Origin of the sequence: Bacillus yunxiaonensis, from assembly GCF_037104695.1 — a bacterium.
GTDB lineage: Bacteria > Bacillota > Bacilli > Bacillales > Bacillaceae_G > Bacillus_A > Bacillus_A yunxiaonensis.
In genome coordinates, this window is record NZ_JBAWSV010000004.1 from 461,371 (window position 1) to 519,041 (window position 57,671).

Annotated in this window: 44 protein-coding genes, 3 pseudogenes, 2 riboswitches and 1 other annotated feature (1 of these 50 running past the window's edge); of the genes and pseudogenes, 35 read left to right on the forward strand and 12 right to left on the reverse strand. The window is 35.0% G+C overall.

What is annotated here, in order from left to right:
• Positions 1-52: 52 nt before the first annotated feature.
• Positions 53-913, reverse strand: a complete 861-nt coding sequence (locus WAX78_RS14535; RefSeq protein WP_336482966.1) for an MBL fold metallo-hydrolase — start codon at positions 911-913, stop codon at positions 53-55.
• A 172-nt stretch (positions 914-1,085) separates the two neighbouring features.
• On the opposite strand from WAX78_RS14535, the gene WAX78_RS14540 reads away from it, so the two are divergent.
• The 10 genes from WAX78_RS14540 to WAX78_RS14585 all read left to right on the forward strand — a co-directional run bounded on the left by WAX78_RS14540 (position 1,086) and on the right by WAX78_RS14585 (position 13,122).
• Positions 1,086-2,282 (forward strand): MFS transporter, encoded by a 1,197-nt coding sequence (locus WAX78_RS14540; protein ID WP_336482967.1) that lies wholly within the window; start codon positions 1,086-1,088, stop codon positions 2,280-2,282.
• Positions 2,283-2,590: 308 nt separating this feature from the next.
• On the forward strand, positions 2,591-3,019 hold the full coding sequence (locus WAX78_RS14545) for a DUF3995 domain-containing protein (RefSeq protein ID WP_336482968.1): 429 nt from the start codon (positions 2,591-2,593) through the stop codon (positions 3,017-3,019).
• Positions 3,020-3,151: 132 nt separating this feature from the next.
• Positions 3,152-3,291: riboswitch (cyclic di-AMP (ydaO/yuaA leader) on the forward strand.
• 123 nt (positions 3,292-3,414) lie between these two features.
• Positions 3,415-5,082, forward strand: coding sequence for a potassium-transporting ATPase subunit KdpA (gene kdpA, locus WAX78_RS14550; RefSeq protein ID WP_336482969.1), 1,668 nt, complete (start codon positions 3,415-3,417; stop codon positions 5,080-5,082).
• Between the two features lie 195 nt (positions 5,083-5,277).
• The gene (locus tag WAX78_RS14555; RefSeq protein WP_336482970.1) at positions 5,278-6,525 is read left to right on the forward strand and encodes a DUF445 domain-containing protein; all 1,248 of its coding nucleotides are present in this window, start codon (positions 5,278-5,280) and stop codon (positions 6,523-6,525) included.
• Between the two features lie 265 nt (positions 6,526-6,790).
• On the forward strand, positions 6,791-7,678 hold the full coding sequence (locus WAX78_RS14560; RefSeq protein ID WP_336482971.1) for a Vgb family protein: 888 nt from the start codon (positions 6,791-6,793) through the stop codon (positions 7,676-7,678).
• Between the two features lie 337 nt (positions 7,679-8,015).
• Positions 8,016-8,654 carry a response regulator transcription factor gene (locus tag WAX78_RS14565; protein WP_336482972.1) on the forward strand — a complete coding sequence of 213 codons (639 nt, stop codon included), beginning with the start codon at positions 8,016-8,018 and terminating at the stop codon, positions 8,652-8,654.
• A gap of 4 nt (positions 8,655-8,658) precedes the next feature.
• Positions 8,659-9,762 carry a sensor histidine kinase gene (locus WAX78_RS14570; protein ID WP_336482973.1) on the forward strand — a complete coding sequence of 368 codons (1,104 nt, stop codon included), beginning with the start codon at positions 8,659-8,661 and terminating at the stop codon, positions 9,760-9,762.
• A gap of 133 nt (positions 9,763-9,895) precedes the next feature.
• Entirely contained in the window at positions 9,896-10,834 is a 939-nt protein-coding gene (locus WAX78_RS14575) for an ABC transporter ATP-binding protein (RefSeq protein WP_336482974.1), read from the forward strand.
• A gap of 31 nt (positions 10,835-10,865) precedes the next feature.
• Complete coding sequence (locus tag WAX78_RS14580; protein ID WP_336482975.1) at positions 10,866-11,975, forward strand: ABC transporter permease; 1,110 nt, start codon at positions 10,866-10,868, stop codon at positions 11,973-11,975.
• A 1-nt stretch (position 11,976) separates the two neighbouring features.
• Positions 11,977-13,122, forward strand: coding sequence for an ABC transporter permease (locus WAX78_RS14585; RefSeq protein ID WP_336482976.1), 1,146 nt, complete (start codon positions 11,977-11,979; stop codon positions 13,120-13,122).
• 122 nt (positions 13,123-13,244) lie between these two features.
• Here the strand turns inward: WAX78_RS14585 and WAX78_RS14590 are convergent.
• Together WAX78_RS14590 and WAX78_RS14595 are read right to left on the reverse strand one after the other, a co-directional pair.
• Positions 13,245-13,952 (reverse strand): annotated as a pseudogene (locus WAX78_RS14590) (IS6 family transposase).
• Between the two features lie 128 nt (positions 13,953-14,080).
• Entirely contained in the window at positions 14,081-15,316 is a 1,236-nt protein-coding gene (locus WAX78_RS14595) for an ATP-grasp domain-containing protein (RefSeq protein WP_336482977.1), read from the reverse strand.
• Positions 15,317-15,439: 123 nt separating this feature from the next.
• Here WAX78_RS14595 and WAX78_RS14600 point away from each other — a divergent pair, with 123 nt between their 5' ends.
• Positions 15,440-16,537 carry a YheC/YheD family endospore coat-associated protein gene (locus WAX78_RS14600; protein ID WP_336482978.1) on the forward strand — a complete coding sequence of 366 codons (1,098 nt, stop codon included), beginning with the start codon at positions 15,440-15,442 and terminating at the stop codon, positions 16,535-16,537.
• A gap of 243 nt (positions 16,538-16,780) precedes the next feature.
• Here WAX78_RS14600 and WAX78_RS14605 read toward each other — a convergent pair.
• A pseudogene (locus tag WAX78_RS14605) lies at positions 16,781-17,287 on the reverse strand (esterase/lipase family protein); the annotation flags it as partial.
• 123 nt (positions 17,288-17,410) lie between these two features.
• On the opposite strand from WAX78_RS14605, the gene WAX78_RS14610 reads away from it, so the two are divergent.
• Both WAX78_RS14610 and WAX78_RS14615 read left to right on the forward strand, forming a co-directional pair.
• Positions 17,411-18,622 (forward strand): phospholipase D-like domain-containing protein, encoded by a 1,212-nt coding sequence (locus WAX78_RS14610; protein ID WP_336482979.1) that lies wholly within the window; start codon positions 17,411-17,413, stop codon positions 18,620-18,622.
• 189 nt (positions 18,623-18,811) lie between these two features.
• Positions 18,812-19,480, forward strand: a complete 669-nt coding sequence (locus WAX78_RS14615) for a nucleoside/nucleotide kinase family protein (protein ID WP_336482980.1) — start codon at positions 18,812-18,814, stop codon at positions 19,478-19,480.
• A gap of 440 nt (positions 19,481-19,920) precedes the next feature.
• On the opposite strand, the gene pyrH is transcribed toward WAX78_RS14615, so the two are convergent.
• Positions 19,921-20,664 (reverse strand): UMP kinase, encoded by a 744-nt coding sequence (gene pyrH / locus WAX78_RS14620; protein WP_336482981.1) that lies wholly within the window; start codon positions 20,662-20,664, stop codon positions 19,921-19,923.
• 371 nt (positions 20,665-21,035) lie between these two features.
• Between pyrH and WAX78_RS14625 the strand changes: the two genes are divergently transcribed.
• From WAX78_RS14625 to WAX78_RS14645, 5 genes are all read left to right on the forward strand, one after another.
• A complete protein-coding gene (locus WAX78_RS14625; RefSeq protein ID WP_336483032.1) occupies positions 21,036-22,307 on the forward strand; it encodes a cation:dicarboxylate symporter family transporter in 1,272 nt (423 codons plus the stop codon).
• A 175-nt stretch (positions 22,308-22,482) separates the two neighbouring features.
• Positions 22,483-23,922, forward strand: a complete 1,440-nt coding sequence (gene aspA, locus WAX78_RS14630; RefSeq protein WP_336482982.1) for an aspartate ammonia-lyase — start codon at positions 22,483-22,485, stop codon at positions 23,920-23,922.
• Between the two features lie 51 nt (positions 23,923-23,973).
• Entirely contained in the window at positions 23,974-25,707 is a 1,734-nt protein-coding gene (gene malS / locus WAX78_RS14635) for an oxaloacetate-decarboxylating malate dehydrogenase (RefSeq protein WP_336483033.1), read from the forward strand.
• Between the two features lie 95 nt (positions 25,708-25,802).
• Positions 25,803-27,113: an ATP-binding protein gene (locus WAX78_RS14640; protein WP_336482983.1), complete on the forward strand. Its 1,311-nt coding sequence runs from the start codon at positions 25,803-25,805 to the stop codon at positions 27,111-27,113.
• Positions 27,114-27,118: 5 nt separating this feature from the next.
• Positions 27,119-28,051 carry a response regulator gene (locus tag WAX78_RS14645; protein WP_336482984.1) on the forward strand — a complete coding sequence of 311 codons (933 nt, stop codon included), beginning with the start codon at positions 27,119-27,121 and terminating at the stop codon, positions 28,049-28,051.
• Positions 28,052-28,338: 287 nt separating this feature from the next.
• On the opposite strand, the gene WAX78_RS14650 is transcribed toward WAX78_RS14645, so the two are convergent.
• Positions 28,339-29,385, reverse strand: a complete 1,047-nt coding sequence (locus WAX78_RS14650) for a beta-carotene 15,15'-monooxygenase (RefSeq protein ID WP_336482985.1) — start codon at positions 29,383-29,385, stop codon at positions 28,339-28,341.
• A gap of 3 nt (positions 29,386-29,388) precedes the next feature.
• Positions 29,389-29,814: a MarR family winged helix-turn-helix transcriptional regulator gene (locus tag WAX78_RS14655; protein WP_336482986.1), complete on the reverse strand. Its 426-nt coding sequence runs from the start codon at positions 29,812-29,814 to the stop codon at positions 29,389-29,391.
• A 109-nt stretch (positions 29,815-29,923) separates the two neighbouring features.
• Here WAX78_RS14655 and WAX78_RS14660 point away from each other — a divergent pair.
• Both WAX78_RS14660 and WAX78_RS14665 read left to right on the forward strand, forming a co-directional pair.
• Positions 29,924-30,043 (forward strand): annotated as a pseudogene (locus WAX78_RS14660) (DUF6262 family protein); the annotation flags it as partial.
• A 384-nt stretch (positions 30,044-30,427) separates the two neighbouring features.
• Entirely contained in the window at positions 30,428-30,838 is a 411-nt protein-coding gene (locus WAX78_RS14665) for an SRPBCC family protein (RefSeq protein ID WP_336482987.1), read from the forward strand.
• A 442-nt stretch (positions 30,839-31,280) separates the two neighbouring features.
• On the opposite strand, the gene WAX78_RS14670 is transcribed toward WAX78_RS14665, so the two are convergent.
• Positions 31,281-32,048 (reverse strand): hypothetical protein, encoded by a 768-nt coding sequence (locus WAX78_RS14670; protein WP_336482988.1) that lies wholly within the window; start codon positions 32,046-32,048, stop codon positions 31,281-31,283.
• A 519-nt stretch (positions 32,049-32,567) separates the two neighbouring features.
• Between WAX78_RS14670 and WAX78_RS14675 the strand changes: the two genes are divergently transcribed.
• The 7 genes from WAX78_RS14675 to WAX78_RS14705 all read left to right on the forward strand — a co-directional run bounded on the left by WAX78_RS14675 (position 32,568) and on the right by WAX78_RS14705 (position 42,835).
• Positions 32,568-33,518, forward strand: a complete 951-nt coding sequence (locus tag WAX78_RS14675) for a nucleoside hydrolase (RefSeq protein ID WP_336482989.1) — start codon at positions 32,568-32,570, stop codon at positions 33,516-33,518.
• Between the two features lie 500 nt (positions 33,519-34,018).
• A complete protein-coding gene (locus WAX78_RS14680) occupies positions 34,019-34,942 on the forward strand; it encodes a nucleoside triphosphate hydrolase (protein ID WP_336482990.1) in 924 nt (307 codons plus the stop codon).
• A gap of 162 nt (positions 34,943-35,104) precedes the next feature.
• Positions 35,105-36,538 carry an IS4 family transposase gene (locus WAX78_RS14685; protein ID WP_336482991.1) on the forward strand — a complete coding sequence of 478 codons (1,434 nt, stop codon included), beginning with the start codon at positions 35,105-35,107 and terminating at the stop codon, positions 36,536-36,538.
• 567 nt (positions 36,539-37,105) lie between these two features.
• The gene (locus WAX78_RS14690) at positions 37,106-40,297 is read left to right on the forward strand and encodes a DUF7402 domain-containing protein (protein WP_336482992.1); all 3,192 of its coding nucleotides are present in this window, start codon (positions 37,106-37,108) and stop codon (positions 40,295-40,297) included.
• A gap of 261 nt (positions 40,298-40,558) precedes the next feature.
• On the forward strand, positions 40,559-40,933 hold the full coding sequence (locus tag WAX78_RS14695; RefSeq protein ID WP_336482993.1) for an S-layer homology domain-containing protein: 375 nt from the start codon (positions 40,559-40,561) through the stop codon (positions 40,931-40,933).
• 97 nt (positions 40,934-41,030) lie between these two features.
• Positions 41,031-42,128: a HupE/UreJ family protein gene (locus WAX78_RS14700; RefSeq protein WP_336482994.1), complete on the forward strand. Its 1,098-nt coding sequence runs from the start codon at positions 41,031-41,033 to the stop codon at positions 42,126-42,128.
• A gap of 293 nt (positions 42,129-42,421) precedes the next feature.
• Positions 42,422-42,835, forward strand: coding sequence for a discoidin domain-containing protein (locus WAX78_RS14705; protein ID WP_336482995.1), 414 nt, complete (start codon positions 42,422-42,424; stop codon positions 42,833-42,835).
• A gap of 105 nt (positions 42,836-42,940) precedes the next feature.
• Here WAX78_RS14705 and WAX78_RS14710 read toward each other — a convergent pair whose 3' ends face one another.
• Together WAX78_RS14710 and WAX78_RS14715 are read right to left on the reverse strand one after the other, a co-directional pair.
• Positions 42,941-44,584, reverse strand: coding sequence for a peptide ABC transporter substrate-binding protein (locus WAX78_RS14710; protein ID WP_336482996.1), 1,644 nt, complete (start codon positions 44,582-44,584; stop codon positions 42,941-42,943).
• 464 nt (positions 44,585-45,048) lie between these two features.
• Positions 45,049-45,225, reverse strand: a complete 177-nt coding sequence (locus WAX78_RS14715) for a DUF3934 family protein (protein ID WP_020060606.1) — start codon at positions 45,223-45,225, stop codon at positions 45,049-45,051.
• 652 nt (positions 45,226-45,877) lie between these two features.
• Here WAX78_RS14715 and WAX78_RS14720 point away from each other — a divergent pair.
• Together WAX78_RS14720 and WAX78_RS14725 are read left to right on the forward strand one after the other, a co-directional pair.
• Positions 45,878-46,729, forward strand: a complete 852-nt coding sequence (locus WAX78_RS14720; RefSeq protein WP_336482997.1) for an NAD-dependent epimerase/dehydratase family protein — start codon at positions 45,878-45,880, stop codon at positions 46,727-46,729.
• Between the two features lie 158 nt (positions 46,730-46,887).
• Positions 46,888-47,781 carry a sigma-70 family RNA polymerase sigma factor gene (locus WAX78_RS14725; RefSeq protein WP_336482998.1) on the forward strand — a complete coding sequence of 298 codons (894 nt, stop codon included), beginning with the start codon at positions 46,888-46,890 and terminating at the stop codon, positions 47,779-47,781.
• A gap of 80 nt (positions 47,782-47,861) precedes the next feature.
• On the opposite strand, the gene WAX78_RS14730 is transcribed toward WAX78_RS14725, so the two are convergent.
• Positions 47,862-49,058, reverse strand: a complete 1,197-nt coding sequence (locus tag WAX78_RS14730) for an MFS transporter (protein WP_336482999.1) — start codon at positions 49,056-49,058, stop codon at positions 47,862-47,864.
• A gap of 219 nt (positions 49,059-49,277) precedes the next feature.
• Positions 49,278-49,538, forward strand: a binding site (T-box leader).
• 73 nt (positions 49,539-49,611) lie between these two features.
• Between WAX78_RS14730 and asnA the strand changes: the two genes are divergently transcribed.
• Positions 49,612-50,595, forward strand: coding sequence for an aspartate--ammonia ligase (gene asnA, locus WAX78_RS14735; RefSeq protein WP_336483000.1), 984 nt, complete (start codon positions 49,612-49,614; stop codon positions 50,593-50,595).
• Between the two features lie 38 nt (positions 50,596-50,633).
• Here asnA and WAX78_RS14740 read toward each other — a convergent pair whose 3' ends face one another.
• Entirely contained in the window at positions 50,634-51,863 is a 1,230-nt protein-coding gene (locus WAX78_RS14740) for an aspartate kinase (protein ID WP_336483034.1), read from the reverse strand.
• Between the two features lie 234 nt (positions 51,864-52,097).
• Positions 52,098-52,285: riboswitch (Lysine riboswitch) on the reverse strand.
• A gap of 332 nt (positions 52,286-52,617) precedes the next feature.
• On the opposite strand from WAX78_RS14740, the gene WAX78_RS14745 reads away from it, so the two are divergent.
• The 5 genes from WAX78_RS14745 to WAX78_RS14765 all read left to right on the forward strand — a co-directional run.
• Positions 52,618-53,880 (forward strand): MFS transporter, encoded by a 1,263-nt coding sequence (locus tag WAX78_RS14745; protein WP_336483001.1) that lies wholly within the window; start codon positions 52,618-52,620, stop codon positions 53,878-53,880.
• Between the two features lie 239 nt (positions 53,881-54,119).
• Entirely contained in the window at positions 54,120-54,410 is a 291-nt protein-coding gene (locus tag WAX78_RS14750) for a GYD domain-containing protein (RefSeq protein ID WP_336483002.1), read from the forward strand.
• Between the two features lie 578 nt (positions 54,411-54,988).
• Positions 54,989-55,633: a hypothetical protein gene (locus WAX78_RS14755; protein WP_336483003.1), complete on the forward strand. Its 645-nt coding sequence runs from the start codon at positions 54,989-54,991 to the stop codon at positions 55,631-55,633.
• Positions 55,634-55,650: 17 nt separating this feature from the next.
• Positions 55,651-56,886 (forward strand): glutathionylspermidine synthase family protein, encoded by a 1,236-nt coding sequence (locus WAX78_RS14760; protein WP_336483004.1) that lies wholly within the window; start codon positions 55,651-55,653, stop codon positions 56,884-56,886.
• A gap of 278 nt (positions 56,887-57,164) precedes the next feature.
• On the forward strand, positions 57,165-57,671 hold the 5' portion of the coding sequence (locus tag WAX78_RS14765; protein ID WP_336483005.1) for a 4'-phosphopantetheinyl transferase family protein. The gene runs 183 nt beyond the window's last position; 507 of the gene's 690 nt are visible here — the first part of the coding sequence; the start codon lies at positions 57,165-57,167; the stop codon falls past the right edge of the window.

The window sequence follows — 57,671 nt, forward strand, 5'->3', positions numbered from 1 at the left end:
GCATGAATTGAATAAAAAACTGGTTGTGCCTTATCAGGGCACAACCAGTTTTTTATTTAATGTATCTTCCATAATCAGGAATAGCGATTTTGTCGAATTCCGTTACTAGATGCTGCAAACTATCTTTAAGCTCTTCTCCAAACATAGGAAGGCCATGTCCTGTTATTACAGCTTTAGGGTTTAATTCCTGAAGTTTCTTTACTGAGTCCCAAGCTTTTTGCCAATCGGTAGTAAGATATCTTGGTGGTCCATTTATTTCTTTTTCTTGAGTAAATACTTTATATAATGAATCCTGCTTGACTGTAACAAATGCATCTCCAGCAATTAGGGAATGATCTGTATTTCGGAATAGAGAAATATGCCCAGGAGTATGTCCAGGGGTATGTATCCAGCGCCATTCAGGCATGTGAGGAATGCTGCCATCTAAGGGTAACTCATGTATATATTTACCTAGGTCAATTCCTTCATTGGGAAACAAAGGAGAAATTTTTGCTACGATCCCACCTTCCACAGATCCATCTGGTTCTGGATAATCTTTTTCTCCAGTTAAAAAAGGCATTTCTAATGTATGAGCATAAACGGGTATATCCCATTTTTTTACTAATTCAATTACAGAACCAACATGATCAAAATGGCCGTGTGTTAATATGATTGCTTTAGGTTTATTGTCCTTTCCAAATCTTGATTCAGCAAATTCCATAATGTGATTTACTGATTTCGGCATTCCTGTATCGATTAATATCCATTCACTTGTTTCTATAGGATTTCCGATAAAACATACATTTACAATTTTTATACACAAACAATAAATATGGGATGCAACTTCAACACACTTACCGCTAGTCAGGGAGGTTAAAGGTAATATTGCATGGTCAAAACTGCTTTTAAGCTCTTGATTTAGCTTGCCTTCCATAAGAGAAAACTCCTTTTTTCTTTATTATGTGGTCTTGTCAAAAAAGTATAACTCCCCACACCTTCATTTATATTTTTGTGCAATATAAATGAAGGTGTGGGGAATAGTAAATTTAATTATTAAAAATTTATTTTTCAAATGAGGTCAGTAAGGGGGGGAAGATATTATCAATATGGATAAAAAAGAAAAATGGAGCTTATGGGCACTTTCATCTGTTCCTTTAGTTATGACACTTGGAAACTCCATGTTAATCCCTGTACTTCCATTAATTGAAAAGAAATTAGATATTAATGATTTTCAAGTTTCTCTTATCATTACTGTTTATTCTATTGTCGCTATTATTTTAATTCCTATAGCGGGTTATTTATCTGATAAGTGGGGAAGAAAGAAAGTAATTATACCTAGTTTATTTATAGCAGCTATAGGGGGAGCTATTACTGGTTGGGTATCATGGAAGGTTAAAGATCCTTATATATGGATTTTATTAGGGAGGATAATTCAAGGGATTGGCTCAGCTGGAGCGATGCCTGTCGTTATTCCTTGTGTAGGTGATATGTTTCAAGATGAAAAGCAAGTGAGCAGTGGCCTAGGTCTAGTCGAAACATCGAATACATTAGGTAAGGTTTTAAGTCCAATTTTAGGATCTTTACTAGCTTCGTTTGTGTGGTTCCTTCCTTTTTGGTTTATTCCAATTTTGTGTATAATATCCATCATTTTAATTCTCTTTTTTGTGAAGCCACCTAAACAAAAACAAGAAGCTCCTCCATTACGTATTTTTCTTCAAAATGTAAAGTTGATTTTATGCGAGAAAGGTCGTTGGCTTTTTCCAATTTTTTTACTTGGAGGCATTATTATGTTCATTCTGTTTGGTGTCCTTTTTTATTTATCTTCAATTTTAGAAAAGCGATATCACCTAGATGGCGTTTGGAAAGGCTTTGTATTAGCTATTCCGTTAGCTTCACTTTCTCTTACTTCTTACATAACAGGAAAAAAGATTGGAAATAAGAAAATAATGATGAAGTGGTGTATATGTATTGGCTTTTTCTTATTAGGAATAACATTAATAACTCCAATATTCTTTAAAAATATTTACATCATTATAATGGGTCTTGTAATTAGTGGAATTGGAATTGGTGCTGCTCTTCCTAGCTTAGACGCTCTAATAACAGAAGGAATCCAGAAGGAGCAGAGAGGATCGATTACATCTCTTTATAGCTCAATGCGATTTGTAGGAGTAGCCGCAGGCCCTCCGGTATTTGCTGTATTAATGAAAGGGCCTGATAATTATATATTTTATCTGTCAGTTTTTTTAGCATTTGTAGGATCTTTATTATCTCTACTATGCATTAAACCAAAAAACGCCCAATAAAAATACAAATTTTAAAGATTACATTTCATAATAAAGAAGGAAGCATAAGTTTACGTAAAGTTATGTTTCCTTTTTTTGGTACATACGCTACTGATCGAAGGGGATAAATATAAAGTGAAACTTCCATCAGTGGGGGGCTCTTCATCCCCCACTGATGGAAAGCTCTCACCAATCGGGCTCTTATTGCCCAAAAGTAGTGGGATAAATTTTACACTTGTACATATTGAATAAAGGAAATAGGAGGTAAGTTACTAAAAGTTAGAGAAATTATGGAGGAGAAAGAATGATGCAAGTAGGGGGAATATATAATGACATCATTTTTAATCATTCTAGGTGCTGGTATCCTTGCATTCATCAGCATTATTCATATGTATTGGGCATGTGGTGGAACTTGGGGAAGTAAGGTTGTCCTTCCGATGAAAAAAGATAGCGGAGAATATGCTTTTGTTCCGCGGAAAATAGGGACTTTTTTAGTGGCACTTGCCATTCTATGTTTTGCTGTGATTCTATTAGCACAGAGTGGATACTTGTCTTTTTGGAATCCGAGTCGTTACACAAAATGGGGATGTATGATTCTAGCGGGAATTTTCTTTTTACGTGCAGTTGGTGATAGGAAGTATGTTGGGATCTTTAAAAAGGTAAAGGGAACAAAATTTTCATTGTATGATACATTGTTATACAGTCCGCTTTGTTTGTATATTACGCTTTGTTTTGTAGTGGCAGTTTATGGTCGTTAGTATGCGGAAGGAAACCTTTCATCAATAAGGGGTTCCCTTTTTAATTTATTTAATAGTTTGTCTTTTTTGTATTTTCTCTCTTTACAATAAGAATTTAGAGGAGTATATTATCAAACAAATAGCAAATTTTAGAACCGAATATCGCTTAATCCACTTAGGAGCGGGGGAACCAATTTTGTGCATTGTCACTTGGGGTGAATCCTTTTTAGGTAGGGCTACTCTCAAGGCCCGAATCCGACAGCTAACCTCGTCAGCGTTTTGAGAGGGGGGACTTGTGTGTAAAAACACTAGGTGCAACCTAGTGTTTTCTTTTATTCTATCGATGGTAAAATTTTACAAAACATTAATGCGTATAATAGAAAATAAATGTAGGAGAAACAGAGGGGAGAAAAAGGATGAATTGGCTTACAAGTCTAATTACAATTTGTCTATTTGTAGTAGTAGCAAAACCAATGGGAGATTATATATATAATGTTTTTCAGCAAAAGGGACCATTTCAAGAGGTATTTGGTCCATTGGAAAAATTTTTGTTTAAAGTCGCAGGAATTAAAGGATATCGTCAAAGCTGGAAGCATTATTTGTTTTGCTTAATCATAACAAATTTGTTTTTTATCCTTGTTGTGTATTCCATATTTCGGTTACAGGGGATGCTGCCATTAAATCCAAACCATTTTTCAGGAATGGAGCCGACATTAGCATTCCATACAGCTATCACGTTTATGACAAATGCAAATCTACAACATTATGGGGGCGAAAGTAATTTATCTTATTTCTCTCAAATGGCTGGGGTAACGTTTATGATGTTTGCAGCACCTGCAACTTCAATGGCGATTGGCATTACGTTTATTCGTATCTTAGCAGGTAAAAAAATTGGTAACTTCTTTGTTGATTTTGTTCAATCTATTACAAGAGTATTATTACCAATTTCGTTTGTAACATCGCTAATTTTTCTGGCGCTAGGCACACCACAAACACTAGATTCTACGATTATCGCAAAAACGTTGGAAGGGTCAGAACAGGCAATTCCTCGTGGACCAGTAGCGTCTTTACTTTCTATTAAAGAACTTGGAGAAAATGGCGGAGGCTTTTTCGGAACAGTTTCAGCACATCCTTTTGAAAATCCAAATATGATTAGTAATGTACTCCAGATGATGCTGCAAATGTTAATTCCAATGGCATTTCCTTTTGTATACGGAAGAATGGTTGGTAATCGGAAACAAGGACGGATGCTTTTTGTATCGATGTTGATTTTGTTTATCATTGGATTTTCTATACTTGCCATATCTGAATTGAAAGGGAATCCACTGTTAAATCAAATTGGTATAGACAGTTCTCAAGGAAATATGGAAGGGAAAGAAATGCGTCTTGGTGTTATATCTTCTGCTTTATATGCAACTGTTACAAGCGCTTCAGGGACAGGGGGTGTAAATACAACACATGATACGTTAACACCAATTGGAGGAATGGTTCCGCTTGTAAATATGCTTCTAGGAACTGTATTTGGCGGGATTGGAATTGGATTTATGAATGTAATCATGTATGCGATGATAGCAGTATTTTTAGCTGGATTAATGATAGGACGTACACCGGAGTTTCTGAATAAAAAACTAGAAGGAAAAGAGATGAAATTAATTGCTATTACAATTATATCCCAGCCACTACTCATTCTTGGAGCCGCAGCAATTGCCTTTTCAACACATTTTGGAACAGATGCAATTTCGAATCCCGGTTTTCACGGTCTAACACAAGTCATATATGAATATACATCGTCTGCTGTAAATAATGGCTCTGGATTTGAAGGATTAAATGATAATACACCATATTGGAATATTTCAACAGGCCTTGTCATGTATATTGGTCGTTATTTCAGTATCATTACGATGCTTGCCGTCGCAGTTGGACTGAAAAAGAAAAAAACTGTACCCGAAACCATTGGTACGTTCCAACCTGATAATCGCTTGTTTGGAGGAGTCTTACTTGGTACGATATTTGTAGTAGGTGCTTTAACATTTTTACCAGTACTTGTACTTGGACCAATTGCTGAATTGTTAACAATATCATGAAGTTGTAAAACGAGAGGCGTATAAGCCTCTCGTTTTTAATATGAAATTCTTTGTTATTTTTAATGTGGTTTATTATAGTATATATATATGCTTTTGTTGAAGGAAATTTGGAATCTATACACAAAGGTCTAAATGATTCAATGAATTTACAAATTGAATGGTTTACTTTACATAATAAGAGGATGTGGAAATACAATGTCATTACAGTCAAAATATTTAGCAGGAATTTCACTTGGAATAATGGGAGTTGGTTTTGCTGTAACAATCCCGTTTCAAGGAACGATAGCAGGGAATATTATACAAGGTGGATTTGAAGCTGGTTTAGTAGGGGGACTCGCGGATTGGTTTGCAGTTACAGCACTGTTTCGTCACCCAATGGGGATACCGATCCCGCATACAGCTCTACTGCCCAAAAATCGGAAACGGGTTACGAAAGGACTTGTTTCCACGCTGGAAAATGATTGGCTTACGAAAGAAAGTATTACCGATAAAATAAAAGAAATGAAGTTGGCTGCAACGGTATTACATATTGCGGAAAGAGAGCTGCATTCCGATGCGTTAAAGAAAGGGATTGTTACAGTTGCTGAAAAGGCGATTCTGCAAGTGAATACAAAACAGTTAGCTATTGTTTTGGAAAAAGAATTAAAAACGTATTTACATACAATTAATGTAGGTAAAATTCTTCAAGTACTTGTTGATCAAATAGTTACGCAACAATATGATGAAAAGACGTTAGATTGTTTATTAGTCAAAGCGAAAGAATGGACAGCACAAGATGCAGCTCGATATCAACTTGGTAGTTTAGGTATGAAGGCGCTGGAAAATATAAAAGTAGATGGTTTCTTACAGTTTGCGCTTAAATCCTTTATGAGTATTGCCGATGAAGAAAAAGTTGGCAGCATTCTGCAAAAGTTTATTATTAATAATATTAGTAGTTTGCAAAACGCTGATAATAGCACGAGACAAGCTCTATTGATGAAAATTCGCCACGAAATCCTACATATGAAGGAAAATGAATCGGTATTAAAAGAACTAGAGAATTGGAAAGAAAATTGGATTGTGAATTGGGAGGCAGCTGAGAAGATAACAGAATTTCTTGAGCAAGTAAAGCAAAAATCTGTAGATTTTATTCAAAAAGATGAATTTGCGGACAAATATCTTCTGCCGTTTCTGACAACACAAATGAATAAAATAAAAGAAGATGCAGCAACAGTTGAGCGTATGGAAGATTGGCTACAAAAACAAATTGTAAACGTCGTTGAAAGCAATCATTCTAAAATCGGAAAACTCGTACAGGAAAATTTAGATAAATTAGATGATGAAACACTTATTGAGATGATTGAAAATAACGTAGGAAAAGATTTGCAGTGGATTCGTGTAAATGGTGCTGTTTGTGGATTTATGATTGGATTGATTTTGGAAAGCTTAAAAGCGGTTATATAATAAAAAACAACTTGAATAGTGATAAGGAAAAATATATATCATATTCCTACTTATAAAAGATAGAAATTAAAACCTTTCACAGCTTGAAATGTAGCAGTGAAAGGTTTTTTTATGGCGTTTTGTCTTCAATGTTTTATTGAGTGCAACTTTTTATAGTTTTTTCTTCTAAGTAATGAAGGTATATGAATTATATTCACGGAAATATTTACAATATTTGTTTTCATATGATAAGTACATGCATCAGCAAAAAGGGGGTTTTAGTACAATGCAAATAAGGTTTACTGAACATCGTCTTCCTATGGATGAATCAGCTCCATATGGAATTACAGTAGGGGATGATAGAGCTCTTTGGTTTACAGAACATAAGGGAAATAGAATAGGAAGAATGACTGTAACAGGTGAAATACAGGAATTCTTCGTTCCTACATCAGATGCTGGGCTTTCATGTATAGTATCTGGGACGAATGGGGATCTATGGTTTACAGAATACAAGACCGATAAGATTGGAAAGATTACAACGCAAGGTGAGGTTACTGAATATAAGCTACCTACTACAAAATCAGCCCCTTATGGAATAACAGAAGGACCTGATGGAGCAATTTGGTTTACGGAACTTACAGGTAATAAGATCGGGAGAATTTCGCTGTTAGGTGAGATTACCGAGTATACATTACCTAATTCGGGATCTTATCCGTCATTTATCGTATCAGGACCAGACGGGTCACTTTGGTTTACGGAAAATCAGAGTAATAAAATAGGGAAAATCACTTCATCTGGTCAAATTACTGAGTATTCTATACCTACAATGAATTCTGCTCCAGTAGGTATTACAAATGGACCTGATGGTGCCCTATGGTTTGTAGAAATAAACGGAAATAATATAGGGAGAATTACTACATCTGGTCAAATTATTGAGTATCCTATCCCAACTATAAATGCTAGGCCGCATGCTATTGTTGCAGGGAGGGATGGAGTACTTTGGTTTACTGAGTGGGGAAGCAATCAGATTGGACGAATTACAGTGAATGGAGAAATTACGGAATATCAAATTCCTACTGAAAACTCTGAACCGCATGGAATTGTACTAGGGCCAGACGGAGCTATATGGTTTGCACAAGAATGTAATCAGATTGGCCAGTTAATTTGTTTATAGCACATTATAATTCTAAATAAGAAATTATAATGAAACAGTGGGGTTTGTTAAATATATCTAAAATCTGTTTTGAAAATACATTTTCAAAAACAGACTCTTTTATAACTTTAGAGTGTTAGCTGAGGAATATATTTAATTCAAATGGTAATCTGTTAATATTTCCATAGTAAGGGTACCGCAAAGGTAAATTTAATAGAATAAGAAAGAAACTTTTTCTATAGCTGAAGAGTAGGATATAAAATGAAAGATATCGCCTATAAAGAAGTATATAAAATAGTAAAGTTGTATGTATATTGAAAGGATGTGAATGTTAGTAAGGTAACACCTACTAACAAATATGAAAATAAAAGTGATAATAGCTGATGATAACTCTTTTATTAGAGAAGGTATGAAGATTATTTTAAGTACATACGCGGAATTTGAAGTGTTAGTAACGGTAAATGATGGTCAAGAAGCTCTAGAGTATTGTAAAAAAAATGATGTTGATATTGCTCTTTTAGATGTACGTATGCCGAATATGAACGGCGTGGAAGCAACGAAATTAATTTGTGAACAAACAAAAACAAAGCCGCTCATTTTAACGACATTTGATGATGACGAATACATTTTAGATGCAGTGAAAAATGGAGCAAAAGGATATTTATTAAAAAATAATGATCCAGAGCGAATCAGAGATGCGATAAAAAGTGTTTATCACGGACATACTGTGATGCAAGATGTAGTCCTTGATAAAATTAAATTAAACTTACAAGAACATAAAGAAGAAGAGTTGAAAATAGATAAGAGCCTTTTCACAGAAAGAGAACTTAGTATTATTGCTCTTATTGCTAAAGGTTTTTCGAATAAAGAGATTTCAAAGCAGCTTTTTATATCGGAAGGGACGATTGCGAACTATATTACCTCTATCCTTAGTAAAACGGGGCTTGAGCATCGTACGCAAATCGCAATTTACTATTTAACGGGAACAGTGGATTAGAAATATGGAGTTTTGGATCATTATTAGTAAGCTTATAGTTTTCCTATATATTGTGTTTAGTTATGTTCATTCCAACGTTACGAATCTACCATGGATTGTATTTGTTTTACTTTTGTATCTTTGTATAAATGTTACGATTTATATTTTGAAAAAAGAAGCAGCGAAGAAAGTGATTATATTTGTATCAATTGTCAGTACAGTCATTTCATATGGACAGATTCATCCGTTATTACTTTTATTTTTACCTCTGAACTTATATGAATTTACCTCTTATTACATGTATGAAAAATGGCTGATGCTTTTTATTATGCTCCTTCCGGTTGTGTTTGTTGAGGAAAATATACGTATGACATACGGTTTAATCGCTGTATTTAGCTTTGTTATTTTCACAATGGCAAAGCTGTATACGGAAAGGCTATTAAAATTTGAAACACAAAATGACATGATGCGAAAAGATATGCAAAGGCTCACAAAAAATCTGAATGAAAATAAAGCATACATCAGGCAATCTGAATACACATTTAAACTAGAAGAACGAAATCGATTATCCCAAGAAATTCATGATAAAATTGGTCATTCTATGACAGGTGCCTTAATTCAAATGGAAGCGGCAAAAAGGTTGATGTATACCGACAAGGAGAAAGCAGTAGAGTTGCTTCAAAATGCCATTTATATTTCCAAAGATGGAATTGAAAGCATTAGAATTACGTTAAAGAATATGAAACCACCAACTGAACAAATTGGCATTCATCGTATGAAATTATTCATAGATGAGTTTGCGGCGAAACATGATATGAAAATTTCGTTTTTATATAAAGGGAATTTGGATATTATTACTCCAATTCAATGGAAAATCATTGGAGAAAATGTAACGGAAGCGTTAACGAATGCTATGAAATATGCAGAGGCAACTGTTATTTCAATCGATATACATGTTCTCAATGCGGTCGTGAAGGTGCAAGTGAAAGATAACGGAAAAGGTGTACTTCAAGTAAAAAAAGGACTTGGCATTATCGGCATGGAAGAACGTACCGCATCGATTAACGGGACGATTATTGTAGATGGTACAAATGGTTTTTCAGTTACAATGTTATTGCCGATACAGTAAGGGATAGATAAGATGAATGATCTCACAGGAAAAAAGTGAATATTCTCATGTGAAAAGAATGAACTTATGCACTGAGCAGGTTCATTCTTTTTGTTTATAATAACAGCAGAGAAACCGAAATAGGGGTGAAATGATGAACGCATTAGAGATAAAAAACATAACGAAAAAATTTGGTGATTTCATCGCAGTTGATAATATGTCTTTATCTATCGCACAAGGAGAAATATTTGGATTTTTAGGTTCGAATGGTGCTGGTAAAAGTACAACAATTAATATGATTGCTGGATTGTTAAGAAGTAATGAAGGTGAGATTAGCATACTAGGAAAAAATATAAAGAAACATAATCGATTTGCAAAAATGAATATTGGAATTGTACCACAAGATATAGCAATTTATGAGGAGTTAACCGCCTATGAAAATGTGAAATTCTTTGCAGGATTATATGGATTACGAGGAGCTGAATTGAAAGCGAGAGTAGAAGAAGCGCTCCAGTTTGTAGGGCTCAGTGATAAACATAAAAGCTATCCGAAAAATTTCTCTGGTGGAATGAAACGAAGACTTAACATTGCTTGCGCGATTGCGCATCGTCCAAATTTAATTATTATGGATGAGCCGACAGTTGGAATTGATCCGCAGTCAAGAAACTATATTCTTCAGTCTGTACGGAAATTAAATGAAATGGGTAGCACCATTATTTATACGAGTCACTACATGGAAGAAGTAGAAGAACTTTGTACGAAAATCGCAATTGTTGATCACGGGAAAATTATTGCAGAAGGTACAAAAGAACAATTGAAAGCTATTATTACAGATACAAAAGATATTTGGATTGAAGTAAAGTCAGTTGAAAATATAGATGTGAACAAATTAAAAGAAATTAGTGGTGTTAAGGCTGTTCAAATAGAAGAAAACGTAATTAAAGTGAATTCTGATACAGGGGTCAACAATTTAAACAAAATCGTTCAGCATTTTATCAATAATGATATAGAAATACGTTCACTTGAAGAGCAAGCACCCAACTTAGAGACAGTATTCTTGACATTGACAGGAAGAAATCTACGAGATAAATAAAATTTACTAGCAAAAAAGGGAGGTTCATCGCTTGAACATCTTCAATATAGCCATAAAGGAAATCAAAAGTGACTTTCGAGATATAAGAACATTAGTTTTTATGTTAGCGTTCCCAATTGTGCTTATGCTAGTCTTGGGGACAGCTTTAACAAATGCATTTAATAGTGACAGTCTTTCTATTAAAAATATAAAGGTATCATATAAAGATGAAGCTGATAGTAAGTTCTCACAGGCCTTTGAAGCATTTATAAAAGAAACAGATAAATCTGGAATTCACTTTAAAAAAGCTTCAACCGATGTAGATGGAAAAGAAGAAGTGAAACAAAATAAATATGCTGCTTATGTAGAACTGAATCAAGATGGTGTGAAGTTATATGAAAGTGATCGAAATAGTATTGAAGGAAGTATCGTTGAGGGAATGCTTACTACATTTGTCGATAAGTACAACGTAGCAGTAGAAGTTGCGAAAGTAGATCCAGAGAAAGTGAGTACAGTTATTTCAAGTGGAAATCATGATGATTATATAAAAGAGACATCTTTACAAGCTGCTAAAAAACCAAGTTCTATGGACTATTATGCGATTGCGATGACGACAATGATTGCCTTGTACGGAGCGATGGGGGCGAGTTATCTCATTCGCGGAGAGCGATTAAGAAAAACAGGAGATCGTTTAATTGCTGCACCTGTTAGTAAAGCGGAAATCTTCGTTGGGAAAGTACTCGGTAGTCTTGTAGGAAATGCACTTTGTCTTCTTCTTGTTATTTTCTTTAGTAAGTTTGTATATCAAGCAAATTGGGGTGAACATCTTAGCGTAGTGTTTCTTATATTACTGACAGAAGTATTACTTGCGATTAGCTTTGGGTTAGGAATGGCATATATTATGAAAACAGGTGAGGCAGCTAGAGCGGTTATTATGGTTGTTGTACAGTTAGCTTCTTTTTTTGGCGGAGCATATTTTGTAGTCGAAGAAAATATGGTTACAAATATGTCGCCATTAACATGGGCAAATACAGCGATTATGAAAATTATTTATGCGAATGATTTAGGAGCAGCATTTCCGGTAATTTCATTAAATCTTGGAATTTCAGCATTGTTTTTATTGATTGCGATTATCGCATTACGCAGACGGGAGGGGCTATAATATGAAAGACATTTTATGGCTCATGCAAAAAACATTATCTGTACTTTTGAAAAATAAAAAAGGGTTACTTATTATTATTGGATTGCCAATAGTAGGAGCATTAATTTCATTTCTGATTTATGGAAATGTAGGGCAAGGTACCCTGCATATCGGGGTTGTAAATAATGAAACTCATTATATAGCAAGTGATACGGTGAAATTTATAGAAGGATTAGACCATGTAAAAGTAAGTAAGATTCAAGCATCAGAAGTAGAAGAGAAGCTTGCCTCGAAAAAACTTGATGCAGTAATTACATTAGATTCAGGTTTTTCACAAAGTATTCGAGATGGAAAGCCGGGTCATATTGAAATCTCCTCAATTAAAGGTGCGCAAATCACAGGTTTTATAAAATCATATTTGTATAATTATATTGATAATATAACGGCGATAAGTAAAGTAGCACAAGATGATCAAAGTAAGTTTGACAAGATGTATGCAAGTTATCAAAAAAATTCATTCAAGCTAACAGCTCATACGCTTAAGGATACTTCGAAAAATAAAGATATGACGAATCAAACAGTTGGTTATCTCATGATGTTTATGCTGTTTTCGGCGGTGAACTTTTCAGAACTAATTTTGAAAGAAAAAGAGAATAGAACGTATTTTAGATTATTGTCAACACCAATAGATGGAAGGAAGTATATATTATCTAATGTTGCTGTTAATATGGTTATCATGATGGTGCAAATCATTGTAATGGTACTGTTTATGACCAATGTATTTCATATTGATCCAAATATGCCTTTGCTTGTTATGATTGGAGTATTGATGATATTTGGCTTAATTGCAATTGGTTTATCGTTAGCGATTGTATCTTTTGCGAAAAACTCAACTTCTGCGAATGCAATGCAAAATATTATTATTACACCAACATGTTTGCTTGCCGGATGCTTCTTTCCATTTGAAATTATGCCAGCATCTGTGCAAAAGATTGCCGAATTTCTTCCGCAGCGTTGGCTATTAGACACAATCACGAAATTGCAGCAAGGAACGCAGTTCGAAGATTTATATTTAAACATTTTAATTTTATTCGCCTTTGCAATTTCCTTCTTCTTAATAGCCATTTATAAATTTGGTCGGAATAATGATGCGAGGAATTTTATTTAATTTAGGATACAAAAGGGATACAGTTTGATACTGTATCCCTTTTGTATGTAGAAAAATATGGTTCTGGTGCAAATATTTGAAGAAGGACACGAATAATAGTAGATTTCTAACGGAATCGTATTTTATGCTATAAGTCCAAACACTTGGTGAATGAACTCTTTTTGATTTTGGACAGACTGATTCGGTAAATTAATCTGTCCCTTTTTTATCATATGCATGGCTTCAACACCACTCAATATAGAGGTTGCTGTTTTAAATGACTTGAATCCCAACATAGAACACATACGTTTCTTAATAAAACGATGATCTTGTTCCGCTATATTATTGAGATATCTAACTTGTCTTAGTTGTATGCCTTCAGGCATATGTTTCTCTCCCTTCAACTCTTGAATCGCTACAGGATAGGCAGGGTTCTTATCTACTGTTATCACGCGAGGTTTAGAAACATACGAAAAAGCCAAGGGTTTCTTGAAAAAGCGCTTGGCTGCTTGTTTATCTCTTGATTTACTTAGATAAAAATCAATTGTATTTCCCTCTGAATCAACCGCACGATATAAGTACAGCTATTGACCTTTTATTTTAATATAGGTTTCATCGACTCTCTACGAGTCATTTGTTAATTTAAGATGATGTCGTACTTTCTCTTTTAATTGAGGTCCATATTGATGAACCCAGCGTATAATCGTTGTGTGAGCAATTGATAATCCTCTTTCCTCCATCATTTCCACCAGGTTACGGAAGCTCAAATTGTACCGCAGGTACCACCTTACTGTTAATAAGATTAGTTCGGGCTGATAATGCTTCCATTTAAACAAATTTACCTTTTCCATACTGATCACGCACCTTTTTTAGAGTCATACTATCAGTATGTCCAAGATTAGGAGATTGCTTGCAAGAGTCTTGGAATTTTGCACCGGAACCTATAGAATGATTTTTGATGTGTTATGATCTCTGATTTTTAGTGAATTGTATCTATTATTTCAATCTGAAAAGAAATTTCTTTAGCAGCTTCTAAAGCTATTTTTTTAGCTTCTGTTTTAGAATAGGATGCTGCTAAAACGTATCCATATCGATGTCCCATGGATGTAGGTGGTCTTAGGACAGTTCCTTTTTTAGGTTTTATATAAATCTTCTCTACACCAGGATATTTAGAACTACGATTTTTCCCTGTAACTTGAATTAGTTTTCCTTTAGATTTAACTGTTAGGTAATGAGTGTACACATATTTATAATGTTTTTTATTTAGCAAAGGTTTATTTCCTAACATTAACTGAATAGTTTCTTGTACTAAGTTGATTCCATGTCCAATTTCAATCATGTCATTCATTGCTCCACCTGATATTCTGGGATTTATCTCAATTAATTTCCAAATATCATTTATTCTCCGGAGTTCTAGATGACAAGCTCCATTTTTCATATTAAAAGCCTGAATAATAGAATTAATGGCATTGAAAAGACTATTATATAGTTTCTTGTCTACCTGTCCTAGTAAAGAATAACCAGTAACAATAAAGCGTTCAAAAAGTGTAATTTCTTGTTCAATTATTGCTATAATATGAACTTTTTCATTTTGAACTAAAATTTCGACTAAGTATTGAGGTCCATCTACATATTCTTCAAGTAAAATTTCTTCATTAGGTAGTTTTTTTAAAAGCCCTTGTATAGATGAAATTAATTGATCTTTATCTTTTACTAATAATACATCTTTTGATCCCGTTGATTTAGGGGATTTTACAATAAGAGGAAATGTCATCTTTTTAGTTTTTTCAATAAAAGATGATAATGATTCTGTTGGTTTGTAAATTAAATAGTTGAGTGAGATTGGTAAATTTTTAAGTACATTACGAGTTAATATTTTATTTTCCATTTGATAGATTGCTTGAGTAGATACAATATTTGAGCAAAATTTTTCTGATAAACGTGCAGCTACAGAAACAAAAGGATCAATAAAACTAAAGATTCCTTTTATATTTTTCCCTGTTTTTTCCAATTTTTCAATTGTTGTAATTATATTATCATAATCGTTTATATCAGTAAAAGTCATCTGATGTACATCAGGGAATGTAGTGCGTTCCTCAATAAATTTTTTTTTGTTGGTTAATAAAACAGTAAAGAAATTAAGTTTTTCCGCTGCTTTGATTGCTTCCCTACTTGATCCAGATTTATTTGTTTCAATAAAAACAATAGTATCCATCTCATGTCACCCTAACCTTAATCATTTTATAAAATCTCAGATTTATTATTTATATAGGTAGAATATTAAAATGAGGTTAAGCTTGTTCTTGATTTTTCGAAAAATGGTTAAATAAGGAATGACATGAATATATATATAATGAATTTGATACTTGTTTTGAAAAAGATCTTTGCAAAGAGGGGAAGAGGAACCAATATGACTACAATTGGTATGCTTCATCATCGGAAAGATCCGAATATGGTAAAGAAAACATATGCTTATGCTGCTGTAGCAAAAGCCGAAGGTGTAAATTTTTTTTATTTTACTTTAGGGAACGTAAATATAATAACTGAAAAGATTTTAGGTAAAATTTATGAAAATGGTAAGTGGATTGAACAAGAATTCTCTTTTCCTGATGTTATTTATAATGCAAGTGTTTACGTTAGTGATAAAAATCAGCAAATTTTTGATTATCTATACGATAGGATTCCGTTCACAAGTCATTCAATTGGAGATAAATTAGGTGTATATAACAGAATAAAAAAAGCAGAAAAATTTGAGCAATACCTTATTCCTTTTTATGAATTAACTGATGCTAATAAGTTTTTTGATATGATTAATCGCTATGAAAAAGTTATTATTAAACCAATTTCAGGACATCAAGGTAAGGGGATTGTTTTTATTGAAAAACATGGTATGGATTACAATATTAATGAGTCAGAGCAAGTTTTATCTATTAATGAAAAACAATTACTAAGTCTTGTATCTGATAGAGTTCAAGAACAAGGTTATATAGTTCAACGGTTCATTTCAAGTCAAATTAAATCTGGTCATGTTTATGATTTTCGATTGCATGTTCAAAGAAATGGAGAAGGCGATTGGGTTATTACTTCGATATACCCGAGAATAGGTCGATTAGAAAGTAAGGTATCAAATATGGCTAGCGGTGGTTATAGTACTTATTTAGATGTTTTTTTAAAAACAGAGTTTGATAACGATTGGTACAATATTCAAAGGTATTTAGAGCGATTTGCGATAAGCTTTTCTAACCATTTTAATTCTTTGTATGAGGATGTATTATTTGATGAATTAGGAATTGATGTTGGAATTGATAAGAACCACAAATTGTGGTTGTTTGAGGTGAATTGGAGACCAGGTGTACCTAATATATTTAATCTTGAATTAGATGTAGCTAGAAACTTAATTCACTATGCTAGATATTTAGCTGATAAACATAAATAAGAAAAGGAAAGCGGAAAGATATAATAATAGAAATTTATGGATTGAAATTGTTGGGGTACCGCCACACATCCATCAACTTAAGAATTTAGACTATTCTTGAAGTCAAAAGCACGTTACGATTCTCTTATGTTAATGAGAAAGGGTGACGTGCTTTTTATGAATATGCATCAAAAACAAGAGTTGTCTTTATTTGCCGAAGAGTTATATCGATATATGTCTCCCGCTACACTTAATCAATTAGCTATGGATATAACTTAAGTAGCTAATATACTGCTCCATATATAAATGAACGATATTTATTTTGGACGAAACATGTATAGGAAGTATTCCGCCGGTCCAGTAACTATAATTTGAGGGTGATCCAGCATTTGGTGTACATAGTATGATTAGTTGATCAACATCATTGTAATACATATTACTATGAGCATAAGCCCGTGCAACAAGTCCACCCATACTATGACAAATCAAATTTACTTTATTAGCTCCTGTTATTTGTTTAGCTAAAGTAATGGTTTTTGTTAAATAATCTTGAGCAGATTCTTTAATTTTCTGTCGCCAATCATAAAAAGAAATAAATAGATTTTTATTTCTTTGATACCCCATACTTTCTAGCATCATAATGAAAGGCTCATATACAAATGCAGAGATTCCAAAATTCCAATCGCCTGTGCCAGGAATAATGATATTACTCATAGAACCAAAAAGTCCTGGCACAAAGACTATAGGTGTTTGTATTTTAAGATTTTTCATATTTCCTCCTCGTATGTATAAATAATAGTAAAAAAATATAAAACTGCATGTAAACGAGCATTAAAAATAATTTCTATTGAAATACTACGTAGAGACAATTATTTTGTGCGGAAGGAAAACGAAATGGTGAAAAAGATACTTCGAATTATTTCTATTATTATTGCTATATTGGCTTTTCTTCTTATTTGGATGCACTTTGATGTAACACTAGGAAGAAAAATCGAAGCAAAAAAAAATCAATCTAAAGAATATGAACTTCACTATAGTGATTTCCAATTATATGATGAGGGGAAATCTTTATATGAGCAGCTATTTTCGGATATAAAAGAAGCGAAACATTCCATTTTCACTTATTTTTATATTATTTCAAATGATAAAAGCAGTCATTCTTTTTTAAATTTGTTAAAAGAAAAAGCAGAAGAAGGTGTACAAGTATACCTATCAGTCGATTGGATTAATGATTTATCTTTCGAAAGAAAAATGAAAAATGAATTACAAGCAAGTGGTGTTCATTTTACATATAGTAGAAAACCTGGATTTCCATTCTTTTTTTATTCATTACATCATCGGAATCACCGCCGGATTACAACAATCGATGGGAAAATAGGATATAGCGGTGGTTTCAATATAGGTGATGAGTACTTAGGAAAAGACAAGCGTTTTGGATATTGGCGAGATTATCATATACGAATACAAGGAGAAGGAGTGAAAGATCTAGAAGAACAGTTTGTATCAGATTGGAAACGAGATACTTCTGAAGGAATAATAAGCACATCTCAGCAGACTGTCCCAGGTAAAACGTTACATACACTGTCTTGTTATAATGGTCATGATGTGATAGAAAAGTACATCGAATTAATAAAGCAGGCAAAGCAATCTATCGTTATTGCCACACCGTATTTTATACCAAAAGATGAAAAGCTTATGAATGCTTTAATTCAAGCGAGACAGCGTGGTGTTTCCGTTAAAGTACTTTGGTCTTTCAAGCCAGATATTCCTCTTATAAAAGAGGCTGCATATCCTTATATTCGTAAAGCTATCGAGAATGGCATTTCTGTATACGGATATAAAAAAGGAATGTTTCATGGTAAAGCTATGGTGTTTGATAATGAAACAATCGTTATAGGAACAACAAATTTCACTTCGCGTAGCTTTCATATTAATGACGAGATGAATTTCTATATAAAGGGTGGTCCTATTCTTCAACAAGTAAATAAGGCATTAGCACAAGATGTTCAAGATTCAAAAGAAATGACGATATCATTCTTTAATAAGTTATCTTTTTGGGATCGGTGTAAAGAAAAGATAGCAGGGCTGTTTAATTATTATTTATAGGAGCAGAAATATGAATGAGAAAAAATGCGGCGTAATGCGGCATTTTTTCTCATTCATAATAATTCCTCGAGAAACGAAAACATATTTTTACAACATATATTTTGGGTGATAAACTAAAATGGCAGGGAGGAAATATTTTCCGATAATATAGAGGGAATATGTAGTGAGATTCTATGAGGAGGAATTCGAGTGAAACGTCAAACTGCTATTCGTGAGATTGCAGAGCATATATGTATGCTTGAACTTAATCATCCTGTAAGAGTAGGTGTTAGTGGTGTTACTGCTTCAGGGAAAACAACATTTGCAAATGAATTGGCAAAAGAAATTCAAAATCAAGGAAGAAAAGTAATTCGAACAAGTATAGATCATTTTCATTATCCGAGGGCAATTAGATATTCACAAGGTAAGGAATCAGCGAAAGGATATTATGAAGATGCTCATGATTATAAAGCAATGTCTGAACGATTATTAATGCCATTAGGGCCAAATGGTACGATGCGCTATGAAATACAATCGCATGATTTAGAGACGGATATGTATATTCATTCAGAACCAACATTGGCTTCAAAAGATACGATATTTATAATAGATGGAACATTTTTATTTAAGCAAGAGCTGAAGCAGTTGTTTGATTATAAAATATTTGTAGAAACAGATTTTCAGATTGCTAGAGAACGTGGTTCCAAGCGAGAGGCGCAAGCTTTTGGAAGTGAAAAGAAGGCTGAGGAAATGTTTTTAAAGCGATACCATGCGGCTTGTCACATGTACATAGAAGAGCACGCACCAAAGGAATGTGCGGATGCAATTGTGATCAATAATAATATAGAAGAACCGGTAGTTGTATTTAACAATTTGTGATTGTAGTGTTATAAAGTGAAACTTCCATCAGTGGGGGGGGTCATCCCCCACTGATGGTTAGTTGAACCAATCGGGCTTTTACGGGCAGTTATCCCCTACCTATCCTCCTCGTTTCTCTCTCAATCCTAGGGGAGGGGTCTTACTGCCCGTTACTGCGGGATAAACTATAGAAATTGAAAAAACGACATAAAATCTCCTTTCTCTTTAGGTGAGCGAGAGCATCTGAAGCGATTAGGGCCTTTTCCTGACGTATGCAAAGGTTAAAACAAAGGGAGAAAGCCAGTAGCGGTCATGTTTTGTTCTGCATTGCAGCGACTTATATGTTGAAAAATCAAAATGTATATATGTTTTCATTTCCTTTTATAGAAAGTATAAGGTGTGGCATAATACTGCACCTTATTATATGTTCATAATTACGGTCGGATTTTTTCTGAAAAGGGTTAGTCCTCATCCGCAAGTTTTGTTAACTCATGGCTGATTAAAGTTCCGATATGTTCTCCTAAGCATATTTTTTTCATCACTCCTGGTTCATCGAAGTTAAAGATATGGACGGGTAAATGATAGTCACGGGCAAGTAGCAATGCTGATTGGTCCATCACTTTTATATTATTTGGAATGACGTCGTTATAGTTTAAATGGTGATACATTTTTGCTGATTCATTCTGTTTTGGGTCACTTGTGAAGACACCATCTACGCCTTGCTTTGCAACTAGAATCGCATCGCTATTCATTTCGATTGCTCGTTGTACACTTGGATAATCCGTTGTAACAAAGGGCTGGCCATTTCCGCCTCCAAAAATAACAATATATCCGTTATCTAAATGATGGATGGCTCGTAAATGAATGTAGGGTTCGGCGACAGTAGTAATAGGAATAGATGTCATGACGCGAACGTCTTTATCTGTTTTCCCTTTTAGTACACCGCGTAACATTAAGCTATTAATAATTGTGCCTAATGTACCTATATTGTCTGCCTCTACGCGATCAATTCCCCAATTTTCAGCCAAATTCCCTTTGAAAATGTTACCTCCACCTACGACAATTGAAACTTCAATTCCAAAATCGATAATAGATAAAATTTCAGTTGCGATATGCTCTAAATGTTTAGAACCAAAACTGTTTCCATCTTGATCGGCGAGAGCACCTCCACTTAGTTTTAGCAGTACTCGCTTATATGGCTTCATCCTTGTTCCCCCTTTTTATAACATTAAAAAAGGAGCGAAGGCGAATGCCTTTGCTCCTTTAAGAGAAAATGAAACGGAAAAGAAAGGTTTATAATGAAAGTCATTGTATGTCTATTCATAACATCTCCTCCTTTTCGTTTCAGTTTTTAATAGATGTACTTTTTAGATTATACAAAATAATCTACTATTTCATCAATCTAATTTTTTAGTTGTATACTGAAAACGACATCAATGAACATTTTAAGAAAAATTTTCGAAACTTTTGTGACAAACTTGTAGGTTTTTGTCTGATTTTGTAGGTTCACCTATATCATGTGAGTAAGCTTTTATACATTCAAATTGAAAGCGTTCGCATGAAAGGGATGAAATACATGAAAAAATTCGGATTAGCTACACAAATTTTGATAGCACTTATTTTAGGGGTTGTAGTAGGGGCAATCTTTTCTGGTAATAAAACTGCTATCTCTTATATTCAACCGCTTGGAGATATTTTTATTCATCTAATTAAGATGATTGTTGTTCCAATTGTTATTTCTGCACTTGTTGTAGCAGTAGCTGGTGTAGGCGATATGAAAAAGCTTGGCAAATTAGGCGGAAAGACAATACTCTATTTTGAAATTGTTACAACGATTGCAATTTTAATGGGCTTAATCGCAGCAAACGTGTTCCATCCGGGAACGGGCGTTGATATGAGCCATTTGCAGCATAGTGATATTTCATCATACCAAGCATCGGCTGAGGCAACGGAGAAAAAAGGCTTTGCAGATACAATTACTCATATTGTACCAACAAACGTGTTTGATTCGCTTGCGAAAGGGGATTTATTGCCGATTATTTTCTTCTCAGTTTTATTCGGCTTAGGGGTTGCTGCAATTGGGGAAAAAGGCAAACCGGTTTTTAACTTCTTTGAAGGTGTATTAGAAGCGATGTTTTGGGTGACAAACCAAGTTATGAAACTTGCTCCGGTTGGCGTATTTGCACTTATTGCTGTAACGGTTGCGAAATTTGGAGTAGGTACGCTGCTTCCGCTAGGAAAATTAGTGCTTGCCGTTTATGTAACAGTTATATTATTTGTTATTATTATTTTAGGAATAAATGCAAAAATGGTGGGAGTAAATATCTTCACCTTAATGAAAATTTTAAAAGAAGAATTGATTCTTTCCTTTACAACAGCAAGTTCAGAAGCAGTTTTACCAAATCTTATGCGAAAAATGGAAGAGTTCGGCTGTCCGAAGGCTATTGCTTCTTTCGTTATACCAACTGGTTATACATTTAACTTAACTGGATCAGCTATTTATCAAGCGTTGGCAGCACTATTTGTAGCACAAATGTATAATGTACACATGTCATTGACGGAGCAAATTACATTGTTATTTGTTCTCATGTTAACATCTAAAGGAATGGCTGGTGTTCCTGGTGCTTCCTTTGTTGTTGTATTGGCAACATTAGGTTCTATGGGACTTCCAGTAGAAGGAATTGCTTTAATTGCTGGTATTGACCGCATTTTAGATATGATTCGCACGACTGTCAATGTATTAGGGAATGCATTAGCAGCGATTGTCATGTCGAAATGGGAAGGTGAATTCGATCAAGAGAAAGCAAAGCATTATGTAGAAACTGTACAACAAACAAACGTCGCATAAAAGGCGGAATTTTAATCAGTGAGGGATTTTTATCTTTCGCTGATTATTAGTTGGACGAATTAGATCTTTGTGAGTAGTATATCTCATGTCCATTTTTTTATTTCCTACAAAATTTTGAGGCATAGGAATCATTGTTGGTTAATGAGGGACAAAATAGATTGAGGAGTGAACAAACATGGCAACAGTAACTGAAGCTACAAAAAATGTACGAATTGAAAAAGACTTTTTAGGTGAGAAAGAAGTACCAATGCATGCATATTACGGTGTTCAAACGATGCGTGCAGTTGAAAACTTTCCGATTACAGGTTATAAAATCCATGAAGGATTAATTCAAGCATTGGCAATCGTGAAAAAAGCGGCTGCGCTTGCGAATACAGACATTGGACGATTAGAGTTAAACAAAGGTACAGCAATTGCACAAGCAGCACAAGAGATTTTAGAAGGAAAATGGCATGAGCATTTCATCGTTGACCCGATTCAAGGAGGAGCAGGGACTTCTATGAATATGAACGCAAATGAAGTCATTGCCAATCGTGCCCTTGAATTATTAGAAATGGAAAAGGGAGACTATCATTATATTAGCCCAAATAGTCATGTAAATATGGCGCAATCAACAAATGACGCATTCCCAACAGCAATTCATATTGCAACGTTAAATTCGTTAGAAGAATTATTGCAAACAATGGGATATATGCATGATGTATTTGAATTGAAAGCAGAACAATTTGATCATGTAATTAAAATGGGACGCACACATTTACAAGATGCAGTACCAATTCGTCTTGGACAAGAGTTTAAAGCGTATGCTCGTGTACTTGGTCGTGACATGAAGCGTATCGAGCAATCTCGTCAACACTTATATGAAGTAAATATGGGAGCGACAGCTGTTGGTACAGGGTTAAATGCAGATCCACAGTACATTGAGGCTGTAGTAAAACATTTGGCTTCTATTAGTAATCTTCCTCTTGTTGGAGCGGAAGATTTAGTAGATGCAACGCAAAATACAGATGCTTATACAGAAGTATCAGCTGCACTTAAAGTATGTATGATGAATATGTCCAAAATTGCAAATGACTTGCGCTTAATGGCATCTGGCCCACGCGTTGGATTAGGTGAAATTATGCTTCCAGCTCGTCAACCTGGTTCTTCTATTATGCCAGGAAAAGTAAATCCTGTAATGCCAGAAGTGATTAACCAAATTGCGTTCCAAGTAATTGGGAACGATCATACAATTTGTCTTGCTTCAGAAGCGGGTCAATTAGAGTTAAACGTAATGGAACCAGTACTTGTCTTTAACTTACTTCAATCTATCAGCATTATGAATAATGGATTCCGTGCTTTTACAGATAACTGTCTAAAAGGAATTGAAGCAAATGAAGGACGCTTAAAAGAGTATGTTGAGAAAAGCGTTGGTATTATTACAGCTGTAAATCCACATATTGGATATGAAGCAGCAGCTCGTCTAGCAAAAGAAGCAATTGCAACTGGTGAATCTGTTCGTGAACTTTGCTTGAAAAACGGTGTATTAACACAAGAAGAATTAGATTTAATTTTAGATCCATTTGAAATGACGCACCCAGGAATTGCGGGAGCAGCTCTTTTAAAGAAAAATTAAAAGAGGGGGGACTTTCCCCCTTTTTTTGTTTACAATATAGAAATGGTATTTATAAATAAAGGTAGGGATTGTATGAGTAAATTTATGGTTTCCTCAGATGGGACGTTAAAAACGACATTACGAGGAGTAGAAGTATTAGCAACACCACTTTTAAATAAAGGTGTCGCTTTTACAGCAGAAGAAAGAGAAGAACTAGGATTAAAAGGATTGCTGCCGCCAGCTGTGTTAACGCTAGATGAACAAGCGCGTCGTGCGTATGAACAGTTTTGTTCACAGCCTGATGACCTGTTAAAGAACGTATATTTAACAGCATTGCATGATCGTAATGAAGTATTATTTTATCGTTTGCTTACAGATCATTTGCGAGAAATGCTTCCGATTGTATACACACCAACAGTTGGTGTAGCGATTCAAAGGTATAGTCATGAGTATCGTAAACCACGAGGTGTATATTTATCAATTGACGATCCAAGCGGCATTGAAGAAGCGTTTTCTAACATGGGTGCAACCGCAGAAGACATCGATTTAGTCGTTGTAACAGACGGTGAAGGTATTTTAGGAATTGGTGACTGGGGCGTAGGTGGTATTAATATTGCCATTGGAAAACTAGCTGTTTACACAGCAGCAGTTGGTATTGATCCAAGTCGTGTATTACCAGTTATTTTAGATGTTGGTACAAATAATGAAGAGTTATTAAATAATCCGTTTTATATTGGAAATCGCCATCCGCGTGTAACTGGAGAAGCGTATGATACATTTATTGATTTGTTTGTAAAAGCTGTATGTAACAAGTTTTCGAATGCATTATTACATTGGGAAGATTTCAGTTCGCGTAATGCACGCAGAATTTTAGATAAATATCGCGATAATGTATGTACATTTAATGATGATATACAAGGAACAGGTGCTGTTTCACTTGCAGGAGTGTTATCAGCTGTGAAATCCTCTGGTATTCCACTTTGTGAACATCGCGTTGTAGTCTTTGGTGCGGGTACTGCCGGAATTGGAATTGCAGATCAAGTACGCGATGCAATGGTTCGCTTAGGTTTATCAGAGGAAGAAGCAAACCGTCGTTTTTGGTGTATTGACCGCAATGGTTTACTTACGGATAATATGAGTGATCTTCTTGATTTCCAACGTCCTTATGCGCGTGAAGAATCAGAAGTGAAAGAATGGCAGAAAACTGAAGCACTTGGTCTTGCTGAAGTTGTGAAACATGTACAACCGACTATTTTAATCGGTACATCAACAGTTGCTGGGGCATTTACAGAAGAAATCGTAAAAGAGATGGCAGCTCATGTGGAACGACCAATTATTTTACCAATGTCTAATCCAACGCCTCTTGCGGAAGCGAAACCAGTAGATTTAATTTCTTGGACAGAAGGGCGAGCGCTTGTTGCAACGGGTAGTCCATTTGATCCAGTTACATATAATGGAGTTACTTATGTAATTGGACAATCTAACAATGCACTTATCTTCCCGGGTCTTGGTCTTGGTACAAATGTTGTTCGTGCTCGTGTAATGACAGATGGTATGTTTGCGGCAGCAGCAGAAGCGGTAGCGAGTATGGTAGATACAAGTCAGCCTGGTGCACCGATTCTTCCAGAAGTAGAAGAACTGCGTAACATTTCAGAGATAGTTGCGATTGCAGTGGCAAAAGCGGCAGTTTCTGAAGGAGTTGCTCGTGAGGAATTAAATGATAACGATATCAGGAAGGCTGTTCAAGCTGCAATGTGGCAACCTGTTTATCGTCAAATAAAAGCAGTTGAAAAGGTAACACTATAGAAATAAAGCCCGTTTATATAATAAGCGGGCTTTCCTTATTATGTTTTAATATTACCAGTCAAGATAAGAATACTAAATAATAGGAAGTGGCATATTTGAACTGGCGCCAATTATGGAAGAAAGATATTTCGATTTTAATCCTTGCAATTGTGATTGTTCCGATCGCTGGAGAACTGAATTTTCATCCATTTAATGATACGTTTCGTGTTAGCTTTGGAACACCGCTTTTTTTCTTTTTATTATTATTTTTAAGGAAAATTCCAGCTGCTTTAGCAGGTATAATTGTTGGGGCAGCTGTTGTAACATTTCGTATTGTTCTTGACTGGATGTTACAAGGTTCTTTTCATTTTTCAGAATCCTTTTCTATGCGTTATCCAGTCTTTTTTTATTATTCCGTTTATGGAAGTCTTTTTTCATTATGTAAAGTAAACAGATTTCATCAAAAACCATTTCTCATTGGATGTTTTGGGATAACGATTGAAATTATTTCGAGTATGTCAGAGCTTGCTTTCTATCACGTTTTTGTACTTGGTACGATGATTACAGTTTCAGAATTTAATAAAATTATTATTATTGCTATTTTTCGAAGCTTTTTTGCTCTTGGTTTTTTAAATATGATGAATTTATATGAAACAAAATTAAAAGAAGCTCAGGTTCGGAAAGAAAATGAAAAGATGTTTGTGCATCTTTCTAATTTATATGTGGAATCTGTTCATTTGAAGAAAACGCTGCAAAATGCGGAAATGATCACACAAGAAGCGTATCAACTATATCGGAACTTACAACAGAAAAAAGTAGGAAACACTGAAAATGATATAGAAGCATATGGTAAAAAAGCGCTGAAAATTGCAGGGGAAGTACACGAAATAAAAAAAGATAATCAAAGAATTTTTGCGGGGTTATCCAAACTTCTTTTAGATAAAAATCTTTCAGAGTACATAAATGGAAATGAACTAGTAGAAATGATTATAAGAATTAACGAGAAGTATGCGCAGTTATTAGAGAAAGAAATATCATTTTCTAAACATTTAGAAGGAGAGCATGCGCAGTATCATGTATACACGGTTTTGTCGATTTTAAATAATTTAGTTGCCAATGCTGTAGAAGCAATTGATAGCAATGGTGCCATTACGATTCATGTAAAGAAGAGAGATGCATTCGTCATATTTGAAGTGATGGATGATGGTCCGGGGATCCCAATGAAATATAAGGAGCTAGTGTTTAAGCCTGGTTTTACCTCGAAGTATGATCAAACAGGAACGCCATCAACAGGAATTGGACTGTCTTATATAAAAGAGATGGTGACGGAACTTGAGGGAGAGGTTATACTACAAGACGGAGACAATGAAAGAGGTTGCAAGTTTATTGTGAGACTGCCGGAGTCTAGTCTGACTAAGGAAGGATGAGGGGGATGTTTTATTACATCATAGATGATGACGAAGTATTTCGTTCTATGCTATCACAAATCATTGAAGATGAAGACCTTGGAGAAATAGTGGGAGAGGAAGAAGATGGTGCTTTCATAGAAGGAGATCAGTTAAATTTTAAGAAAGTAGATATATTATTTATTGACTTATTAATGCCAATACGAGATGGAATTGAAACTGTTCGCAACATTATACCATCGTTTACAGGGAAAGTGATTATGATCTCTCAAGTAGAATCGAAGCAATTAATAGGTGAAGCCTATTCCCTTGGTGTGGAATATTATATTACAAAGCCTCTTAATAAACTTGAGGTTTTGTCAGTTGTACGAAAAGTGATAGAACGTATTCGTTTAGAACGATCCATTCAAGATATTCAAAAATCACTGAATAATGTATTTCAGTGGGAGAAGCCTGGATTACGAAGTGAACCACAGTTAGAAGAGAAAAAAATTATTGATTCGGGTCAATATTTACTATCGGAACTTGGAGTTGCAGGAGAGAACGGAAGTAAAGATTTACTGAGTATGTTGGAATATTTATTTACGCAAGAAAAGAAAGAAACCTTTGAGTATGGATTCCCAGCATTAAAAGATATTTTTCACCATATTACTGTTAAAAAATTAGGAGAAACGGCTGCAGAAGCGGAGATCGATAAAGAAAGAAAAGCTTCTGAACAACGTGTACGCCGAGCGATTTATCAGTCATTAAATCACTTAGCTTCTCTTGGCTTAACAGATTTTTCAAATTCGAAGTTTGAAAGCTATGCTCCAAAATTTTTTGATTTTACAATTGTACGAAAACGTATGACAGAATTGACGAAGGATGAACTTGCCTCATCTGGACAGACGAGAATTAATACGAAGAAATTTATTCAAGTATTATATTTTGAAGCGAAGCGGTTGACCGAAGCTGACTAAAATGAATACTGTTCTGAGAAAAAAGATGTTTGCTCGTTTGTAGCAAACATCTTTGTGTATACATAATAATTATATAGAGATAATAAAATGGTTTAATTCTCAGCTGTAAAAGCCCGATTGGTGAGAGCTTTCCATCAGTGGGGGGGATGAAGCCTCCCACTGATGGAAGTTTCACTTTATGTAGCAAAGCTCTTTAAAGTTAGCCCCAAAAAAGAAAATAGGGATTTCTTGTTTTGGTTCTACTCAAGAAGGACTAACAGCTCAAATAGATAGTTGACTAAACTATTTTAAAAATCTAGGTTTTTATTTTCCATTTTACTTAAAATAATTTCTTTAAGTTGTGTTGGGTTGTCAGAACGAATAGCTATTTGTGAATATTCTTTTTGAATTCCCATGAATAGTGTTGCTCTTACAGGTTTTTTCATTTTTAAAATCATGTGTGGGTAAACTTTTTCAAAATCTCGCACAATAAAATCAATCGTATCTGTCGATAACTTACTTTCTAGAATCGCTGGATCTTCGATAATACACTCAATATTTTCAAATTGAATTTCTGTGCGCTTTAATAATCCAAGAGAGAGAAACATAGATCCGTTGTTTATATAAATTGGATTTAATCGAATAGCTTGAATATCCGCTAAGAAAAAAATTACAGAATAAATATTGAGCACTAATAAGATGATCGAAATAACCATCGATTTATCATGAAGCCACCAATGGAAACCTAATGTTTCAATAACAATTGCATGAATCATCATAATTTGAAATGCTATGTAACTTGAACTTTTATACAGTGTTATACCTGTAAGCGGTGTCTTTTTCCAACTGAAGAAAGCGTAATAAAACATCATCGCCTCTGAGCAAATCACATGAATAATTGGATTTTTCTTTACATATTCATCAATTGCATGTGGGAAAGAAAAAACAATCGGTAATTCGCTCATTTTCACTTTTCTCACGATTTTTGGCATGTAACGAACAAATGTAACAATTAATATAATTTCAAAGATGATTAACGCAGCTTCTACTACAATTCCAGCCCAAGTAATAGCTGCAAAGGGTTCTAAAAGATGATTTGGAATTAGAAACCCAGCTAGTATACATCCTGCTGCTGATAAAATAATCGCTGTTTTTACAGAAAACTTCTCGCTATACAACATAAAGAATAAAGGCAGCATAATGATTAGGTCTAATAATGACCCTAATACTACCATATTTGATTCTGGTGGGAGAAGATTGTTTCCTATGTGCGTGTGATAGAGCATATAATTACTACATAAAATGGCGAAAAGCAATAATAACCAAATATACTTTCCTCTTTTAATCACATACATAGATTACTCCCCTTTTACAATCGTATTTAATTTTTCAAGTATACGGATCAAATGCTTCAAGTCTTCTAATGGCAGCTGTCCATAAACATTATGGTTGATTTCATCTTCGAGCATTTGTAATTCTTCGAAATACCGCTCGCCCTTCGTCGCCAATTTTAATATGATTTCACGACGATTTTCTTTATTAATACTGCGGGTAATGTATTCTTTTGTTTCTAATTTATTAAGAAGTTGACTAACTGCACTCGTTGAAGTATGCAATTGGGTAGCTAAATCCTTCGCTGAAGTGACACCTGCCCGAATTAGCTCTAATAATAAAACTTGCTTAGCTGTCAGTTGATTATCAATTTTATGCTCAAATCTACTTGCTACTTGAACGTTTAAATGATTTTGTAAACCATTAATTTGTTGAATAAGATTATTTTTCACACTTAAAACACCTCACTTAATAGTTAAGTTAACTTAACTATAAAACAAACTAAACTAAAAGTACATGGAATAAATGTTAATAATCAGAATATTTTTACGTTTGTTGTATAATAAAAAGGAAGCTCTTATTGAATTGCTTAAACGTAAGAATAAGAAGTTAGAGGAAGAAAATAAAAAAATACGTGAGCAATTGAAAATTGCATACGCAGAGGTTTATAAAAAGTTCTAGTTTGATAAGGCAGATCTTATTTAGTGGGATAAAAAATCTCTTGTTTTCCACAATCGGGCCATATAATTGAACAACACCTTTAAAAAAACTGGATATTTATGTTGATATATGGATGATATTGTGAAGGAATGTACTTAAACTAACGAAGCAGATTAGAGAAAAATTCATAGTAACATATATAGTAGAGAGTGTAAGAAAAAATATTTTCAAAGTTTATTGGAGGTCATTATGCATTATGGAGAACTATGTAAAGATCCTAATTGTAAAATTTGTGCTTCCAATAACCAATAAATAGAAAAGTTGAAAAAAACACATTAATTATTTAGTTTTTTATCCACTTACATATTAATCAAAAATATAATAATGGGTAAGGAGGAGAAAGATATGGCTACTATTCGTAAAGAAATCGTAATTGAAGCAAATACTGATCAAGTATGGGACGCAGTGAGTGATATCGGTGCTGTACATCAACGGTTTGTACCAGGGTATACTTTGGATACCCAGTTAGACGGTAATGATAGAATTCTATATTTTCCACATGGAGGAGTAGTACGTGAACGGATTGTTTCGATTGATGCCGAAACATATCGGCTCTCTTATGCAGTTGTCGATGGAAGTAATCCACCCTTAATTCATCATCATGCTTCTTTTCAAGTTTTTGCAAAGGATGAGAACGAAAGTATTCTCGTCTGGATCACTGATTTTCTACCAAATCATACAGAACCTGAAATGAGAATCCGTATTGATCGAGCATCTCAAGTAATAAAGCAGACCATTGAGAAGGAAGTAAAATAGTAAACTTAGAAAAATAATATTGAGCCATCATCGCTCAATCAATCCAGATTGTGAAATATTGTACTTAAAGTAAAGGGTGCTTTAGTTGAACAAGCCAATCTAAAAAAGTCGATTCCTTAGTGTACAGGAATTCGACTTTTTTTAGGTTAAAATTCGCTTAGCGTACAAAATTTACGAAATGTTGGCGGTACCCCATCGCTATCAAGCTAAGAAAATACAACTCCCCCAGAACGAGATTTTGTCCTAACTTGTAATAAAAAAGCTCATTTCTTCGTTTTGGGGTGGATTTGTTTTCTTAAGTTGATGGGCATGCGTCAGTACCCCTAATTGAGCAGATCCTTTTGAAAAAAGAAAAGACGCCCTAAGGTGCCTTCCTCCAACTTGAACCATTTTAATAATATGTATTCGGACTTTCATCTAAATATCATTTTACCATATTTATCTATTTTTTCTTTCTTCTTTTATTTGATTTCTTTCTCGACTTTGGTTTAGATGCTTTCTTTGGTTTCGGCTGCAATGTTTTGTAGTAAGTATCGAAATCGAATTCTTCTAGAATTTCTAAGTAATCTTGAAATGCAGGGTTATTAGCGAGTGCTTGTTGATGGTTATTACAAGCACTTGCTTGATTAATGACTTCATTTATATAATTTAACGGCCAATTATACTTAGTATAAATGTAGTCAAATAAAACCTTACCCTCTGCTGGCCTTTCCATGTCTTTTAATGTTTCCGCAATGTTACTTACCACAGATTTTTCAAGTTTATCTCTATCTCTCCAGTATTTTTTTAGGGCTTGGTGTGGTAAAGCGAATCCATCTTTATTAAAAATAGGTCTAAAATGTTTTATTAATAATCGTTCGAAAAGTTTCCTATCTTCGATATTTGGAACTTCGTAATAAATCACTTCTCCAGCATAGGGTCTGTATTTATTTTTTTTGTTAGTTAATCTATTCCGAATTTGCCCTTCGCCAACGTATAGGCAGCGTCTGTTCCGCTCGTGCAAGTTATTTAGGGGGTTAGGAGTAAACCAATCATCTTCGTCCTCTGCGACTTTATCGAAGACTACATATATTCCTAACATTTCTGAAGGAATAGTTTTTTCTACTAAACTCCATTTTACATGTTGAGGTTTGGGAATATTCAAGGTAATACTCTGATTTGAGTATCCCTTATAGATTAATTCTTTTGGTAAATCTATTCCGAATTCCATTTTGTATATCCTCATTTCGAATGTTTTATTTTTAAATTCCTGAACAATCATAACAAATTCAGTTACAACTGTTTTGTCAGATTTTGTCGAGTGAAATAAAAAAAGAGAGCCAAATCTCTATATGGGGTACTGACGGCAAAACGCGGATTTTATACGATAAGGATATGCAGGATTTCATACAGGCTACGAAAACGGTTTAAACTGCCTAATGCTATTGTTAACAGGGCTGTATGAAATCCTGCATACAGCGGAGGGAACAGAAGGCTGGAAAACTCTTGATATGAACGGATTTCTGGGATTTGATTACTGCTGATAATGATACGTTATGTTAACTGCACTTGTATACGATATACAAAACAAAAATACTTTTTTAGATGCAAACACATATAAGATATCTAAAGTTATAGATGAACAGAATGTACTATTGAAGAATATATAAAATATATATCAAATATAGTACAAGCCTATTCATTACATCCTTAGTAAAAATAAAATTTTATGGCTTTTGGAGGAAAATATATGCCCAAAAAAGTTCTCTTGTTTACAGATTTGGGAATTGATGATGCGTTTGCTATTCTGTACACCTTTTTTCGTAATGATATCCAACTTGTAGGAATTGTAGCGGATTATGGAAATGTATCGAGAGAGAATGCTATAAAAAATATTAACTATTTGAAGTATATTTCGGGAAGGAAAGAGATACCCGTATTTCTCGGTGCTTCTGTACCTTTAACAGGTATATTGGTTCAATATTTTCCTGAAGTACATGGAAAAGTAGGACTAGGACCTATCATTCCACCTGAAATTCCTTATCCAATTTATCCCATAAATGATATTTACAAAATTATAAACTCAAATTTAGACGATCTTACAATTATCAATTTGGGAAGACTTTCCTCATTGGCTACGTCATTTATTTTAAATTTAGAAGCAATGCGGAATGTGAAAGAATACATTTGCATGGGTGGAGCCTTTTTTTACCCCGGAAACGTGACTGCTGTGGCTGAAGCTAACTTTTACGCAGACCCTTATGCAGCAAACTTAATTCTGCAGCATGCAAAGAATTTGACAATTATTCCATTAAACGTCACTCAACACGCGATTGTTACACCTGAAATGGTTCAACAAATTGATGCATTTCACCGGAATACACAAGACCTTGCAGGACTCATCATCAAACCTATGTTAGACTACTACTATAATTTCTACTCTAAATCGAATCCTGGCATAGGAGGAAGCCCTATGCATGATTTTGTAACAATATGGTATTTGTTGAATCCAGATGCAGTTCGTCTGTCAAAAGTGCCCATCAAAGTAATTCCCGATCAAGGAGAAGGATTTGGTCAAAGTATCGCAGACTTTCGTTTTGTGACAAATCCAGGTTATAAAACACATAATGTCGCTTTTCAGTTCAATTACGAAAGATTTAAGGGAGATATTATGGAAACATTTTTAAGGAAAAGACTGTAGCATATCCTAAGTAAAGATAAAAATACATATTTAAAAAAGAATTATTTATAGTTGGATGTATTGTAGTTGCTATGAGTTTACTAAAATAGAACTTCCGCTTTCGAAAATTATGTAAATGAGCTGTCCATATGGATAGCTTATTTTATTTTTTTGCTTAGCGTGGGTTTTTTCCAAAATGTTGGCGGTACCCCATTGCCATCAACCTAAGAAAACGGGTCACCCCCATAACGAAAATTTTACCTTTTTACAGTTATTACTGAGAATTCGACTCATCTTTTTCGTTTTTGAGACAATTAATCTCTTAAGCTGATAGATGTGTAATGATATCTATAATGTAACAAAAAAGTAACGATAATTACATTAATAGACTTTTTGTGTCGATATATTAAAAAAGATTACATTTTCGTTACAAAAACTATTGATTATATTTTAATACCCTAATATAATTCTGTTTATGGAAATAAAAACTAAAATTATTCATTATTTGGGGGATATGGAAAATGAAGAAAGTTATTTTGCCAGTTTTAATGTCTGCAATGTTTGTAGTGCCTGCAGTATCTCATGCAGAAAAACAGGAACCTGTAAAACAGATTGCGCCAAAAGCAGAACAAGCAATGAAGAAAACAGGTTGGGTAAAAGAGGGAAATACATGGTATTTCTATGACCAAAATGGTGTGAAGAAAACAGGTTGGCTACAAGATAAAGAGAAATGGTATCACTTTGATGAAGATGGATCTATGGTTACGGATTGGAGAAAAATTGATGGTAACTGGTATTACTTTGATAGCAACGGATATATGGCTACTGGATGGAAGAATATCAATGGAAATTGGTATTACTTTAACGAAGATGGAACTATGATTAAAGACTGGAAAAATATCAACGGAAAATGGTATTACTTTTATGAAAAAGGATCTATGGCTACAAATTTAAATACTATTAATGGAAAAACGTATTACTTTGATGATAATGGAGCCATGTCTACTGGAGTGGTATATTTTGGTGACCCCGACGGTTTGCATTTTGGACAATGGCGTTACTTTAATGAAGATGGTTCTATGGCTAGAGATTGGAAAAATATTAACGGCTATTGGTATTACTTTAATGAAGATGGAATGATGCAAACAGACTGGGTAGAAGTGAATGGAAAATGGTACTACATGATTGGAAATGGAATGATGCAAACAGGTTGGGTACAAGTGAATGGATGGTACTACATGAATGCAGATGGTGCGATGCAAACAGGCTGGGTAGAAGTGAATGGAAAATGGTATTACATGAATGAAGACGGAACGATGAAAACAGGCTGGTTACAAAAAGATGGAAATTGGTATTATTTACAATCTAATGGTGCAATGGCAGTAGGAAAACATTTCATTGATGGGAAATGGTATTCATTCAAAGATAATGGCGTTATGATGTAACAAAGGTTTTTTTTTTGAATAAATGACATCAGATATCTATTTTAAGATATTTCTATAATGGGGTAGCGCCACATCGCTATCAAGCTAAGATAAATTTGTATCCATATAATCAAAAAAACGCTATTCTTTTTGTAGAAATATACAGAAAGGATGGCGTTTTGTATGACTCTATCGATTCAAGATGAGCTTCATTTATTCGCTGAAGAACTACAGCGATATCTATCTCCAAACATCCTTCAACAGCTCGCGCAAGAGACGGGTTTCGTAAAACGTAAAAGTAAGTATGGCGCACGAGATTTGGCCGCTTTATGTATTTGGATTAGTCAACACGTAGCAAGCGATTCTCTCACTCGATTATGTAGTCAACTTTATGCAAATACAGCTACACTCATGAGTCCAGAAGGACTTAATCGACGTTTTAACCGATACGCCGTTTTATTTTTACAGCGTGTATTTTCCCTTTTAGTCAAAAGCAAACTAAACGATTCATCTCAAATTTCAAACCAATACACTTCTTATTTTCAACGTATACGTATTTTAGATGCTACTATTTTTCAAGTACCCAATCATTTAGCTCCTATTTATCCTGGTTCAGGAGGATGTGCACAAACAGCCGGCATTAAGATTCAACTAGAGTATGATTTACATAGTGGGAAATTCCTCAATTTTCAAATGGAACCAGGTAAAAATAATGATAAAACCTTTGGTACAAAGTGTTTGGATACCTTACGACCAGGAGATTTGTGTATTCGAGATTTAGGATATTTTTCTCTAAAAGATTTAGACCAGATGGATCAACGAGGGGTATTCTACGTTTCACGGTTGAAATTAAATAATAGAGTATATGTAAAAAATGAATCGTCAGAATTCTTTCGGGATGGGACAGTTAAAAAGCAATCTTTATATGTTTTACTTGACCTTGAAGATATCATGCATCAGATAAAACCAGGGAATACTTATGAAATTCGGAATGCATATGTTGGACAACAAAAATTACCCTCACGAGTTGTAATATACAGACTTACATCAACTCAAATTCATAAACGCAGGAAACAGCAATCTTATGTTGAAAAGAAAAAAGGAGTTACATACTCTGAAAAAAGTAAACGTTTAACAGAAATCAATGTTTATATTACCAACATACCATGGGAAATTGTTCCGATGGAACAGGTTCATGAGATCTACTCACTACGTTGGCAAATAGAGATTGTATTTAAAACATGGAAATCTCTATTTGGTATCAATCATTGTCACAACATTAAGCGAGAGCGTCTAGAATGTCATCTTTATGGACAGTTAATCGCCATTTTTCTTTGTTCTTCCACTATGTTCAAAATGCGACAACTGTTACTACAGAAAAAACAAAAAGAATTAAGTGAATATAAAGCAATTTATATGATTCAAGATCATCTGTACTTAGTATATGAAGCTATGCAAAAAGACACCCAAGAAGTATCAAAAATTTTCCTTCGTCTGTTTGCCCTCTTACAGAAAAACGGACGGAAATCCCATCGATATGAGAAAAAGACAGTCTTTGATATTTTAGGCGTCATTTATCAGTGCACTGTATCTAATCTAAAGCAGAAAACTGCATAATCTTTAAAAATACACCTTATCAAGGTTTATTTGGAATGCGTATTTTTAAAAACAAATAAACAAAATATCAAGCATATAGGCAACAAGAACGGAAGTTCATCGAATACTCAACCTTAGCTTGATGGGCATGTGGCGGTACCCCATAAATAAAATATTTGGTTGATAAACTATTAAGTTTCCCTTGAATATACTAGATACTTTTATCTGCAATCCCATTATTTTACATAAATCTAAATTTTCATACTTTACAATAAATTAACTCTGAGAAAATATAAATATAATATTTTTACATTACAATTCAAAAAGAGCCTATTAAAAAAATACCAATTTTGGAAACGAAAGGGGGATTTCCGTGACGAAAAATCTCCTCTCATCCCGATCGATGGGAGGATGCCCGCCATCCTTGTAAAGCGGGGCGACCTTCTCCAGCACAATGGAGTCGTCGACATGATCGATATAATCAATGAGTTCCGCATCAAAGTTTCACTACGGCTCTGTTATTTTTCTCAATTTTACAAGCTTTTTGAACAGACTCTTAAAATACTTAAAATATGGAGGTTTTCTGTAATGAAAAGAATATTATCCATTTCCCTCGTATTCACGATGATATTCGTTATGTTATCGACCACCACAGACGCACTTGCAAACGAATCGGACGACAAACTCGTCAAAATCGACAATATGCAGCCAGTTTACGGTCAAACGATCACCGCTAGTGCAATCATGGGTCATGGGTCAGATGGCAAAAATCTCACATTTCAATGGCAAGTACAGGAATCACGTATAAGCGATAAATATATTAATGTCAAATCGGGTGGTACATCCAAAAGCTACACCGTAACGTTAAATGATATTGGTAAAAAATTACGCGTTGTAGTTAGTTTACCATCAAATGGTGACAAAAAAACTTCATTACCCACGAACGCAGTATTAAATGCCAACCCCCTTATTGCATCGATGAAATTCGATAATAATTTAAAGGACGATGTAAATCAAGAGAATTTGACAGCAAATGGAAATCATAGTTATGTAGACGGTGTGTTACCAGGGACCAAAGCTCTGCACTTAGAAAGCGGAGACGGCAATTATGTCGGTACGAAGCATAGCTTGAATTTTGGTAATGACAGTTATACCACATCCTTCTGGTATAAGGGTGACACTAACAATAATCAGGTAATATTATCAAACAAGGATTTTACTAAGAGTTCTAACGAAGGCTGGGCGATTTATACATCAGCTAATTCGGTCAATATGAATTTAGGATTCCCGACCGCATCAGTAAAATTTGGGCGTGACGCGTTTAATGCTTCCGATTGGCGTTACGTGACATTTGTTGTAGACAGAGATAAAATGCTCGCATCGTTGTATATTGATGGTTACAAAATGACTGAAACTTCACTGGGGGTCGGAACTTTAGATACATCGAACCCATTAAATATAGGTAGCGACGGATTGGGCAAACATGGCGGTAATTCATTCGATATAGCTGATCTTAATGTTTGGAAAGGTGCATTTAGCGGTGATGTAGTTCAAGCGAATTATAATAGTTACGCTGTAAATAAAGTAGATATGAAGGCACTTAACGACAAAATATCAGAAGCAAATAAAATAATAGCAAGCGGTCTCGGCAATGGCTTCAGCCAAACCGATTTTGATTATTTGAAAAAGGTTTTGAATACGGCATCTACGGTTGCAACAACGCAAAAAGAAAAATTATATACACAGGAAACCATCAATTATTACGAACGTGAATTAAACAACGCCATATTTATCTATCAAAAAAGCAATAAAACATTAACTCCCGCCGGTTTAAATATGATTGTGGACAGCGACCCGGAAGTAAGTGCTAATCCCGCAACAATCGCGCGCATTGAAAAAGATTACAGAACAGAACTGAGACTATTCCCACAGGCCGACGTACTCTTTATTCCTGGCGACGTTACCGGCGGCAACAACGCCAATGAATATGTGTGGATGAAAAATCTGACAGACATATACAATAAACTTAAAGGTGAGGGTCTGTTTGACAATACGAAGCTTTATATGGTAAGAGGCAACCATGATATGGGCGGCGCCGAACAATTTATACCTGTCGGTTCGGCGGGCGCGTGGAACGCTTCAACGAATTCATACGATAACGATTTCTTTAATAGTGCTTATAGGGTAAAGGTAAAAGGATATAATTTTGTGGGTTTTGACGGAAATTATAACAACGCCAATACGGTGGGAAAAACCAAAAATTTCCTTGACCAAATTAAAAAAGAAGCGGATTACGATCCAACCAAACCCATATTTGTATCTTCTCACTACCCTATAAGCGGAACCGTGTGGGGATCGGCATGGAGCAGCGCGGCAAGTAATAATGTAGGTAAATATATTGCCGACAATAATTTTTCGCAGGTGGTATATATGTCAGGTCATACGCAATACGACCCGACCGACGAACGTTCTCACTATCAAGGTGCGGCTACGTATCTCGACAGCGGTGCGAGTTCATATTCCAGCTATATTGATAACGGTCCGTACGGCGGATATATAGAAGGCTCGTATATCAATTACAAAACCACACCTCGCATCGCGAATTTCATAGAGGTTTACGGTTCAAAAATGATCATCAAACAGTATAATTTAAGTACAGATGAATATGTAGGCACACCTTCTGTAAAAGTCGTTGGTGAAGGCAAAGAGGCCTTTACCTATAGCAGGAGCGATATAAGAGAACTCATAGCTCCGCAGTTTGAAGAGGGTATTACGGTCGATTCCTACAAAAACAACGAACTTGCTTTTACAATAAAGCAAGCAAAAGACAATGTGCGCGTTTTGGAATATAATATTCAGCTTATCAACAAGCTCACGGGGAAAGTGGACAAATCGTTTAATAGCCTTTCGCTGCCGTTAGACAAACCATTCGATGAATACAGACATTATAAGTTTACAGATTTGTCGCCGACTACTCCATATATACTCAGGGTATTCGCTGACGATTCCATGTATAACCGTTCGTCGCAGGACATTGACATTGAGCCTCAAAATGTTAATTTAAACAGCATCACTGCGCCTGCTGACATAACAGAGGTGACAATCGGAACGGCGAAGACAGCGGACGCCCTTGGATTGCCAAAGAAAGTATCCTTGGATACCGATGCAGGCAGGGTGGATGCCGATGTGACATGGAATGTAGATGCTTCAAACTATGATCCCACTGTAAAGACTGTACAGACATTCACTGTAAATGGAACTGTAACTTTGACAACTGGGGTGAAAAATCCCAATAACGTGCCTTTGACAACAAGCATTAAAGTAACGGTTAATAAGATCCCAGCGTGGACCGCCGCAGTTACCGCTTCATCGTATTTCAATGACAATTATTCTCCCGACAAAGCGTTCGATGGCATCATAGGGCAATCGGGTAGTAGCGAATGGGCATCCAAGGGAGAACAGAATCCATGGATCCAGCTGAATTGGGAAACGAATCAAACGTTCAACAAGATTATCTTTCATGATCGGCCAAATTTAGCTGACTGGGCGCCCGGCGGAACGCTTACCTTTAGCGACGGAAGCACTGTGACGGTTTCAGGAATCCCGAATGACGGGAGTGCTTATTCTGTAACTTTCCCTGACAAGACGGTGACATGGGTCAAATTCCAGGTATCCGGTGGAAGCGGACCAAATGTCGGTTTGTCGGAAATGAAAATTTTCGCGCCGGTGCTTCCGGCTGCGGAGACTAGCGTCCTTGAAACAGAAACTGTAAAGAATTAGCTTCTAATTTATTGTATTGAATTCACGCAGGTGTTATCACATTAGCGAAATTTAGGATGGATCGATAATGAAACTGGGGGAGATCAATTTTCTCCCCCTCATCTATTTGGACGATTAATGGTACCAAAGGTGTACTAAAGCTGCATTTCCTCGCTCTGCAACGGGATACCGGCTCATATTTCATATGTAATGTGACAGTCGCTGGCGCCGTCGGTGTAGAAATTGACCTAATTGTTGTCCAGTCGGTTGTTGTGAAAGATATTGACAGACACTGGGAGTAAAGACGCCATTGAGAAACTTGCTAGCGCAGGAGTGATTACCGGATACGATGACGGGACGTTCAAGCCGAACAAAACGATTAACCGTGAAAAAATGGTTATTATTCTATCCCGTATTGTGGACTTAAGTAAAGTGGACAAAGATGCTTCCAAAGGCAACTTTGCGGATATAGCAAGCGCAAGCTCTTATGCAGCAAACCAAGTCAAGGATGCGGAAAAAGCGGGAATCATCAGCGTCAAGGGCAATGGCTTATTTGATCCGAAGGGCAACTCCACACGCGCAGAGGTACTTACGATCGTTCTGAACGCATTGACTCTTAACCCACAAGTAAAAACACTCTTGGACAGCTTGAAATAAGTCGAGCGACATGTTCAAGTTGCAGATTGAACGTTCGTAACCGGATAAGCTATATTGCAGATTGTATTATTAACATTTCATGAAAAGGGGTTCCGCTATGAAGCAGCGTTCATTTCTGTCCATGTTCATCATCATGATCTTATTATTTTTTGGGACTGCTACAACTTCACTTGCGCATTCCGTAAATATGAATTACTCGGATTTAACCATTGAAGGGAACGAGATTCTCTATGATCTTTTTATTGAACAAACAGACTTGTTTCCACAATTCGGTACTGACCTGGATAATCTGGTGAACGATGAACTGGCCCAGCAAAAAATCGAATCCTATCTACAGAAAGGTCTTCGCATAGATGCGGATTCGAAGCCCTTAACGATGGAATTGGTTTCGATGAACATGGCACAAAAGGGTGCCGTAAGAGGCATGGAATTTCAACTGAAGTTTATCGCCGATGAAGAAATCGAACAATTTAATCTTCATTACGATCTGGTGTTTAACGATGCGCCTGCTCATACGAGTGTACTCATGGTCCATGCAGGGGAATATTTTCAGCAGGATATGATTGATAGCACTAATAGAGATATTCTGATCAACCTTTCCCATATTGATAGCACTAAAAGTGATAATCTGAGCAACGTTCCCCAGCCTAAGATTGGCGCTGTTTTGTGGAAATACTTTAAGCTTGGAATCGAACACATTTTGACAGGTTATGATCATTTGCTGTTTTTGTTATCCTTAGTATTAATCGCATCTCGCTTCAAGGATGCGTTGGAAATTGTTACTGCTTTTACAATCGCCCACAGCATAACACTATTCTTGGTGGCCACCGACCGTATTCAGGTCAGTTCGCATTGGGTCGAAGTCTTGATTGCCCTGACGATCTGTTATGTGGCAGTGGAAAATATGTTTGTTCAAAAGGCGAAATGGCGGTGGATATTGACAGCCATATTTGGCCTGATTCACGGTATGGGCTTCGCCGGGGCTTTAGCTGAAACAGGACTTCCAAAAGAAAATCTGATTGGCTCACTCCTGATGTTTAATTTAGGTGTGGAAACAGGCCAACTATTGATCTTATGCCTAGTACTGCCCCTCTTGATATGGCTGCGAAGGTTCCCATGGTATCGTAAAATGATGATCTCAACGTCTTGCCTTATTTTTGTGCTGGCATTTTATTGGTTGATTCAAAGATTGTAATTAGGCTATTTATTGATCAATACGAGAGTTAGCGGTATTTTTGCTAGCTCTTTTTTATTATTGCGTGTCTAACCAAGTCAGGCACAACTAGCTGGTATAGTCCGGTCGAGGTAAGAGCCTAGGCGCCTCTTAGCTGACAAGCAGCTCGTGAAGACTATGATCCTACGGTAAAGACTGTACAGACCTTCACTGTAAATGGAACTGTAACTTTGCCAAATGGGGTGGAAAATCCCAATAACGTCCCTTTGACAACAAGTATTAAAGTAACGGTTAATAAGATCCCTCAGTCTCAAATGACGGCAACGGCGACAAGTCAGGAAACGGTTGGTGCAAATAATTCAGCATCCATGGCGATTGACGGAAATTCACAAACTATTTGGCATACAAAGTGGGATAAATCTGATGTACTTCCTCAATCAATCACCTTAAATCTTGGAGGAACTTACCCAATCGATAAAATCGCGTATTTACCAAGGCCATCAGGCAGCAACGGAAATATTACAGGATATAACGTTTATGTAAGTACAGATGGAGTGACCTTTACTAAAGTTGCAAGCGGAACTTGGGCAAACGACAATGCGGAGAAAGTAGCAACTTTCGATCCGACAGATGCATCATATGTCAAGCTCGAAGTAACGGCGGGTGTTAACGGCTGGGCATCGGCTGCGGAAATTAGCGTCCTTGAAACAGAAACTGTAAAGAAGTAGCTTCTAACTTAAAAGAATTTATCATATCTGGCGAGAAGACCCCCACCTCAAGCGCGAAACGGTAGGTGGGGGTAGTTCAATATTTAGTTACAATGATAATTTCCTTTACTGTTTAATATAAGCCCATTTATAACTATACACTCCAGCAAAAGGTCTAATGCAAACATCTTTCACATACGGTCGTTCCAGATACACAAGTCCAGCCTGATAAATAGGAGCAATGGCTGTATCATCTTCTATGAGAATTTTTTCGGCATCTTGGAAAGCCTTCCAGCGAGCAGGTAAATCTGTTAGTAGGGAAGAACCAGCATTATGGATAAGCTCGTCGTATTTTGGATTGGAATAGTTCATTCGGTTAAATGAGCTGCCTGTTATAAACATATCTAAGAATGTCATTGGGTCTGGATAATCAGCCCCCCATCCAGAAAGGGAAATCTCGTAATCGCCTTTAGATTCACGCTCTAAATATACTTTAACGGGAAGTTGGGTTAATGTAATGTTTAGTCCTGGTAAATTCTTTTCGAGTTCGCCTTTTAAAAATTCAGTAATCTTTTTATCATTTGAATCATCAGTGCTTAAAATTTCTAATGTTATAGTTTGGGTACCTAATTCCTTTTTAGCAAGTTCCCATAATTTTTTTGCTTCTGCAACATTTGTCTCTATTTTTACATTACTAGTACTGCGAAAATCTTTGTTATCAGGTCCTTTTACAAATCCCTGTGGAATGAGTGCATTGGCTGGAATAGAACCATTGTTTAAAATTGTATTAGCAACGCCTTTTTTATCAAATGCTAAGCTAATCGCTTTTCTCGCATTTTTATTTGCAAGAACTTGATTTTTTTGATTGAAACGGAAGAAAACTGTCGTTGGTCGTGCTAATCTTTTTAAGCTATCACTATCTTTGTATTTATCTACGAATTCAGCGTTAATAGTTGCTCGGTCTACTTGTTTTGCTTCAAATAGATTGACAGCTGTTGAAATATCTTTGACGATATGAGCATTAATTTCTTCTAGTTTTACGTTTTTGTTATCCCAGTAATTTGGATTTTTCGTCATTTTGTATCCTTGTTCATGTTTCCATTCACTTAGGACAAATGGTCCATTATAGATTGCATTTTTCGCTTCTAATCCAAAATTTTTCCCTTGTGATTCTACGAATTTTTGATTTAAAGGATAAAACGTAGCAAATCCCATTAATCCAAGGAAATATGGAACAGGATGCTCAAGCTGAACTTCTAATGTTTTGTTGTCGAGTGCTTTTACACCTAATTCATCTAAAGGAAGTTCTTTTTTATTTATTTTTTTCGCATTTTTAATATCAAATAGAATTTGTGCATACTCTGAAGCTGTTTCAGGGTTTACAGCGCGTTTCCATGCATACACAAAATCATGAGCTGTTACAGGATCGCCGTTTGACCACTTCGTGTCACGCAGTTTGAATGTATAGGTTAATCCATCCTTACTCATAGTATGAGATTCGGCAGCTCCGGGTACCGGTTTTCCCTCAAGGCCAGGCATGTATAAGCCTTCCATGACGTTATTAAGGGCACCAAAGGATAAGCCATCAGATGCGATAGAAGAATCTAAAGTTGAAATTTCGCCTGATTCTACAATGTTTAAAATGGGTTTTCTTTTTTCTTGCGTGTTAGTATTGGCTGTTTCTGATTTGTTTTGCTTGCATGCTGATAAGATAATGGAAAGTATAAGAATTAGAACAATGGAAAGCTTTAGTTTTGGTTTTGCTTGCATTTTTCACCCTCCTTTTTATTTGTCCATAAGTATAAATGTATATTTCTGAAAATTCAATAAAATAAACTTGAAATTAATAAAAATTTATAGGAATTATATGATATGGTTCGTGTAGAGCAATAGAAATGAATATGAAATATAGAAATGATTAAAATAAAGGATTACGATATTGTGTTTTAAATATAACTTGAAAATTTCTATAAGTGGTTCTGTCATATCGTCATCGAGTAAATAGAAAATTGTATCCACATCATAAAAAAGCTATTCTTTTGTATAAGTACTTACTAAAAGAATAGCTTTTTTCATAATATAGATTATCGTATTAATGAATTTTAAAAGTTGTCTTTTTACAATGGGTAACCACTTGTTTTGTTGTTTTAAATCTTTGCTTTTCTCCGCAAAATAAACCCACACAACATCTATCTTACACTTACACGAAAGATACCAAGCGTAAATAGCAGTCCCTATCTTTCGGATTTGTCACCTGTATTACTGTTTGTCTTTGCGCCACCCGCTTTTTTAACACCTTTGCTTGTATAAGGTTTGGCACTCTTTTTTTTGTTGGCACTGGCTTTCCATCGGTTCCAGCCCTTACTGCCTGTTCCTCTACCTGTTCCACCTTTACCTTTAGCTTTACTCATATAATATAATCACTCCGTTATTATTGTATAGCAAATCTGTTTCCACAGTAGTCAATAAATCTTTAAAATAAAATTTGGGTTTATGACTTTTTCCTTTCCGATAGTTGCTCATAAAAATGAACAGCAGGATATAATAGTATATCATAACATGGACAGTAATGCGCAAAATCCTCAGGTTTATCCCGCTAATAGAAATCTTTTAAAGTAGAAAAAAGAGTCCTTCACAGTTAGGACTCTTTTAATTTTTGCTGATAGTAATGTGTTTAATTTTGAATTTATTAATATTATACAATATTTTTTAGAAAATGGATTTTTGGTAACATTTCAAAAAAATATTCTGCAAGAATAAAAGAATAGTTATAAAGTTAACTTTATAAGGATTATTATATGCATTTGTGTGTGACAAACATTTAAGTATTGTTTGTCAAAAAAATTATATATGAATTGTTATCTTTTAGTTTTACGTTGCATAAAAAGAAAAAAAGTCCGAGATATGAAAAATTTTGTGATTATATTTATAGTTATGTCACATATTACATGATCAATTTGTCTTAAATATGAACGTAAAAAAAGAGTACATTTTATAGTCGTTTTTTCATTCTAAAGGTACCGAATTATTAAATTTTAAAAAACGTATTAGGGAGGTATAGAGATGAAAATTTTTCTTGCCGGAGCAACTGGTGTAATAGGTCGTTCTTTAATTCCTTTATTAGTACAAGAGGGTCACAAAGTGTTCGGAATGATTCGTGATGAATCGCAGGCAAGAGCTATTATAAAAATGGGTGCAAAGCCAGTGATAGCAGATGCTTTTGATCGAGATGCTGTGTTCACTGCACTACAAGAGAGTCAGCCAGATGTAGTAATTCATCAGATTACATCATTAAGCGGGGGAAGTTCGGTAGATAATGCAAAAATACGAATTGAGGGGACAGAAAATCTTGTAGATGCTGCAAAATCAGCGGGTGTTAAACAGATGATTGCACAAAGTATATCATGGGCGTACGAACCTGGAGAGGGTCCAGCTACAGAAGAGGAAATGTTAGACATTACTGCTCCGTATCCTCGAAAAACGACGATAGAAGGTATTATGAAATTAGAAGAAAAAGTGTCTCAGATGCCAGAATTTGTTATTCTTCGTTATGGAACGCTTTATGGTCCGGGAACTTGGTATGCGAAAGATGGAATATTTGCAGATCAAGTTCGACGACAAGAAATTGCAGCAACGGATGGGGTAGTTTCTTTTTTACATGTAGACGATGCAGCTAGAGCTTCACTGTTGGCACTAGAGTGGCCATCTGGTTCAGTCAATATCGTCGATGATCATCCTGCATCAGGGAATGTTTGGTTACCTGTTTATGTTTCTACAATCGGTGCGCCTCATCCTTCTATTCAAACTGGTAGTAACCGTGGTGAGCGCGGCGCATCCAATACAAAAGCTCGAAAGGAATATGGGTGGGAGCCCATTCATTCTTCTTGGTCTAATGGGTTTGAACATAATTTGTAGCATTTTTGTAATATAATTCTTGTCATAAGAAAGCTATTTTGGTAAGAGTTTTTTTAGAGAAATTTGCATAGGTATACCCTAGAAAGTTTTTTCTAGGGTATTTCTTATTTTATATTATGATAGATTTATTGATTAAAGGGTTTTGAGGAGGGACTACCATGGGACAAAATAGCTTGGACGTAAATGAATTATACAAACTGTACAGATCTTATTTTATTTCTATAGCGTACAAGATGCTCGGATCTATAAGTGATGCTGAAGATATTCTTCATGATACATTTATAAAACTGCAAATGAAAGAAGTACATTTAACAGATATTAATAATATAAAGTCGTATGTAAATAGAATGATTGTAAATCGTTGTATAAATGAACTACAATCCAGCCGTAAAAAAAGAGAAACTTATGTTGGTACTTGGTTGCCAGAACCGATTGTACAGGATATGAAATGGGATCCTTCGGAGAAAATTATTCAAGATGATCAACTATATTATACGTTTGTTATTCTTATGGAAAAACTTTCTGCCACAGAGCGAACTGTTTATGTCTTAAAAGAAGCATTAGATTTAAAACATAATGAAATCGCTGACTTACTAAATATTACGGAGATGAATTGCCGTAAAGTGTTTAGCCGTGCGACGAAGAAAATGAGTATATCTATCGGTGAGGAGTATATACCATATGAAATTCAACAAGATCATATCACTAGGTTTATTTCGGCCTTATCGCGAGGCAATGTTCAAGAAATCTCAGAAATTCTGACTAGCGATGTAACGCTTATTGCAGATGGAGGAGGGAATGTCGTTACAGCTATTAATCAAATTATTAGTAAAAAACGTGTTCTTAGCTTGTTATCTGCAATTGCTACAAAATTTTTCAAAGGAAAAAAAGCGCAAGCTGTCATAGTAAATAATCAGCCAGGCGTTCTCATATTAAAGGATGAAGAGGTAGTTGGTGTTTTCAGTTTCGCTTGGAAGCAAAACACGAATCAGATTGAGCAAATATTTTATGTTGTGAATCCTGATAAACTTAAGTACATTACTATACGTTAAAAGTATAGAGTTGCTCTAAAAGTTGTGAGATGACTGTTAGAGCAACTCTTATTTTGAATAAAAAATGTATTGTATGCAAACTAATCATTTTGATTAACTTGTATCTTTTCGTAGAAATAATGTTGCTTTTTTCGTAAAGAAAGTGACATTAGGATAGATAAGAATAAGATAGAGAAAATAATAAGTACGACATATTTAAATATTATCTTTGTCCCGATATACGGACCTACACTAGACCCTAAAAATAAAGTAAATGTATAAAGTGCCATCGCAACTTCTTTTCTTTCTTCACTTATTTGTCCAATATGAAAAATGATAGAAGGTAATACAATTGAAATTCCTGCTGCAAATACAATCGTAGTTATAGAGAGAAAGTACATGTTATCCTCTTTCAAGAACAAGAGTATTTCCGTGCAAGTTATGATAAGTCCTAGTGTAATCATTTTTGGGGCTCCAATACGTGTTATAAAGTTATTTATGAAAGGAGAAATAGACATTCCAATTATTCCAAGGCATTGGAATAGTACAATTTCATGACTCGTAAGGTGATACGTTTTTATTAACACATGATGTAAAGAACTATAAATTGCAACGAATGAAAGAAATTGAGTAAAGGTAATTGCTAAACAAATTGCCAAGTAACGATTTTGGAATAATTTAAACATATCAAACCAGTAGGCGATAGATAATGGACGATCACTTTTGATAGATGTAGGCAGAATGAAATATAAAATTGTTGCATAAAAAAGATGAATGAAAGCAAAAAGATAAAAAAGAATAGGAAAAGTGTATTGAGATATAAACCAATTACTGAATATTTGCCCTAAGATGCTAGACATTGTGAACGCTGTACTTAAGATTCCTATGACATAGCCTTGATGTTTTGGAATAAACAATTCAAATGCATATGCAAAAGCCAGGGGCGTAAATGTAGCTGCTACTATTCCTTGAAGAGCTCTAAGGAACAAAAATAGGTTATATATTTTGCAAAAGCCAATCGTCAGTGTACAGAAAGATAAAGCAAATAGACCGAAAACTAATATGTTCTTCTTACCAAATCGTTTGGAAAGAGGAGTGGAAATTAGGAAACCGATGGCGTAGAAAATGGAAAACACGCTGCTTGAGAGATATGCAATATCTTTGGAAATTTGAAAATGTGATATAAGTTGGCTTTCGATTGGAATCATGATGAATCCTTGAGAAACAACGCTGATTCCAGTCGTGCAAAATAAAAATACATATAACCATTCAGGGGCTTTATTAGTTAAGCTACGCATGAAGATTCTCCTTATATTTTATCTGTACTAATAAGACAGTATAATTTATTGAAGTGTGACACATTGTATTTATAGAACTGCTTTCAAATATTTTCTCATCACATACTATTTGAAAAACCGTAAAATAAAGAATTGAAAAATATTTTAAAACTTTTTGTTGACTTTCTTATTTTTTTGTATAAAATAAACATTAATAAAATGTTTCAGAGATGTGACAGTAAAACGACTGTGAAAGGAAGAGTAGTAATAGGACGTAGTCCAAGCGAGTCAGGGGTGGTGTGAGCCTGATACGAAGCCTGTTATGAAGAACCTCCTGGAGTCGCTAACCGAAATCCTTTTTAGGAAAGTAGACTTAGCCGGGAACTTCGCCGTTACAAGAAGAACAGTATCGAGATATCTCTAATCTCCGTACTGAATAAGTGAGCAACCTCTGTTGCTAATTTGGGTGGTACCGCGGAACCAAAGTCTTTCGTCCCAGTTTTTTTGGGAAAGAAGGGCTTTTTTTATTGGTTTCTTTCCTCACTACATCAAAACATTTTAGGAGGAAAACAACATGTACCAAACATTAATGACAGTAAGAGAAACACAAATCGCAATTAAGGAAGTTAAAACATTTTTTGAAGAGCAATTATCAAAACGTCTTGGATTATTCCGCGTATCTGCACCATTATTTGTAACGAAAAAGTCAGGATTAAACGATCATTTAAACGGTGTAGAGCGTCCAATTGAATTTGATATGCTGCATTCAGGAGAAGAGTTAGAAATTGTACATTCACTAGCGAAATGGAAAAGATTTGCTCTGCATGAATATGGATATGAAGCTGGTGAAGGTTTATATACAAACATGAACGCAATTCGCCGTGATGAAGAACTTGATGCAACGCATTCCATTTACGTTGATCAATGGGACTGGGAAAAAATTATTCAAAAAGAATGGCGTACAGTAGATTACTTACAAGAAACAGTAAGAACAATTTATGGAATATTCAAAGAATTAGAGGGGCATTTATTTGAAAAATATCCGTTCCTTGGTAAGTACTTACCGGAAGATATCGTATTTATCACATCTCAAGAGCTTGAAGATAAATATCCAGAATTAACACCGAAAGATCGTGAGCATGCAATTGCGAAAGAATACGGTGCAGTCTTTATTAGCGAAATTGGAGGGGCGCTGCGCTCTGGTGAAAAACATGATGGACGTGCATCTGACTACGATGATTGGAAATTAAACGGAGATATCTTATTCTGGAATCCAGTACTCCAGTCTTCATTTGAATTATCATCCATGGGTATTCGTGTTGACAGCAAATCTCTTGATGAACAATTAACAATAAAAGGGGAAGACTTCAAACGTGAATATGATTTCCATAAAGGTATTTTAGAGGACGTACTTCCACTTACACTTGGCGGTGGCATTGGACAATCAAGAATGTGCATGTACTTCTTACGCAAAGCACATATTGGCGAAGTTCAAACTTCTGTATGGCCAGATGAAATGCGTGAAGAGTGCAAAAAGCAAAACATTCACTTATTCTAAAAAGAAAACAAGGGGTGCATGTGCATCCCTTGTTTCATTTAATTTACTGATACGAGAGGCTCAATTTTTGCCATAAATGATTCATGAAGTGCTTCCACACCTTTTACTAAGTTAAGACGATCAATAACTACAGAGACTTTAATCTCAGATGTACTTACCATTTTAATATGAATATTCTCTTCTTGTAATGTTGAGAACATTTGAGCAGCTACACCTGGATTGGACACCATACCTGATCCAACAATTGATACTTTCGCCAAATGATTTTCATATTCTACAGATTCATAGTGCATAGCCTCACGATTTTCTTCCAGTACCGCTAGTGTTTCTTTTAAGTCATTCGAATGAATAGAGAAGGATAAATGTACAGTTCCTTCATTTGTAATACTTTGAATAATAATATCTACATTAATATGAGCACTCGCTAATATAGAGAAGATTGTAGAAAGTTTTCCTTGGTGTAATCCTTTAATAGTTACGCGCGTAATATTGTCTTCAAATGCAATGCCTTTTACGATTGATTGTTGTTCCATGTTACATTCTCCCCTTACGATTGTTCCGTTTTCATGTTTCATACTTGAGCGAACTTCTAATATAACATTATGATTTTTCGCAAACTCTACCGCTCTTGGATGAAGTACACCAGCACCAAGGTTGGCAAGTTCTAGCATTTCATCATAGGAAATTTCATCTAATTTGTAAGCATCTTTTACAACTCGTGGATCAGTTGTATAAACACCTGTTACATCTGTGTAAATATCACATTTTTTTGCTTTTAATGCTGCAGCTAATGCGACTGCAGTTGTATCAGAACCGCCTCGACCAAGTGTTGTAATTTCTTGTTCTGCACTTAATCCTTGGAAACCGGCTACAACGACAATGGTTCCTTTTTGTAAATAAGATTGAATACGCTTTGTATTAATATCAGTAATTCTTGCGCTGCCGTGTACAGATTCTGTTGTAATACCTGCTTGCCAGCCTGTTAGTGAAATTGCAGCATAACCTTTCGCTTGCAGAGCCATTGTTAATAAAGAAATTGAAATTTGTTCACCTGTTGTAAGTAGCATGTCCATTTCTCGTTTACTAGGCTGATCAGTAATACCAGCAGCTAAAGATACTAATTCATCTGTACTATGTCCCATCGCGGAAACGACCGCTACAATTCCATGTCCCCTTTCATGTTCTTCAATGACTAAATCCGCAACATGCTGAATACGTTCGATACTTCCAACAGATGTACCACCAAATTTTTGAACAATAAATTCCATCATGAGAGCCCACTTTCAATTTAATATTGGTTAATAGATTAGGAAAAATGTTGTTAAACATAAGATGGGAAATATAGATCCCTTTCATTCCTGTAAGTTACCGAAAGTAAATAAAAAAACACCATCTCAAATAGGTGAGGATGGTGCTGTTACAGGAAAAGGGAAACAGAAAACGGAGCTAATAAAAAAACCGCCAAAAAAGAAGACGATCATAAAGAAACATGATCTCTCTTTTTTGTAGATAGCTCTTCATATATACACCGCTGTATATATGACAGTTCTGTTTCTATTCGAAAACAGCCCCAATTTATATGTTCAGAGAAACATATAAATTTCGGCAACTTTTCCTTTCTTCTAAACTCACTGACAATCCCTGTGTCTCCTTTAGAATACTCATAAAAGTTGCAACCTCTATCTCACGTCGTTCGGCGAGAGTAATTGGTTGTATGAAGTTGTTGGTAACATTTGTTCCATAGTAATCAAAAAGTTGGAAGAAATCAAGTAGGTTATAATTATTCGGAAAATTAAAACTATTTATCAACTTAATAATGTAAAGTCATTATATAGGTTACATAGATGATTAGAAAGGTCATTTTATCCCGCACTAACGAGTAGAAAAACTAGCTATCAATGGGAGAGAAAGAAAAAATATTGTAATAAAAAGATGATTAAAAGTTAGGAATTTTAAAAATAATTACATTTAAATGCTATAATAAAATGTATTATTTTCCTGTTTTAGGAAAGGAGGAAAGGTATGCAAGGAGAGATACAAAAACAAAGAAGTTCAAGTTATATAAGTAATTTATTATTACCTATTACAAAGTCACGTCATTTTACTTTTTTATGGATTGGACAACTCTTTTCAGTTCTTGGAAGTTCAATTACAATGGTCATACTTCCAGTGGTTGTATATACGCTAACAGGCTCAACAGTTGTTATGGGGATAACAATGACAATGTATATGCTTCCGAACGTGCTTATTTTACCGTTTTCTGGATTAATTGTAGATCGTCTTAACCGTGTTAAATTGATGTTACTTACTGATATTGTTCGGGGGATATTAATGACAACGCTAGCAACGCTCATGTTTACTGATACATTAACGATTCATATTTTATATGTATTGGTAGCATTGTATGGCCTGATGGAAGGGCTATTTCAACCAGCCTATTCAGCAGTTCGAGCAAGAGTATTTGTGCCGGAAATTCGGAATGCAGCTAATGCATTAACGCAAATGAGCAGCCAAGGTGTACGTTTAATTGGTCCAGCACTTGGGGGGATCATTGTTTCTATTGCATCAGCAGGTATAGGTTTTGGCTTAGATGCATTGACATATTTGCTCTCTTTTGCATGTTTATTATTTTTGAGAGATTTGACAGCAAAAAAAGCGCAAGACGAGGCAGATAATAAAGTGAACTTTAAAAAAGATTTCATTGAAGGAATTGTAGTATTAAAAAGCCATCCGTGGTTATGGATTACAATTTTAGCATTTTCGTTTATTAATATTTGTCACGCGGGTATTGTAGTCGTCTTAATTCCTTGGTTATTTAATATTCATCATCACTTTGAACCTTTTGTTTACGGCCTCGGAATGGCATTTTCTGGCGGAGGTGCTGTTGTTGCTGCTCTTATTTTTGGAGGGAAACAGAAGTGGCATAAACGTGGTTTATTGGCTTATGGTGGTGTTTTAATTAGTGGATTGGCGCTTTTAATAATGCCTTTTGTCTCATGGGCACCAGCATTAATTGGATTAATGGCTATTGAGGGGTTTGGCATTATGATTTTCGGCTTAATTTGGGAAACGAGTTTGCAAGAGCTTGTGCCGGAAGAAGCATTTGGTAGAGTTGTTAGTCTCGATATGCTTGGATCCTTTGCGCTATTACCGTTAGGGTATTTGATAGTTGGATGGTTGGCCAATATAATTGGTGGCATTTTGACTATCATCATTTTAGCGATTGCGGCTGTTGTAGTGGTTCTGATCGCTTTATCTGTTCCGAGTATTCGTCAATTTGATTGATCATCTCATCTACAAAAAGAGTAAGTTATGCCTCTTTTTATAGATGAATGTTTGTTAATATGTCCTTTCTGATTAAAATGATTAAAAAAGAAGAAATGCGTCATCATGTAGTGGCTTTAATGGGAAGTATGTAAAGTAGAAGAAATTCACCTAAGAAGAATGATAATTTAATATTTTATCGAGTAATGAATATAAGGTATTATCTGTTTTTATTCTTAATTAAATAAGAGGAGGTTCTTATGCAAAAATATATACTTCTTGCAAAGTTTACTCGTGAAGGAAATGTAAATATAAAAAATATTAGTGAACGTTTTTCTAACTTACATAAGAATTATGAACGATTTGGTGGACGTATTTTAACTGCTTATGCCATCGTAGGTGAATACGATATGGTTATTACTTTTGAAGCACCTGACACATTAGCAGTAAAGAAAATTGATTTAGCAGGAAAATTACCAGGAATGGTAGAAACAAAGATTTTTCCACTATTGGATATGGACGAATTTCAGCAACTAGTAATTGAAATCTAAGTTATAAGATATGGTGTTTTCTATTCAGGATTGATTTTATAATTTTTTACAAATTTATTCTAGCTATCCTTGATATCGAAGGCTAGCTTTTTTCATTTTTTTCATGTGAATGAAATGTCTCTTTTTCTAGTTGTATTTGTTTTTGTAGGAGGAGTTCTAGTATGATGTCAGCAGCGGCAAGGGCATTTCATACAGATGACAGGTATCTGTCTCTATTCATATGTATTATTGTTAATCATTGTTACTATTGCAGGGTATTTGAGTACATACTTGATTGGATAACAATCATCATTACATGATAATAGGGCTTTTTAAAGGAAGATGCCATTTTAAATGGTTAGTTAAATAAAAACGATCTTATTTCTATAGGAATTCGTTATATATAGCAATCCATAATCGTATAAGTATTGAGTGTAAGAAAGCGCAATTATAGGATGACATTAGAAACAACTTTCGAGTCAAATAACTATAAATATATGATAGTAATGTTAAAAATAAAAAAGAGTAAATTTTATTTTTACGATATAATTACATTATATAGAAAAATTGTATATTTCATAAAGGAGGAGTCGTTTTGTATGAAGATGGAGCATAAAAAGTTTGTGAAAATCGCTGCCAGCTTAGGGATTTCGACTTTTTTGTTAGCAGGATGTGCTAGTGATGATGAAGAACAAGATGTTTCAATTACAGATACTAATCAAAATCAAGATGTAAAAGATAGCAAGCAATGTCCACCTGAATCTAAAAATCAAGATAAGGAATGCTTTGAGAACCTTCCGCAAGAAGGACCTGTAAATAAAACTTCTTCTAATTATAATAATCAAACATATACAGACAATGGTATGAGCTGGGGGGGTATTATTTTACCATTTGCAGCAGGTTACATGCTCGCGAACATGGGGAATCGTGGTAATGGATTCATGAATGGGAAAATGTTAGATAGACAGGGAGGGAATAATTTTACTCCTCTCATGAAGAATCAAAGCCCTTGGAATCCAGCTCTAAACTATGACAAGGAACAAAAAGATAAGGGTACCTCTTCAGGAGGAGGAGGAGTGGGAACCTCTTCTAATGGAAATAAAGTAGATTTGAATAAATCTACACAGTCATCTCCAAACGGTACGGAGACAACTACTAAAGGGGGGCAATCATCAACACCTGGGGCGACTACACCGAATGGTTCGAGTGGTATAGGGAATTCGAAAGCACCAGCTGGTTCTTAAGTTAAGGAGGAAAATAGATGCTGTCTGAATATGAAGAAAAACAATATATGAAAAAATGGTTTTCACTTTCTGAAAAAGCAGCTGAAGGCGGATTTACATGGCCGAGTTTACGAGAAAACGATGAATGGTGCCAATACATGTCTACGGGTATATACCGAATGTCAGCTACGCAATTTGAAGCTATCCAAATTGCTACAGTTCATGTAAGGGATATTTTCCAAAGGACATACGAATATTTATGTGAGCATAGAGAAAGTTTTTTAAAGCTAAAGTTCCCAATTGAAACATGGGAAGTGGCTAGAATGGAACATAAAAACATATTTTCATATTTTACTCGTTTCGATTTTATTGTCAATGATTATGATATTAAACTAATTGAAATGAATTCAGATACTCCTACAGGTTATTTAGAGCCATCTGTTGCGAATAAAGTACTATGTGATTATCATGGAGTATCACATCCGAACATAATTGAGATAAAACTGAAACAAACATGGAAACAAATCGTTGAGGATTACAATATTCAGCCCTATGAAAAAATTCATTTTACCAGCTACGATTGGCATGAAGAAGATTATCAAACGGTACAATTTATACGTAAGCATTGCACTGTGCAGAGTGATTACGTTGGAATTCAAAGTATTATTGTAGCGAAAGAGGGTTTATATACACCAGACGGTGCTAAAATTAACTATTTGTATCGATTATATCCATTAGAATATTTGGTAGATGATACGGATGAAGGTGGAAAGAAAATAGGATTACAGTTTTTAGATCACATTGCACAAGGACGGGTTAAAATTATTAATCCACCATCTGCATTTTTGATGCAAAATAAAGCAATACTTGCATTGATTTGGGAATTGTATGAAAAGAATGAATGGTTTACAACAAAAGAACAGCAAGTAATTGAAAAATATTTTTCACCTACATATTTTACGAACGAACCTCTCAAAAATGAGGATTATGTATCTAAAGCATACTTCGGACGTGAAGGCGGCGGTGTTTCTATTATTAATAATGGAAAAATTATTGAAGAAGATCAAACGGAATATTACTATAATCAAAATAAAATTTATCAAAAATATATAGAAATGCCAGATTGTACAATTGATACTTGGGACGGAGATTATACAGGAAAATTGTTAATTGGCTCTCACTTAATTGGCGGAGAAGCAGCTGGTGTATTTTTACGAGTAGGGGAAAAGATTACAGGTAATCTTTCCATGTTTATCGGTGTAACGACTGATTAATCATGTTTTTGCAATGAAAATGTGTAATACATAATTAAGAAAAGACAGGAGGTGTTACTGTAACTAAGTAACGCCTCCTGTCTTCTGACAAATCCTCCATATTTATCCCGCTATTCGCGGGCAGTACGACCCCCATCTCAAGCTGCAGAGAGAAGCGAGGAAGATAGGTGGGGGATAACTGCCCGTAAAAGCCCGATTGGTTCAACTAACCATCAGTGGGAGGTGAAAAAACTCTCCACTGATGGAAGTTTCACTTTATTTAAAGGGGAGTGCAAATTATGTTGATAATAAATTACGTAAAAATTAATGAGGATGTAACTATTAATAAGCTATTAGCTTTGAAACAATTTATTTCATCCGAGAGAGTGAATAATATAAAAAGGTTTAAATTTGAGGAAGATAAAATACGCTCAATTTTAGGGGAGTTACTTGTCAGATATACAATTTGTAAGAATTCAAATATTGAAAATTCCGATATTTATTTTAAAAAAAATGAATTTGGAAAACCATATATTGATTGTAATTATGGCATATATTTTAACTTGTCTCATTCTGGATCTTATCTCATATGTGCTATTAGTAATCAAAATATCGGAATAGATATAGAGAAAATTCAGGACATAGATATAGCTATAGCGCACAACTTTTTCTGCGATAGTGAATATGATGAAATTGCTTCCGCACCTGAGTCAAAAAAATATGAGTGTTTTTATTCATACTGGTGTTTGAAAGAAAGTTATATAAAATATATTGGAAAAGGATTAACAATTCCTCTTAATTCATTT

What these genes read in the sequence shown, in the direction of transcription:
- WAX78_RS14535 (WP_336482966.1), bottom strand. Translation starts at nt 913, where the DNA reads ATGGAAGGCAAGCTAAATCAAGAGCTTAAAAGCAGTTTTGACCATGCA.
- WAX78_RS14540 (WP_336482967.1), top strand. Translation starts at nt 1,086, where the DNA reads ATGGATAAAAAAGAAAAATGGAGCTTATGGGCACTTTCATCTGTTCCT.
- WAX78_RS14545 (WP_336482968.1), top strand. Translation starts at nt 2,591, where the DNA reads ATGACATCATTTTTAATCATTCTAGGTGCTGGTATCCTTGCATTCATC.
- kdpA (WP_336482969.1), top strand. Translation starts at nt 3,415, where the DNA reads ATGAATTGGCTTACAAGTCTAATTACAATTTGTCTATTTGTAGTAGTA.
- WAX78_RS14555 (WP_336482970.1), top strand. Translation starts at nt 5,278, where the DNA reads ATGTCATTACAGTCAAAATATTTAGCAGGAATTTCACTTGGAATAATG.
- WAX78_RS14560 (WP_336482971.1), top strand. Translation starts at nt 6,791, where the DNA reads ATGCAAATAAGGTTTACTGAACATCGTCTTCCTATGGATGAATCAGCT.
- WAX78_RS14565 (WP_336482972.1), top strand. Translation starts at nt 8,016, where the DNA reads ATGAAAATAAAAGTGATAATAGCTGATGATAACTCTTTTATTAGAGAA.
- WAX78_RS14570 (WP_336482973.1), top strand. Translation starts at nt 8,659, where the DNA reads ATGGAGTTTTGGATCATTATTAGTAAGCTTATAGTTTTCCTATATATT.
- WAX78_RS14575 (WP_336482974.1), top strand. Translation starts at nt 9,896, where the DNA reads ATGAACGCATTAGAGATAAAAAACATAACGAAAAAATTTGGTGATTTC.
- WAX78_RS14585 (WP_336482976.1), top strand. Translation starts at nt 11,977, where the DNA reads ATGAAAGACATTTTATGGCTCATGCAAAAAACATTATCTGTACTTTTG.
- WAX78_RS14595 (WP_336482977.1), bottom strand. Translation starts at nt 15,316, where the DNA reads ATGGATACTATTGTTTTTATTGAAACAAATAAATCTGGATCAAGTAGG.
- WAX78_RS14600 (WP_336482978.1), top strand. Translation starts at nt 15,440, where the DNA reads ATGAATATATATATAATGAATTTGATACTTGTTTTGAAAAAGATCTTT.
- WAX78_RS14610 (WP_336482979.1), top strand. Translation starts at nt 17,411, where the DNA reads ATGGTGAAAAAGATACTTCGAATTATTTCTATTATTATTGCTATATTG.
- pyrH (WP_336482981.1), bottom strand. Translation starts at nt 20,664, where the DNA reads ATGAAGCCATATAAGCGAGTACTGCTAAAACTAAGTGGAGGTGCTCTC.
- WAX78_RS14625 (WP_336483032.1), top strand. Translation starts at nt 21,036, where the DNA reads ATGAAAAAATTCGGATTAGCTACACAAATTTTGATAGCACTTATTTTA.
- aspA (WP_336482982.1), top strand. Translation starts at nt 22,483, where the DNA reads ATGGCAACAGTAACTGAAGCTACAAAAAATGTACGAATTGAAAAAGAC.
- WAX78_RS14645 (WP_336482984.1), top strand. Translation starts at nt 27,119, where the DNA reads ATGTTTTATTACATCATAGATGATGACGAAGTATTTCGTTCTATGCTA.
- WAX78_RS14650 (WP_336482985.1), bottom strand. Translation starts at nt 29,385, where the DNA reads ATGTATGTGATTAAAAGAGGAAAGTATATTTGGTTATTATTGCTTTTC.
- WAX78_RS14665 (WP_336482987.1), top strand. Translation starts at nt 30,428, where the DNA reads ATGGCTACTATTCGTAAAGAAATCGTAATTGAAGCAAATACTGATCAA.
- WAX78_RS14670 (WP_336482988.1), bottom strand. Translation starts at nt 32,048, where the DNA reads ATGGAATTCGGAATAGATTTACCAAAAGAATTAATCTATAAGGGATAC.
- WAX78_RS14675 (WP_336482989.1), top strand. Translation starts at nt 32,568, where the DNA reads ATGCCCAAAAAAGTTCTCTTGTTTACAGATTTGGGAATTGATGATGCG.
- WAX78_RS14680 (WP_336482990.1), top strand. Translation starts at nt 34,019, where the DNA reads ATGAAGAAAGTTATTTTGCCAGTTTTAATGTCTGCAATGTTTGTAGTG.
- WAX78_RS14685 (WP_336482991.1), top strand. Translation starts at nt 35,105, where the DNA reads ATGACTCTATCGATTCAAGATGAGCTTCATTTATTCGCTGAAGAACTA.
- WAX78_RS14690 (WP_336482992.1), top strand. Translation starts at nt 37,106, where the DNA reads ATGAAAAGAATATTATCCATTTCCCTCGTATTCACGATGATATTCGTT.
- WAX78_RS14700 (WP_336482994.1), top strand. Translation starts at nt 41,031, where the DNA reads ATGAAGCAGCGTTCATTTCTGTCCATGTTCATCATCATGATCTTATTA.
- WAX78_RS14705 (WP_336482995.1), top strand. Translation starts at nt 42,422, where the DNA reads ATGACGGCAACGGCGACAAGTCAGGAAACGGTTGGTGCAAATAATTCA.
- WAX78_RS14710 (WP_336482996.1), bottom strand. Translation starts at nt 44,584, where the DNA reads ATGCAAGCAAAACCAAAACTAAAGCTTTCCATTGTTCTAATTCTTATA.
- WAX78_RS14715 (WP_020060606.1), bottom strand. Translation starts at nt 45,225, where the DNA reads ATGAGTAAAGCTAAAGGTAAAGGTGGAACAGGTAGAGGAACAGGCAGT.
- WAX78_RS14720 (WP_336482997.1), top strand. Translation starts at nt 45,878, where the DNA reads ATGAAAATTTTTCTTGCCGGAGCAACTGGTGTAATAGGTCGTTCTTTA.
- WAX78_RS14725 (WP_336482998.1), top strand. Translation starts at nt 46,888, where the DNA reads ATGGGACAAAATAGCTTGGACGTAAATGAATTATACAAACTGTACAGA.
- WAX78_RS14730 (WP_336482999.1), bottom strand. Translation starts at nt 49,058, where the DNA reads ATGCGTAGCTTAACTAATAAAGCCCCTGAATGGTTATATGTATTTTTA.
- asnA (WP_336483000.1), top strand. Translation starts at nt 49,612, where the DNA reads ATGTACCAAACATTAATGACAGTAAGAGAAACACAAATCGCAATTAAG.
- WAX78_RS14740 (WP_336483034.1), bottom strand. Translation starts at nt 51,863, where the DNA reads ATGGAATTTATTGTTCAAAAATTTGGTGGTACATCTGTTGGAAGTATC.
- WAX78_RS14745 (WP_336483001.1), top strand. Translation starts at nt 52,618, where the DNA reads ATGCAAGGAGAGATACAAAAACAAAGAAGTTCAAGTTATATAAGTAAT.
- WAX78_RS14750 (WP_336483002.1), top strand. Translation starts at nt 54,120, where the DNA reads ATGCAAAAATATATACTTCTTGCAAAGTTTACTCGTGAAGGAAATGTA.
- WAX78_RS14755 (WP_336483003.1), top strand. Translation starts at nt 54,989, where the DNA reads ATGAAGATGGAGCATAAAAAGTTTGTGAAAATCGCTGCCAGCTTAGGG.
- WAX78_RS14760 (WP_336483004.1), top strand. Translation starts at nt 55,651, where the DNA reads ATGCTGTCTGAATATGAAGAAAAACAATATATGAAAAAATGGTTTTCA.